Source organism: Pseudomonas sp. NPDC086278 (assembly GCF_050280905.1).
Classification (GTDB): Bacteria; Pseudomonadota; Gammaproteobacteria; order Pseudomonadales; family Pseudomonadaceae; genus Aquipseudomonas.
Window position 1 is genome coordinate 1 of the sequence record NZ_JBNNWE010000019.1, and the last position, 57671, is coordinate 57671.

The 57671-nt window shown below is 58.5% G+C and carries 50 protein-coding genes and 1 pseudogene (1 of these 51 running past the window's edge); 11 read left to right on the forward strand and 40 right to left on the reverse strand.

Features of this window, described 5'->3' with window-relative positions; genetic code table 11:
* Positions 1–24: 24 nt before the first annotated feature.
* The 6 genes from ACQKP4_RS08310 (at position 25) to ACQKP4_RS08335 (ending at position 6348) form a co-directional block, all read left to right on the forward strand.
* Positions 25–1152: an FAD-dependent monooxygenase gene (locus ACQKP4_RS08310; RefSeq protein WP_401208115.1), complete on the forward strand. Its 1128-nt coding sequence runs from the start codon at positions 25–27 to the stop codon at positions 1150–1152.
* 69 nt (positions 1153–1221) lie between these two features.
* Positions 1222–1851, forward strand: coding sequence for a nuclear transport factor 2 family protein (locus tag ACQKP4_RS08315; RefSeq protein WP_401208118.1), 630 nt, complete (start codon positions 1222–1224; stop codon positions 1849–1851).
* Between the two features lie 21 nt (positions 1852–1872).
* The gene (locus ACQKP4_RS08320; protein WP_427632112.1) at positions 1873–3315 is read left to right on the forward strand and encodes an MFS transporter; all 1443 of its coding nucleotides are present in this window, start codon (positions 1873–1875) and stop codon (positions 3313–3315) included.
* 57 nt (positions 3316–3372) lie between these two features.
* Positions 3373–4311, forward strand: a complete 939-nt coding sequence (locus ACQKP4_RS08325; RefSeq protein WP_427632114.1) for a fumarylacetoacetate hydrolase family protein — start codon at positions 3373–3375, stop codon at positions 4309–4311.
* A 122-nt stretch (positions 4312–4433) separates the two neighbouring features.
* Complete coding sequence (locus ACQKP4_RS08330; RefSeq protein ID WP_427632116.1) at positions 4434–5300, forward strand: MBL fold metallo-hydrolase; 867 nt, start codon at positions 4434–4436, stop codon at positions 5298–5300.
* Between the two features lie 124 nt (positions 5301–5424).
* Positions 5425–6348 carry a LysR family transcriptional regulator gene (locus ACQKP4_RS08335; RefSeq protein ID WP_401208129.1) on the forward strand — a complete coding sequence of 308 codons (924 nt, stop codon included), beginning with the start codon at positions 5425–5427 and terminating at the stop codon, positions 6346–6348.
* Positions 6349–6406: 58 nt separating this feature from the next.
* Here the strand turns inward: ACQKP4_RS08335 and ACQKP4_RS08340 are convergent, their stop codons facing one another.
* The 6 genes from ACQKP4_RS08340 to ACQKP4_RS08365 form a co-directional block, all read right to left on the reverse strand.
* Entirely contained in the window at positions 6407–7711 is a 1305-nt protein-coding gene (locus ACQKP4_RS08340) for a carbohydrate porin (RefSeq protein ID WP_427632118.1), read from the reverse strand.
* 386 nt (positions 7712–8097) lie between these two features.
* Positions 8098–8730, reverse strand: coding sequence for a TetR/AcrR family transcriptional regulator (locus ACQKP4_RS08345; RefSeq protein ID WP_401208134.1), 633 nt, complete (start codon positions 8728–8730; stop codon positions 8098–8100).
* A 216-nt stretch (positions 8731–8946) separates the two neighbouring features.
* Positions 8947–9882 (reverse strand): 3-keto-5-aminohexanoate cleavage protein, encoded by a 936-nt coding sequence (locus ACQKP4_RS08350; RefSeq protein ID WP_427632120.1) that lies wholly within the window; start codon positions 9880–9882, stop codon positions 8947–8949.
* A gap of 39 nt (positions 9883–9921) precedes the next feature.
* The gene (locus ACQKP4_RS08355; protein ID WP_427632122.1) at positions 9922–10851 is read right to left on the reverse strand and encodes a VOC family protein; all 930 of its coding nucleotides are present in this window, start codon (positions 10849–10851) and stop codon (positions 9922–9924) included.
* Between the two features lie 39 nt (positions 10852–10890).
* Positions 10891–11400, reverse strand: coding sequence for a flavin reductase family protein (locus tag ACQKP4_RS08360; protein ID WP_427632123.1), 510 nt, complete (start codon positions 11398–11400; stop codon positions 10891–10893).
* A gap of 34 nt (positions 11401–11434) precedes the next feature.
* Positions 11435–12664 carry an acyl-CoA dehydrogenase family protein gene (locus ACQKP4_RS08365; protein WP_427632124.1) on the reverse strand — a complete coding sequence of 410 codons (1230 nt, stop codon included), beginning with the start codon at positions 12662–12664 and terminating at the stop codon, positions 11435–11437.
* Between ACQKP4_RS08365 and ACQKP4_RS08370 the strand changes: the two genes are divergently transcribed.
* Complete coding sequence (locus ACQKP4_RS08370; RefSeq protein ID WP_427632126.1) at positions 12663–12863, forward strand: hypothetical protein; 201 nt, start codon at positions 12663–12665, stop codon at positions 12861–12863. The genes ACQKP4_RS08365 and ACQKP4_RS08370 overlap by 2 nt on opposite strands.
* Before the next feature lie 23 nt (positions 12864–12886).
* Positions 12887–14659 (forward strand): acyl-CoA dehydrogenase C-terminal domain-containing protein, encoded by a 1773-nt coding sequence (locus ACQKP4_RS08375; protein ID WP_427632128.1) that lies wholly within the window; start codon positions 12887–12889, stop codon positions 14657–14659.
* Between the two features lie 55 nt (positions 14660–14714).
* Here ACQKP4_RS08375 and ACQKP4_RS08380 read toward each other — a convergent pair whose 3' ends face one another.
* Together ACQKP4_RS08380 and ACQKP4_RS08385 are read right to left on the reverse strand one after the other, a co-directional pair.
* Positions 14715–15155, reverse strand: a complete 441-nt coding sequence (locus tag ACQKP4_RS08380) for a MarR family winged helix-turn-helix transcriptional regulator (RefSeq protein WP_424485926.1) — start codon at positions 15153–15155, stop codon at positions 14715–14717.
* Positions 15156–15218: 63 nt separating this feature from the next.
* Positions 15219–15824, reverse strand: a complete 606-nt coding sequence (locus ACQKP4_RS08385) for a TetR family transcriptional regulator (RefSeq protein ID WP_401208154.1) — start codon at positions 15822–15824, stop codon at positions 15219–15221.
* A gap of 116 nt (positions 15825–15940) precedes the next feature.
* Between ACQKP4_RS08385 and ACQKP4_RS08390 the strand changes: the two genes are divergently transcribed.
* Positions 15941–18202: a CocE/NonD family hydrolase gene (locus ACQKP4_RS08390; RefSeq protein WP_427632131.1), complete on the forward strand. Its 2262-nt coding sequence runs from the start codon at positions 15941–15943 to the stop codon at positions 18200–18202.
* Positions 18203–18276: 74 nt separating this feature from the next.
* On the opposite strand, the gene ACQKP4_RS08395 is transcribed toward ACQKP4_RS08390, so the two are convergent.
* Positions 18277–18921 (reverse strand): TetR family transcriptional regulator, encoded by a 645-nt coding sequence (locus tag ACQKP4_RS08395; RefSeq protein WP_427632133.1) that lies wholly within the window; start codon positions 18919–18921, stop codon positions 18277–18279.
* 164 nt (positions 18922–19085) lie between these two features.
* On the opposite strand from ACQKP4_RS08395, the gene ACQKP4_RS08400 reads away from it, so the two are divergent.
* Together ACQKP4_RS08400 and ACQKP4_RS08405 are read left to right on the forward strand one after the other, a co-directional pair.
* Positions 19086–21440 carry a CocE/NonD family hydrolase gene (locus tag ACQKP4_RS08400; RefSeq protein WP_427632134.1) on the forward strand — a complete coding sequence of 785 codons (2355 nt, stop codon included), beginning with the start codon at positions 19086–19088 and terminating at the stop codon, positions 21438–21440.
* Between the two features lie 24 nt (positions 21441–21464).
* Positions 21465–22019, forward strand: coding sequence for a nuclear transport factor 2 family protein (locus tag ACQKP4_RS08405; protein ID WP_427632136.1), 555 nt, complete (start codon positions 21465–21467; stop codon positions 22017–22019).
* A gap of 57 nt (positions 22020–22076) precedes the next feature.
* On the opposite strand, the gene ACQKP4_RS08410 is transcribed toward ACQKP4_RS08405, so the two are convergent.
* From ACQKP4_RS08410 to ACQKP4_RS08560, 31 genes and pseudogenes are all read right to left on the reverse strand, one after another.
* Positions 22077–23096, reverse strand: a complete 1020-nt coding sequence (locus ACQKP4_RS08410; protein ID WP_427632138.1) for a LysR substrate-binding domain-containing protein — start codon at positions 23094–23096, stop codon at positions 22077–22079.
* Positions 23044–24024 (reverse strand): LysR family transcriptional regulator, encoded by a 981-nt coding sequence (locus ACQKP4_RS08415; RefSeq protein WP_401208168.1) that lies wholly within the window; start codon positions 24022–24024, stop codon positions 23044–23046. The genes ACQKP4_RS08410 and ACQKP4_RS08415 overlap by 53 nt, the downstream gene beginning before the upstream one ends.
* Before the next feature lie 215 nt (positions 24025–24239).
* Complete coding sequence (locus ACQKP4_RS08420) at positions 24240–24983, reverse strand: SDR family NAD(P)-dependent oxidoreductase (RefSeq protein ID WP_427632140.1); 744 nt, start codon at positions 24981–24983, stop codon at positions 24240–24242.
* A gap of 75 nt (positions 24984–25058) precedes the next feature.
* Entirely contained in the window at positions 25059–25934 is an 876-nt protein-coding gene (locus ACQKP4_RS08425; protein WP_427632142.1) for an SMP-30/gluconolactonase/LRE family protein, read from the reverse strand.
* A gap of 75 nt (positions 25935–26009) precedes the next feature.
* A complete protein-coding gene (locus tag ACQKP4_RS08430) occupies positions 26010–26501 on the reverse strand; it encodes a VOC family protein (protein WP_401208177.1) in 492 nt (163 codons plus the stop codon).
* Between the two features lie 19 nt (positions 26502–26520).
* Entirely contained in the window at positions 26521–26877 is a 357-nt protein-coding gene (locus tag ACQKP4_RS08435) for a DUF4286 family protein (protein WP_017337777.1), read from the reverse strand.
* A gap of 123 nt (positions 26878–27000) precedes the next feature.
* The gene (locus tag ACQKP4_RS08440; RefSeq protein ID WP_017337776.1) at positions 27001–27525 is read right to left on the reverse strand and encodes a nuclear transport factor 2 family protein; all 525 of its coding nucleotides are present in this window, start codon (positions 27523–27525) and stop codon (positions 27001–27003) included.
* A 46-nt stretch (positions 27526–27571) separates the two neighbouring features.
* Positions 27572–28045, reverse strand: coding sequence for a VOC family protein (locus ACQKP4_RS08445; RefSeq protein ID WP_401208181.1), 474 nt, complete (start codon positions 28043–28045; stop codon positions 27572–27574).
* A gap of 44 nt (positions 28046–28089) precedes the next feature.
* Positions 28090–30564, reverse strand: coding sequence for an efflux RND transporter permease subunit (locus ACQKP4_RS08450; RefSeq protein ID WP_427632145.1), 2475 nt, complete (start codon positions 30562–30564; stop codon positions 28090–28092).
* Between the two features lie 50 nt (positions 30565–30614).
* Positions 30615–31727 (reverse strand): WD40/YVTN/BNR-like repeat-containing protein, encoded by a 1113-nt coding sequence (locus tag ACQKP4_RS08455; RefSeq protein ID WP_427632147.1) that lies wholly within the window; start codon positions 31725–31727, stop codon positions 30615–30617.
* Positions 31728–31771: 44 nt separating this feature from the next.
* Positions 31772–33139, reverse strand: a complete 1368-nt coding sequence (locus ACQKP4_RS08460) for a DUF1329 domain-containing protein (RefSeq protein ID WP_401208190.1) — start codon at positions 33137–33139, stop codon at positions 31772–31774.
* A gap of 12 nt (positions 33140–33151) precedes the next feature.
* A complete protein-coding gene (locus ACQKP4_RS08465; protein WP_427632149.1) occupies positions 33152–34795 on the reverse strand; it encodes a DUF1302 domain-containing protein in 1644 nt (547 codons plus the stop codon).
* Positions 34796–35429: 634 nt separating this feature from the next.
* Positions 35430–36317, reverse strand: a complete 888-nt coding sequence (locus ACQKP4_RS08470; RefSeq protein ID WP_401208196.1) for a LysR family transcriptional regulator — start codon at positions 36315–36317, stop codon at positions 35430–35432.
* Between the two features lie 16 nt (positions 36318–36333).
* On the reverse strand, positions 36334–36948 hold the full coding sequence (locus ACQKP4_RS08475; RefSeq protein ID WP_401208199.1) for a glutathione S-transferase family protein: 615 nt from the start codon (positions 36946–36948) through the stop codon (positions 36334–36336).
* Between the two features lie 41 nt (positions 36949–36989).
* Positions 36990–37784, reverse strand: a complete 795-nt coding sequence (locus tag ACQKP4_RS08480; RefSeq protein WP_427632152.1) for a fumarylacetoacetate hydrolase family protein — start codon at positions 37782–37784, stop codon at positions 36990–36992.
* Positions 37785–37918: 134 nt separating this feature from the next.
* Positions 37919–38890, reverse strand: a complete 972-nt coding sequence (locus ACQKP4_RS08485) for a flavin reductase (protein ID WP_427632153.1) — start codon at positions 38888–38890, stop codon at positions 37919–37921.
* Positions 38891–38963: 73 nt separating this feature from the next.
* Positions 38964–39983, reverse strand: a complete 1020-nt coding sequence (locus ACQKP4_RS08490) for a VOC family protein (protein WP_134421489.1) — start codon at positions 39981–39983, stop codon at positions 38964–38966.
* A 21-nt stretch (positions 39984–40004) separates the two neighbouring features.
* Positions 40005–40541 (reverse strand): carboxymuconolactone decarboxylase family protein, encoded by a 537-nt coding sequence (locus tag ACQKP4_RS08495; protein ID WP_401208206.1) that lies wholly within the window; start codon positions 40539–40541, stop codon positions 40005–40007.
* A 73-nt stretch (positions 40542–40614) separates the two neighbouring features.
* Positions 40615–42135, reverse strand: coding sequence for a 4-hydroxyphenylacetate 3-hydroxylase family protein (locus ACQKP4_RS08500; protein WP_017337763.1), 1521 nt, complete (start codon positions 42133–42135; stop codon positions 40615–40617).
* 162 nt (positions 42136–42297) lie between these two features.
* Positions 42298–43152 (reverse strand): HpcH/HpaI aldolase/citrate lyase family protein, encoded by an 855-nt coding sequence (locus ACQKP4_RS08505; protein WP_427632155.1) that lies wholly within the window; start codon positions 43150–43152, stop codon positions 42298–42300.
* Positions 43152–44345, reverse strand: a complete 1194-nt coding sequence (locus ACQKP4_RS08510) for a CaiB/BaiF CoA transferase family protein (RefSeq protein WP_427632157.1) — start codon at positions 44343–44345, stop codon at positions 43152–43154. The genes ACQKP4_RS08505 and ACQKP4_RS08510 overlap by 1 nt, the downstream gene beginning before the upstream one ends.
* A gap of 10 nt (positions 44346–44355) precedes the next feature.
* Positions 44356–45516, reverse strand: a complete 1161-nt coding sequence (locus tag ACQKP4_RS08515; RefSeq protein ID WP_033037529.1) for an acyl-CoA dehydrogenase family protein — start codon at positions 45514–45516, stop codon at positions 44356–44358.
* A 97-nt stretch (positions 45517–45613) separates the two neighbouring features.
* Positions 45614–46471, reverse strand: a complete 858-nt coding sequence (locus tag ACQKP4_RS08520) for an FAS1-like dehydratase domain-containing protein (protein WP_424489638.1) — start codon at positions 46469–46471, stop codon at positions 45614–45616.
* Positions 46472–46485: 14 nt separating this feature from the next.
* The gene (gene lpdA, locus ACQKP4_RS08525) at positions 46486–48246 is read right to left on the reverse strand and encodes a dihydrolipoyl dehydrogenase (protein WP_427632159.1); all 1761 of its coding nucleotides are present in this window, start codon (positions 48244–48246) and stop codon (positions 46486–46488) included.
* Between the two features lie 10 nt (positions 48247–48256).
* A complete protein-coding gene (locus ACQKP4_RS08530) occupies positions 48257–49543 on the reverse strand; it encodes a dihydrolipoyllysine-residue acetyltransferase (RefSeq protein ID WP_427632161.1) in 1287 nt (428 codons plus the stop codon).
* Between the two features lie 85 nt (positions 49544–49628).
* Positions 49629–52319, reverse strand: coding sequence for an alpha-ketoglutarate dehydrogenase (mdeB, locus tag ACQKP4_RS08535; protein ID WP_427632163.1), 2691 nt, complete (start codon positions 52317–52319; stop codon positions 49629–49631).
* Positions 52320–52409: 90 nt separating this feature from the next.
* Positions 52410–53279 (reverse strand): methyl-accepting chemotaxis protein, encoded by an 870-nt coding sequence (locus ACQKP4_RS08540; protein ID WP_427632186.1) that lies wholly within the window; start codon positions 53277–53279, stop codon positions 52410–52412.
* Positions 53274–54344 (reverse strand): annotated as a pseudogene (locus tag ACQKP4_RS08545) (HAMP domain-containing protein); the annotation flags it as partial. The gene ACQKP4_RS08540 and the pseudogene ACQKP4_RS08545, both read right to left, overlap by 6 nt.
* A 278-nt stretch (positions 54345–54622) precedes the next feature.
* A complete protein-coding gene (locus ACQKP4_RS08550) occupies positions 54623–55513 on the reverse strand; it encodes an SDR family oxidoreductase (RefSeq protein WP_427632165.1) in 891 nt (296 codons plus the stop codon).
* Between the two features lie 104 nt (positions 55514–55617).
* Positions 55618–57357 carry a CocE/NonD family hydrolase gene (locus tag ACQKP4_RS08555; RefSeq protein WP_427632167.1) on the reverse strand — a complete coding sequence of 580 codons (1740 nt, stop codon included), beginning with the start codon at positions 57355–57357 and terminating at the stop codon, positions 55618–55620.
* Between the two features lie 64 nt (positions 57358–57421).
* On the reverse strand, positions 57422–57671 hold the 3' end of the coding sequence (locus ACQKP4_RS08560) for a carbohydrate porin (protein ID WP_427632169.1). Its footprint extends 1055 nt past the window's final position; only the last 250 of its 1305 coding nucleotides appear in the window; its start codon lies off the right edge, out of view; its stop codon occupies positions 57422–57424.

Genomic DNA, 57671 nt, shown 5'->3' on the forward strand with positions numbered 1-57671 from the left:
TGACCCAGATGAGAATGTCGAAAAATGGCCTGTATTTCGAAAGCGCTAATTGTAGGTGGTGGAGTTGCGGGACTGTCGGCGGCGATCGCCTTGTCTCGCCTCGGTGTGCATTGCGAAGTGGTCGAACTCCACGGCAAGCCTGACGGCGCCTCGATGGCCTTGTCCGGTCGTGCGGCCGAAGCCCTGTTTGAACTTGGGGTGTACCAAGAGTGCTGCGACACCGGCAGAACTTTCGCTGCTGACTCGACTGCTGCCTCGCTCTACGCCGCGGACGGGCAACTGCTCCGCGCGGCACCTCGCAGACCAGAATGGCCAGGATCGAAGGATGGCGTTGCCGTATTCCGTCCAGCGTTTGCGCAGATTCTGGAAAACACCGCGAACTCGCTGTGCAGCATTCGCAAAGGCCTGACGATCACGGCCATCGACGATAGTGGCGATTCAGCGCTGGTGACTTTTTCCGATGGTGAAACTCGCGCATTCGATCTGGTGATCGGCGCTGACGGTATTCACTCACACACACGCAAAATGGTTTTCCCCGAGATTGGCGAGCCTGAGTACTCCGGCCAGATCAGCATTCGCTGGATGGTTCCTGGCCCGGCCATCGAGGGCGAAGGCTGGTACACAAGCGATGTCGGCAAAGTAGGCTTCTACCATCTGCCGCATCAAAACCTGACGTATGTCCCGGCCGTGCTGACGATTCCCGAGCGTACATGGCTGAGCGACGCCGATGTGCTCGGGCTCTTTACACGCTTGCTGGATTCGATTTCAGCGGCACCGATCAAGCACCTTCAAGAGCGTCTCAAGTCAGACTCCGCACTGATCGGGCGCCCGTTCGACTGGATTCTCGTCCCGGATCAATGGCATCGCGGTCGCACCCTGTTGATCGGTGACGCCGCCCACGCAACCACCGCGCATTTGGGTATGGGCGCCGGCATGGCGCTCGAAGACGCGGTAGTACTGGGCCAGTGCATTGCAACCGCCACCTCATTGCCAGAAGCACTCGATGCGTTCATGCAACGCCGTTTCGAACGGGTAAAAACCGTCGTCGACAGCAGCGTCAAGCTCTCGCAACTGGAACAACGGAAAGCGCCGCCCACCGAAAACGGCGCGGTGATGATGGCTGCCTTGACGGCCATTTCGCAACCTTACTGAGTAACCCCGCACAACCTGAGAAAGCGTCTTTCTCAACTCATTTTCCACCCGACCGGAAGCGTTTTTTCCATGACCAACAAGAACAAGGCAAACGCGCAGGACATCACCGAGATCAGCCAGTTGCTGTTGAACTGGGGGTTCTTTCGCGACCATAAAATGTGGGACGAATTGCGCTCGACGTTCGTCGATGACGGGACCATCCATCTGACCTGGTACATCGGTTCGATTCAGGGCTTTGTCGAAGGCTCGAAAGGCATGTCGAAGAGCCCGGTGAAAACCATGCACGTGATGAAACCTTCGATCATCGACGTCAGCGCTGACCGTGCCATCGCGATCACGCCGGCATCGATCATGGCCCGCTCGGAAGTCGCCAGCCCCGGTCTGGATCTGACGTCAGAGGCGCTGTTCTACGACTTCATCGTCAAGGACAACGGCAACTGGAAGATTTCCCGCCGCTACTGCATCTATCAGAAAGACCGCCTCGACAGCATCGAGCCATCGCTGGTGTTCTGGTTCAAAAGCCTGTGGATGGACACCAGCCAGTTCGACCCGGCATACAAATACCTGGGCTTCATGCTGAACAAAACCGGTTTCGCCGTTCAGCCCGGGCAATACGTCGACAACACCGAAGCGACCCATCAACTGTATGCCGAAGGCAAAGCCTGGCTTGCTGAGGCAAGGGCATTGCAACCCGCTTGATGCTGCACCCGCTAGCCGGCAATGACGCTGTTCGACACCAACAACAATAAACAGCCAGCCTTTCAGGCGTCCGGCATCGCCGAATCTGAAAGGCCCAGGCTCAACAGGAAGCGTGCGATGACAATCATAACCAAGGGGGCCGGTCTACTGCCCTCGATTGACGAAATGCCCATGAGCCGCGCCCAGATTCTGGTGCTGTGCCTATCCGTATTGCTGGCTGCACTCGACGGTTACGACGTATTGGCGACCGCGTTCACCGCGCCGGCGTTGAGCGTGGCCTGGAACATCGATAAAGCTGCGCTGGGGATGCTGCTTTCCAGCGGCCTGGTCGGCATGGCAATCGGTGCTTTGGCGCTGTCGCCGCTGGCAGATGTATGGGGGCGTCGACCATTGGTGTTTGGTGGTCTCGCGCTGATGATCTGCGGCTCACTGCTCTCGGCTTTTTGCGAAAATATCCAGACCCTCGCGGCGTGCCGGGTAATCACCGGAATGGGTATCGGCGTGATGGTGCCTCTGACGATGTCGATTTCCGCAGAGTTCTGTAACAGCCGTCGTCGGGCCTTCGCTGTCGCGATCACAACGGTCGGTTTTACTTTCGGCTCGATTCTGGGCGGCTTGATCGCGGCACCGCTGCTGACGCACTTTGGCTGGCACGCGGTGTACATCTCCGGCGCTGTCGCCGGCGCAATCGTGGTGCCGATTGTCATTTGGGTTTTGCCTGAATCCCCAGCGTATCTGCTCACCCGTCGTCCAGCCAACGCGCTGGCTCGCGTCAACCGTGTGCTTGCGCATCTAAAGCACCCTCCGCTAAGCGAACTGCCTGAGAAACGAGAATCGCAACGACCTTCCTACAAAGCGTTGTTTGGCCCGGAAATCATTGGTGTCACCGTGCGTCTGACGCTGATTTTCATGCTCGCGTCGACGACGATGTATTTCTTGCTCAACTGGATGCCTCAGTTCATCGCTGATGCCGGTTTTCCTCCGGCCACAGGCAGCCGTGTTTCGGCTGTCAGTCATGCCCTTGGGATGATCGGTGCGGTCGTACTCGGCGCGCTGGCAACTCGCGTAGGCGCCGGTCGGGTGGCTTCTTTCGGGATGATTGGCTTCGGTATCTTCGTCGGCGTGTTTGGCTTCACCCCGCCGGTGCTGACGACGTTGATTCTGGTGGCCGCCCTCGCCGGCTTCTGCATCTCCGGCGCTACCGGAGTGTTTTACGCGACCATGGCTTCGGCCTTCCCTCCCCACACCCGTGTGACTGGCATCGGCTTCATTCTTGGCGTCGGCCGCGTGTCTAGCGTTGTCGGTCCTGCGCTGGCTGGCTGGATGTTCGCTTCCGGATTTTCTCGTGGCCAGGTGTCGCTGTTCTTTGCGGCTGCGCCGATTCTTGCCGGTTTGATCCTGCTGTCCATGCCCAAGTCAAAGGACAACGCAGCGCAGCCCGTCGTGGCACATCCGCGCGCGTGACGATGAGCCCATTACCGAACAATTCAACACATCAAAATTCAATGCGTAGGAATCAACATGAAACTTGCTTCGTATCTCGTAGAAGGTCGTGAACGTTTTGGTCTGGTACGTGCCGATGGCATCATCGATCTCAGCTCGCGACTTCCGGAAGTGGCTAGCCTGAAAGCTCTGTTAGAACATGGCTTGGCCTGCCTCGACAACCTTACCCTGCCGAGTCAGGTCGACTACACATTGAGTCAGGTCAGTCTGCTGCCGGTGATCACCAACCCGGGCGCAATTTTCTGCATGGGCATGAACACTCACTCACATTGCGCGGAAGTAGCGCAGTTCAGTGGGCATGAGCATGTGCCGCCAAAGCCGTACGTATTCACTCGAACCGCCCGTTCGCACGTCGGCCATGCCACACCGATGGAAAAGCCTAACAACAGCCCGCTGTACGACTTCGAAGGCGAAATCGCAATTATCATCGGCAAACTTGGCCGGCACATCAGTGAGGCCGACGCCCTCAGTCATGTCGCCGGTTACGCCTGCTACAACGACGGTTCGTTGCGTGATTATCAATGCCACTCGCCAATGTTCACCGCAGGTAAAAACTTTCCTAAATCCGGTGCGTTCGGCCCGTGGATGGTCACTGCCGATGAAATCACCGACCCGACGACGTTGACGCTTACTACGCGCTTGAACGGCAACGTGGTGCAGGAAATGCCCTACGCGGACCTGATCTACAATTTCCCGCAGATCATCAGCTACATTTCCGAATTTACCGAGCTGCAACCGGGTGATGTCATCGTTACCGGCTCTGCCGCAGGCGTGGGTTTGTTCCGTAAACCGCAACTGTGGATGCAGGAAGGGGACATCTGCGAAGTGGAAATAGCCGGTGTCGGCGTACTGCGTAACTCGATCATTGGCAGCCAGGGCATCAACCGCGCGCCGGTGAGCAAAACCGATCCGGTGGCAGCCTTCAAAGAAGCGCTGGAAATCTACAAGAGCCATTAAGCCAACAGGTCTGCACGAGGACAGTGGCGGTAATTTTATGTGGCGGAGTGAGTACGATGTTTCGTAAAACAGCAGTAGGCGTAGTTGTTGTAGTAGCCGTCCTGGCTGGTGTGGCCTTTTTCATGCCGAGGCCCTCTCCGCCCGTTCTTGCCAAGTTACTGACCGTATATGCGACGGTAGCGCCCATCACGGTTCATCCCGTCAGTGAGGGCATTTATTACGTCAGCGGTGGCATGGCCAATAGCGGGATTATCGTGGCGAACTCGAGTGTCATCCTCGTCGATGCGCAGATGTTCGCTCCAGCAGCGAAGAAAGTCCTGAAGGCCATTGCGCAAATCACGCCCAAACCCGTGAGCACCATCATCCTCACCCACAGCGATCCAGACCACGTCAACGGCTTGCCGGCTTATCCGCGTGGCCTGGAGATCATCGCGCAGGAAAACACCGGGCCGGAAATGCAGGAAGCCCTGCAAAACCCGTTGATGAATACCACGACCACGCCGGCAGAGTTAAAGGACTACTTGCCCACAAAAACCGTTAAAGACAGCGAGACCATTGTCGTCGACGGCGTGACGCTGCAACTGATGCACTTGGCTCCCGCGCATACTGACAGTGATTTGATCATCTACCTGCCGGCGCAAGATGTTGTATTCACCGGCGATATCCTCGCCCCGGATTTCAGCCAATACCCTGGCATCCACCTCAACAAGCACGGTTCATCCCTCGGCTGGATCAAAACCATGCAAGCGCTGATTGCACTGAATGCGCAGGTTTATGTGTCGGGCCATGGTCAGCCGCTCAAGCGCGCGGATCTGCAAGAGCGCCTGCAAATCGCGATGTCGCGTCGAGCCGAGATCGAACAACTGGTGGCGCAACATAAAACCCTCGATGAAGTGAAAGCGGCGCTCAACGATCCGCCGCCAAAAGGACTGGCGAAAATGTTCCCGACGTTCACTGAAACGACGTACCAGGAATTGACGCAGCAATAAATCCCTACCTCGTCGCAGCCCCCCTCCGAAAACCTGAAACGCTCGCTATCGATTGGTTCGGGCCGCCTCACGGCTCAGCATCACCCAATAAAAATAATCGAACTCTGTAATGGCGGAACTTCACATGCAATTTCAACATTTCGATTTGAATCTCCTGCGCTCCCTCGATGCTTTTCTTACCGAACGCAACGTCACCCGCGCAGCCGAAAGGCTCTTCGTCACGCAGCAAGCGATGAGCGCTTCACTGCGCCGCTTGCGCGAACATTTCGATGATGAACTCTTGGTGCGTGTCGGTCGCAATTTCGAACTGACACCTCTGGCAACAGCGTTGATGGAACCGGTGAAAACCTCGTTATCGAGCATTCAAACGGCACTGCAAGTTCGACCGAAGTTCGACCCGAAAACCGAGCAACGACACTTCAAAGTGGCAATGACGGATTACGCGGCAATGGTGCTGATGCCGAGCGTGCTGCGTCTGCTGCTGCAATCTGCACCGCATACAGTGATTCATGTTGAGCGTCTGGATGCCGATAGTTACAACCGTCTGGAGCGTGGCGATCTGGACTTTTGCGTGGGTCTGATCGACTGGGATAACCACAAGGTCTACAAACCCAGTGAACACTTTCGGATCGAAGGCTTGTTCCGTGATGACTTTGTCTGTGTTGTCGACCCTGCGCATTTCGACGCGACCAATGACATCACGCTGGAACAGTACATTGGTGCGCCGCATGGCCAGGTGTCGTTTGGCAGCGATTGGCGCACTTTGATTGATCGCGGCTGGCTGCGTGCCGGCATCGAACCGCGCATCGTAACCAAGGCGCCAAGCTTTTCCAGCCTGATCATGATGCTGCCTGGCACACCGCTGGTTGCGACTATTCATCGCCGAATGGCACAAGCCATGGCCCACGCGCTGAATCTGAAAATCATGGAGTGCCCGATTGAAATCAGACCGCTGGAAGAGTCGCTGGTGTGGCTGGACCGCAATGACTCTGATCCCGGACATAGTTTTATCCGGGACCTGTTCAAGGATGCGGGTCGGAAAATCTGATATTCCAGCCAATGAAAAAGCCGTCTTTCGACGGCTTTTTTTGCGACTGTAATACGGCTTAGAAGTTGAACAACAATCCCAACTTGAACGTCAGCGCGTGATTGATATCGGCAGTAAACGAAGGATCTTTGGTGTACCCCACGGCTGAAGACAGATAGACGCCGCGCGTAACGTGCATCGCATATGCCGCCGTAGCACTCAATTGCGTAGAGGCAGTGTCGATTTTGCGGGCGGCCAACGTATCCTGGGCTTCCTGACTGAACACGTTTTTGCCTACGACAAAGGAAACCTTGTCCAAAGGACGCGACTTGAATGGGCCATAGTAGTACATGCGCGCCTCATAGTTCTGGGTGTACAGGTTGACATCGGAAGGCGCGTACATCGCCGATGCACCTACATAGAGACCATGAACCGGAATGCTCTTGTCGGGCTGAGTGACTTGGTAGTCCGCCAATGCCCAGTAGGCTTTGTTGGATTCTTCGCCACCTTCAAAGGCTTTATATTTGGTCGGGTTCGAGACACCGCCCGCACGAACCCACAGCCGGTTACCGCCGGGTGTAGGTTTGCGATCTATACCCACTTCACTGACGTAAAGAACTTTGGCGTCTTCCATCGAAGCATCCAGACCGATGCCGTTGTTCTCGACTTCATACACCCGCCCATTCGGCGAAACGCTGCGCTGCACGCCACCGCGCGCATAGAAACCATCCTCGCCCTTATAGGCCAGGTTGACCATCGGCGGCGTGGTTACCGGATCACTCAAACCGGCCTCTACCGGGATCACCGAACCGAGGGTATTGGTCAGCGTCGCGTCACCACCGGTGAATAAACCGACATAGGTATACAAGTTCGGCTCGAAACCTGCCTTCAACTCAACTTTCTTGTCGAGAAAAGTTTGAAAGTAACTCAGGCAGGCGACCGCCGTGTTGTTCGGTGGGTTGCCTGCAACAGAAGAGTTGGTCGAGTTTACGCACGCCATGATCTTGGAGTTCGGCAGCCCCAAGTCGTCCAGACCATAAACAAAGTCAATAAAGTAGGTACCGGCCATTAAATCGCCGCCCTGCCCGACATAACTGTCTTTGGGTTTATTGTTGTTCTGATTAAAGTCAGTGATGCCGTTAATCACAATACGTGGCTCGATGCCGATATTGTGTTTAGCCAATTCACTGCGCCAACTGCCGCTGTCCGCCAGGATAGAGTCCTGTAACGGCGGGAACCGGGTCGTCAAGCCTTGGGCTTGCCATGTCAGTGAGTTGATTTTCGCCCACTCGGCATCACTGGTTTGTCCATCTGCTGCCAGGCCCAGACCCGCATAGCACGTCAAGGCTGCACCGGCCGCGCAGCAATACGCCAAATTCTTCATACAACTCCCCTATTATTTTTGTGATAAGGATGTCTTCAAAGACAAACATTTATTTTTTTGGATTTATTAATCAGAACTTGAAGCCATCCATGGGCCTCTGTCACTAAAACGGGAACTTCGCGTTCATATAACGAGCGCTTATCGAATAGTCTCGTTTCAGCCGGGACTTGGGAAATCACATGTGCTTGTTGATGGCATCAGCCTTACTTGTGACTGACCGGTGCTGTCATGGATAGATGAGTAAAGATCGGCAATTGGAAAATAAAATGTGGCGAGGGAGCTTGCTCCCGCTGGGGCGCGTAGCGGCCCTTTCCTTATAAGAAAGGCCTGCTGCGCAGTCCAAAGTGAGCGAGCTCCCTCGCCACAGATGCAGGATCGAAAATGATTTAGAGAACGTTGCTCAGATCGAGCTGTACGATGCGCGCAGCTTCTTCGTGGCTCACACCCAGGCCTCGAAGCACGTATTGCACTGCGCTTTCAACGGCAGACACAGGACGAGTCCCGGTCAAAACCTGACGTAGTAGAAACAGCATGCCGCCAATAATGCAGTCCACTGTGGCATCGACATCCACAACGTCAAAGTCGTTGGACTCGTTGCCGATCCTGATGTCACGCGCCAAGGGTTTACCCATGATCGCCAGCATGTCGTTGATGCTGTAAATCGAGTACACCAGAAACCAGCCCCAGATCGGGTCGCAAATTCCACGGTGTACGCAGAGACGGAAATTGGTGCCGACGATCTCGGCGATGCCGGTGGTCGGAGTGACAGCAGCTTCAAACGCTTCGACCAGCAACTGCGCGTCGTCGATAAACACCGCGCGGGCGATTTCTTCCTTGCTGGAGAAGTAGTTGTAGAACGAACCGAAGGACAGCTCGGCCTCTTCGGTGATGTCGTTGATCGTCGTTGCTTCGATGCCCTTGCCGGCCATGACGGTGCGCGCCGCACGCAAGAGTTTGTTGCGCGTGCGCAGTCGGGCTTTCTCATTGATGCGCGGCTTTTTGACTTCCGTCGTCGGCACAGCATCATCAGCGACTTTTTCTGGCGAGGGAGCAGCGGTTTTTGAGCGCTTTGGCGATCGCGGTGAAGGCGCTGCTATTTCATTCATTGGGGTGACCGAGAGGTGACTTTTTCAATGGGGCCAAGCATACCCGATTCAACTGTCACCAGACAGAAACCGGGCTTTAGAACCCCGCCACTGCGGCTGACGGGGTTTGTGACAGGCAATGACCCAGCGTTAAAACGCGACGTTGTCACGCCCTTTCAAGCCCATGATCTCACGCGCCTCATCCGGGGTAGCCACGCTGAAGCCCAGCGATTCGATCACCGATTTGATCGCTGCAACCTGCTCGGCATTGCTTTGCGCCAGTCGGCCTTTACCGGCCCAGAGGTTGTCTTCGAGGCCCACACGTACGTGCCCGCCCATCAACAGAGACTGTGTGACAATGCGCGATTGATGAGCGCCCGCGCCCAGTACCGACCAGTTGTAAGTGTCACCAAACAGGCGGTCGGCGGTGCGCTTCATGTGCATGACATCTTCCGGGTGCGCGCCGATGCCGCCACGGATACCGAACACCGACTGAATGAACAGCGGGTCTTTGACCAATTGGCGGTCACGAAAATGCGCTGCCGTGTAGAGGTGGCCAATGTCGTAGCATTCGATTTCGAAGCGCGTGTCGTTCTGCGCGCAGGTGCCGAGAATGTGCGCAATGTCCTTGAAGGTGTTGCGGAAGATGCGCTCGTCGCTAGCCTCCAGGAACGGCTGTTCCCAGTCATGTTTGAACTCTTTGAAGCGCTGCAGCAGTTCATAGGTGCCGAAGTTCATCGAGCCCATGTTCAACGAAGCGACTTCGGGCTTGAAACGCATGACCGGTTGCAGCCGTTCTTCGATGGTCATGGCCGGCGAGCCACCAGTCGTGAGGTTGATCACGACGTCGGACTCTTGTTTGATCTGTGGCAGAAACTGCTCGAAGAGATTCGGATCCTGGCTCGGAATCCCGGTCTCCGGGTCACGGGCATGCAGGTGGACAACCGATGCGCCCGCCTCTGCCGCTTCAATCGAGGCGCGGGCAATTTGATCGGGCGTAATCGGCAGGAACGGCGACATCGACGGCGTGTGAACAGAGCCAGTGATGGCGCAGGTGATGATAATTTTCGACGCTTTGGCAGCCATGGGGATTTCCTTGTAGGTTTTTTTGGAGAGGTCAGCGGGTCAGGCGAGGAATTCAGGCGACAGCGGCGGTGCCCATTGCGAGAGACCATCGAGGCTCAGCGGCTCATGGGTAACCGGGGTCGTGTCGTTGACCAGATCGCCGTCCGTCCAGTGCTCAATCTTGTTGCCGGCCGGGTCCAGCCAGTAATCGAAGATCTGGCTGCCCTGCACATGCCGGCCAATGCCCCAAGAGTGGTTGTATTGTTTTTGCGTGAGGAACTGGCTGCCGCAAGCCACATCGTCCCAATCCAGCACTTCGAATGCGCAGTGGTCGAACGCCGGTTCTTCGGCGCCCATGTTGATCAACGCAACGGTGTGGTGGTCGGTGAACTCGTCCCCCAGACCGCAATGCATAAAGGTTGCGACGGTGTTTTCCGGGGCTTCGGCGAAGTAGCTGTCGGACACACGGAAGCCCAACAGGTCCTGATAGAAACTGAACATCGCCGCGAAATTGACCGTCTTCAACACCACATGGCCAAGGCGCATGACGTGCGAAGGCTGGATGTCGATGCGATTGGTTTTGCCGAGGCGCGGGCGTTGTTCAGCGTTGTTCAGTAACAGCGGCGGCCGTGCAGTCTGTGGCGCAATCACGTCGCCGGCGTGGAGCAAGTCCACGCGCAGGCCATCTGGGTCTTGTAGTGTCAGCACCCAGCCAGTGCCGAGTTCAGTGTTTTCACAGATGTCGCTGTTGAAGTGAGTGGCAACGCGTTTCAAATCATCAAAACTGGCGATTTGAAAACCTATGCCCAGCGCTTTTTTCGGGCCGCGTTGTGCGATGTAGGCCGGGTAACCACCCTTATAAGTTGCCATCTGCAAAGTGTCGGCAGTTCGAACGTGCGGCAGCATTCCGAAATCGTGCAAAAACTGTTCTTGAGCGTCGAGATCTTCGACCTGGTAGCGAACATAGGCGATATCACGTACAGCAATCATGGCGTGCTCCTTTTGTAATTGTTGAGATGGAGTTGTCAGCTAGCCCAGATCGAACCAGCAGGTCGCAGGGTCGAGAGCATGGAGTTGCTTGTAAGAGCCGGAATAGAACAGCAACGGACGACCGTCCGACTCTTCCACGGCTTGTACATCGGCGGTATAGATCAGGTGATCGCCACCCTCGTGAACCGCGTTGGCGCGCACCGCGAGTTGCACCAAAGCACCGGCCAATACCGGGGCGTCGCCCAGTTGGCGATAGTCCACCGGCAGATCCGCCACAGGCCGACCGCCGAAGTGACTGCTCAGCGCTTCGTGTTCTTCCCGCAGAAAACAGATGCCGAACGCATCGCCGGGTTTGATCGCGCCAGCGAATCGCGCCTGATTGCGCACAGCGATCAACACCATCGGCGGATCGACCGACAGAGACATAAAGGCGTTGGCCGTCATGGCGCTGAATTGCCCTTCGTGGATGAAGGTGATCACGGTCACGCCGGTGGCGAATTTGCCCATCACGCGGCGAAAAACCCGCGCGTCTATTGCTTTGGCTTGCATGGTCGTCTCCCGGTGAATACGCAGCGTTGCGCGCTTAGATAAACGGCGTGCCGGCGGTATTGCCGCAGAGAAGCCGGCCGTAGGTTTCGAAATTCAGAGAGGGGTTGACGATGCCGTGCAAAGAGGCCACCCGCGCGTCTTGCCAGATTTTGGTCATCGGGTTATTGGCCGAGGCCAACGAGCCACCCGAGGCCGACGCGAGCATGTCGACGGCTTGCCAGATCAAGGTTTCGGCGTAGCCGACATCGCGGCGTACCTTGGCGCGTTCGAGGTAATCCATGTAGACGCCCGATGCGGCGCTGGCATCAATGGTGTCGGCGTGGCGCTCAAGAATGACCCGCGCCGCGTCGATTTTCGCCGAGGCTTCGCCGACCACCAGATGGGTGACGGGCGCGTCGGCCTGCTTGCTGTACCAGGAATACTGGATGCCGCGACGTGGCAGCGTTTCGAGGAATGTTTCCAGTGCCGCGACGCCGAGGCCCAATGCAGGGAAGGCCAGAATGATCGCCAGCATCGGCATGCACGCCGCGCGATACGCCGACTCGCCTTCCAGATGCGTCGACTGGTAATTGCCTTCGATGGCCTGGCTGACCGACGCAATGCGCGAGTCCGGCACAAACACATTGCTGACTGACACGCTGGAACTGCCGCTGCCACTGATACCAATGACGTTCCAGTCATTGAGGATCTGCACCTGCTCGATCGGAATCAGCGCCGCGCCTTGGTCCAGCACTTTACCGTGCTCATCGACCAAGGGAATACCGAGCATGTCCCACGTCGCGTGGTAGACGCCGGAATTGAAGCCCCACACGCCCTCTTCGATCAGATAACCGCCCTCGACTTTGCGTACGACGGCTTTACGTGGCGATAGAACACCGACAACCCGAGCCGGTTTGGCGCCGCAGAACACCTCTTTTGCGGCCTCCTCGCCAAAGAACGACGCGGCACACCAGTTGGTAATGTTGGTCAGCGCCGTGACCCACGCCACCGATGCGTCACCACGACCGATTTCGGCGACCACATCAAGAAACGTCCGCACCGAAACCTGACTGCCGCCGTAACGACGCGGAATGGTCATGCCCAGCAATCCACCTGCATCCAAGTCAGCGAGCGTTAGTTCCGGCAGGCGTCCGAGACCGGCAGTTTCTTTGCTGCGTTCTTTCAGTGCAGGCACCAGCGAACGCGCATGAGCCAACAGGCTAGCGCTATTTCCAAAGGTGTCGGAGGCATTACCGGGTAGGTCGCTGCGTTGGAGCGAAGTCATGTTCTCACCTGTTTTTATCTTGTTTTGGGGTTCGCCACGTCCAGCGAAGAAGCGCCGCCAACGTGTTATTGATATCCTCTACAAAAATGAGACAGTATTCAATTGTTTTCTTTTGCAGCATTTTCAACGCCCGAATCACTACATTTCAAAACGCTGTAAAGCACGTTATCCAACCGTTCATGGCCGCCTTCAGCCATGACCAATAACAAAAGAGGTTGTGCAATGCCCCAATTCAACGCCCCGCTCACCGATATGCGTTTTTTGCTTCATGAGGTTTTCTCGGCGCCTGCGATATGGGCTCGCTTGCCTGCACTGGCGCAGCAGATCGACGCCGCTACCGCTGATGCAATTCTCGAAGAGGCCGCAAAAGTGACCGGTGGCCTGATCGCCCCGCTCAATCGCAGCGGCGATGAAGAAGGCGCGCAATGGCGCGAAGGCAAGGTGCAAACACCTGCTGGATTCAAAGACGCCTACGCAACTTATGCCGAAGGTGGCTGGGTCGGGCTTAGCGGTAATCCGGCGTTTGGCGGCATGGGCATGCCAAAAATGCTCGCGGTGTGTTTCGAGGAGATGCTTTACGGCGCCAATTGCAGTTTCGCGCTCTATTCAGCGTTGAGCTCCGGCGCCTGCCTGGCGATCGATGCGCATGCCAGCGAAGAACTGAAAAACCAATACCTGCCGCCGATGTACGAGGGGCGCTGGGCCGGTTCGATGTGCCTGACCGAAGCGCACGCCGGTACAGACTTAGGGCTGATCCGCACGACTGCGCAGGTGCAAACGGACGGCAGTTATCGCATCAGCGGCAGCAAGATTTTCATCACCGGTGGTGAGCAGGACCTGACTGAAAACATCGTTCATCTGGTACTGGCCAAAGTGCCGGGCGCGCCGTCAGGGGCAAAAGGGATCTCTCTGTTTTTGGTGCCCAAGCGGCTGGTCAACGATGACGGATCGCTAGGGGACCACAATGCCGTCAGCTGTGGCTCCATCGAGCACAAGATGGGAATCAAGGCGTCTGCAACGTGCGTGATGAACTTTGACGGTGCCGGTGGCTGGTTGATCGGCGAGGAAAACAAAGGTCTCGCCGCCATGTTCACCATGATGAATTACGAGCGATTATCCATTGGCATTCAGGGCCTCGGTTGCGCAGAAGCCTCGTACCAGAATGCCCGCGCCTATGCGCTTGATCGGCTGCAAAGTCGCGCACCCAGCGGACCTGTCGCGGCGGACAAGGCTGCCGATCCGATCATCGTTCACCCGGACGTGCGTCGAATGTTGCTCAGCATGAAAGCCATGACCGAGGGTGGACGCGCGTTTGCCTGCTACGTCGGCCAGCAACTGGATCTGGCGAAATTTGCCGAGGAAACCGAAGAACAACAACGCGCCGCTGCGCTGGTAGCCCTGCTGACACCCGTGGCCAAAGCGTTTTTTACCGACAGCGGATTAGAGAGCTGCGTGACCGGTCAGCAGGTATTCGGCGGCCACGGCTACATTCGCGAATGGGGGCAGGAGCAGCTGGTTCGAGACGTGCGCATCGCGCAGATTTACGAGGGTACCAATGGCATCCAGGCGCTGGATCTGTTGGGGCGCAAAGTTGTTGGCAACGGTGGCGTCAGCCTGCGCCTGTTCACTGATGAGATTGCACAGTTCACCCAGCAAAAAGACGCCCCATACCGCATCGAACTGGCCGCCGCCGCCGAACGGCTGAATGACCTCAGCCACTGGTTACTGGACAAAGCCAGCCTCGACGCCAATCTGGTCGGCAGTGCTTGCGTGGAATATCTGCAAGTCTTTGGCTACGTGGCATACGCGTACATGTGGTCGCGTATGACTCAGGCGGCGCAGAACAATCCCGACAGCGGCGCGGTGTTCTATCAAGCGAAACTGGCGACGGCGGAGTTCTTCTTCACACGTCTGCTGCCACGGATTGATAGCCTGGAACAGTGCATCCGTGCGGGTAGTGGCGCGTTGTTCAGGATGCCGGCGGAGCAGTTTTAAGCGTTTGAGCCAAGGCGTTACCTCGGTAGCGGATCACGTTGCGTTGGTGATCACGCTACTGCGGAACGTCTGAGAGCATTTTTCCCAACAGGCTCTCGAGGCACTTCAGCTCCTCAGTCGAGAGGCACTCCGTGAATTCATTCATGGCGGCGGCCTCCATCGGCGGGAACATTGATCTCAATGTTTCGCCTTTATCGGTCAACATCAGACGCACCTGACGTCGATCCTGCCCGTCCTGACTACGCGCGATGAGTCCTTTACGCTCTAGACGATCGAGCATTCGTGTCATCGAAGCACTGTGGATGGACAGGTGCCGGCACAACGCGACCGCCGTGTCATCGCCGCGACCCACAATCCTCAGCACTTTGAGTTGCGCGGCGGTGATGCCCAGCGGCATCAGGTGTCGATCCAGCAACCGATCTTTCAGCGTGGCCGTCAGCCCAAGCAATATTCCGAGGTGGACGGTTTTGAAGCTGGCGGCAGAAAATTTGGCCATATGTTCCCTCCTCTTCCAATGCATGGGCCGATCGTTGTGGCGCTTCCCGCCGCACTTAATCGATCAGATTTCGGGTACCAAAATCTTCTGAATGGCTGGACCGATAATCCTCACCAGTTCTTCATGTTCTACGGCCACCATCATCGGCACACCGATGATGCGTCGGCTGACCACCATGCCGACCAGCAACGACGCCGCGAGACCGGATCGCAGCTTTGCTTCAGGCTCCAGATGCTCGTGAGTACCACCGAGCAATCGCGATTGAATGAAAGCGCGAAGCTGATCGCGTGCCTGATCATTGACGAAGGCACCACGCAGCGTGGCCATCAACGGTTCCGACTCTTCCGGGATTCCTTCCCATGCGGTGAGAAACGCGCGCACTACCCGCTCGCCCAAGTGTTCGTCCGGGCCTTCATAGAGCGCGTCGAAACGCTCCAGCGCAGAGGCCGGGATTGCCATCACCGCCGCGAAGAGTTCGTCCTTGGAGCGAAAAAACTGCATCACTTGAGCCACATCGACCCCTGCGTCAGCCGCGATCAGACGGATAGTCGTGGCGGCAAAACCGTCGCTGGCGAAACGCGCACGTGCCGCTTCGAGCACCAGATGGCGCGTGCTGTTGGGGCCTGGTCGACGCCCACGACGCGGCGCAGGAGTGGTTTCTTTCTTCATAGTCATATCCAAATTATTACGAAACATCGTCCATATCAACGAGTGTTGAATTATTTTCTCGTCCGCCGTACCTTACTGGAATCGATCCCATAATCAAGAACAATAAGGAATCCAGCATGAGTCTGTCTCCTGCACCTGCGTTGAGCCCCGTGTTGACAGGTATTTTTGCCGGCCCTATCGTCGGACTCAAATACCAGACACCCACGCTATCCGGCGTGACCTCGGAGAATGGCGAATTTCACTACCGCGCCGGCGAGGCCATCAGCTTCCGGGTCGGCGGGATCGTGTTGGGCGCCATACAGGCCGCACCACGACTGAATCTCGCGCAACTGGCCAATCGTGTCGACGGCAAGATCGACAAATTGCTCGATCCTTCGGTCACCAATCTCGCCCGTTTCGTGCATACCTTGGATCAGCAAGGCAGCATCGAGTCAGGCGTAAAAATTGCGCCGGTTGTGCACGAGCTGATTGGCGTCACACCGATCAATTTCAGTCCACCGGTGATGCCGATGGGCCAAGGCGGCGTGGTCGATTTTGCCAACGATCCGACGCTGCTGCAGATTCTCGAAATACTCAACGCCACGCCCGGTGTGTTCACCGACAAAACACCGCGCACACTGTGCGATGCAGCCACCAGCCGTAACGAATTACGCCGCAATATCCGCGGCATCATCAAGATGACCGATGTGCGCATTCCGTTGCGCGACGGCTCGTACGTTTGCGCCGACGTCTTCCGTCCTGCCGAGCCAGGCGAATACCCGATCGTCATGAGCAAGGGCTTTTACGGCAAGAGCTTTTACCACGACTGTATATGTAACGAGGCCGACGTCCTGCGCAAGGAGCAAATGGAGGATCGTTATTTCTCCGGCAACCCGGACGGCGCCCAATACGAAAACCATGAGACCGTCGACACCTCGGTGTGGGTGCCGGAAGGCTATGTGTGTATCCGCGTTGACGCGCGTGGTGTGTGCAAAAGCCCAGGACTGCAAGCGCCCTTCAGCGTTCAGGAAGCCGAAGATTATTACGACGCCATCGAATGGGCAGGCACTCAGCATTGGTCCAACGGCAACGTCGGGTTGTGGGGTATGTCGTACTTGGCGATGGCCCAGCACAGTGTCGCCAGCCTTCAACCTTCGCACCTCAAGGCGATGATCGCGCAAGGCACCGACGCGGATATCTATAACGAAGCCCTGTACGGCGGCGGCATCTTCGGCTCAGGCTTCTGGAACTGGTGGTGGAAGATCTGGTCAGGCAACAACCACTGTGGCGAGCGTCCGGAAACCGACTGGATGGCCCGCGTGCTGGCGACGCCGTTCAATGACATCAACGCCTACGGCCCGCGCGGCAGCATCTTCATGCGGCCGGACATGAGCAAAGCCACCGCCCCGGTGTGGATCGTCGGCCCACAAGTCGGTGCGATCATTCACCAACTCGGCAGCAGCGAAACCTACATCCGTTCCACCGCTGCCAAAGCGCGCAAATTCGATTTTGCCGATGCCTGGTTCCCGGACTCCTACAGCAACAAATCAATCGCCGAACACATGCGCTATTTCGATTACTGGCTCAAGGGCATCGACAACGGCGTGATGGACGAAGCGCCAGTGCGCGTGCAGGTGCGAACCGGCGGTGGTGCCCATTTTGTCTTGCATGAAAACGAGTGGCCGATTGCGCGTACCGAATACCGTCGCTGGTACCTCGATGCTCGCCCTTCAGACTGGCAAAACGACGGTCGTCGTCCCAACGTGCTGCGCATCACTGAAACCGTGCCAACCGGGCAAAGCCGCGCCGAATACGACGCGCACCTTGAACTGGGCACGCCAACTCTCGCGCCGGCGGGCTCCAGTGACGGCACGCCACGCTGGTCGACAGGTGTCTCGTTTGTCAGCGAGCCGATGAGCGAAGACATGACTCTCGCCGGCTACATGAAGGTCGGTCTGTGGGTGGAGTCCACCAGCGAGGATATGGACGTGTTTGTCTCGCTTCGGGTTCTCGATGAGCAGGATCGCGAAATTCGCTATGAATCCGTGGTGCTGCCGGTGGATCCGGTGCACATCCACCCAGTCGGGCATGGCTTGCTGAAAGTGTCCCGCCGAACGCTGGACACCGAACGCACTACCGAGTATTGGCCAGTGCACACTCACTTGGAGAAAGACTGCGCACCACTTCAGCGAGGAGACATCGTGCCGGTCGAAATCGGCCTCAACCCGAGTACCGCGATGATCCGCAAAGGCTGCCGTTTGCTGGTAGATATCCAGCCTTATGCGCCGGCCGGCGTACCGGTTCGTGCCTATGACAAAAGCTATCACGTCGATGCCGTGAACCGCATTTACACTGGGCCGGAGTACCCGAGCTTCCTGCAACTGCCGATCGTTCCCTGACCGGTCAAGCGTTGTAGCCTTGAATGTGGTCATGGTGTCCACCTGCCGTAATCAGGTGAACACCATGACCCCCATCAGTCAGTGGCGCTTGCGCACTTTGGGGGTGGCAGCAGCGTGTGCTGAATCGCCGGGGCGACCACCGCCACCAACGTTTCCCGATCGGTAGCGGCAAGAATCGGCACGCCGATGATTTGTCGTCCGGTCACTATTCCCACCAGCATGGACAACGCCAGGCCTGCGCGCAGGCGCGCGTCTTGCCCAAGCGATTCGCCTGCGCCTGCGATCAACCGCGACTCAATGTAGTCGCGCAGTTGATGACGCGCCTGCTCGTTGACCATCGCATTTCTGAGCATCGCCATCAGCGGCTCCGACTCCTCTGGTGAGCCCTCCCACGCCTGTAGAAACGCGCGAACCACGCGCTCTCCAAGTTGCTTGTCGGTGCCGGCAAAAACAGCGCTGAGCTTCTCCAGAGCTGATTCCGGAATATTCATCACCGCTGCAAACAGCTCGTCCTTAGAGCGGAAAAACTGCATGACCATAGACACGTCAACGCCGGCATCGGCGGCCACGCGGCGCATCGTGGTCGCACCGAAACCGTCGCTGGCGAAACGCGCACGTGCCGCTTCAAGCACCGCTTGGCGGCTATTTCCCGAGCCAGGACGCCGCCCGGTTTTGATTTCACGGGCATCAGCTGTGGTGGGTTCTTCAGTGGTTTTCATGGCGCCGATATTTCCCTGTGCGTGGTCATTTTTCTGTGTTCGTTATGTCGAGATACATGCTATACATAAAAACTCAACACGTGTTGAGTTAATCAAAAATCAGACTTACACTCGCGCCGCTGCACTGCGCAAAACCAAGATCTGCACTACAAGAGGACCTCTTCATGAGCGATACCCTGCAGACTTTTACTCACGCCACGGCGCTGCCTGCTGGCGATAGCGGACACAATGTCCGCAAGTTGCAAACCGGTGTGTTTTCCGGTCCGGTTGCCGGCCTCAGATATCAGACTTCTACCTTCAGCGGCCTGACGAACGAACACGGTGAATTCCACTACCGCAAGGGCGAGCGGGTTGCCTTTCTGGTGGGTAACACACCGATCGGTTCCGCACTCGGCGCACCCCGCCTCAATCTGGCAGACATCGTCAGCCGCGTGGACGGCAACATCAACAAGTTGCTCGATGCCGGGCTGACAAACATTGCCCGCTTCCTCTGCTCGCTCGACCGCGAAGGAAATCTGGATAGCGGCATCTGCATCGACCCGGCAGCACACGAAATTATCGGCCAGTATCGCCTCAATTTCCGCCACGATATTTCCTTTGCCGGCCTCGCGCTGAACCCGGTGCTTGAGTTTGAACAGGACCCTTTGATCGCATCGGTGTTCGCCGAGCTTTCGGCCGCCGGCGTCTTCACCAATCGCACACCGCGCCAGCTCTGCCATGCGGCGACGGCACGCAATGAAGTCCGGCGAAACATTCTCGGCATTCTGCGTTTCAAGGACGTCAGAATCCCCCTGAAAAACGGCCTGCACGTGTACGCGGACGTGTTCCGTCCGGCCAAGCCTGGCCGCTTCCCGGTCATCATGAACTGCGGCCCTTATGGCCGGGCGTTCTACCATCACTCGATTGCCGACGACGCCGATTTTGTCGCCCACGAGGACATGGAGGAGCGCTATTTTCACGGCAATGCCGAAGGGCAAGTGTTTGAGAATCACGAAACAGCCAACTCAGTGGATTGGGTGCCGCATGACTATGTACTGGTGCGTGTGGATGGCCCTGGCTCAGGCAAAAACCCGGGGACACTGGCGCCATTCGGCATAGAAACGGCCGAAGCCTTTCGCGATGCGATTGACTGGGCGGGAGTACAGCCCTGGTCAAACGGTAATGTCGGGCTGTGGGGTATGTCGTACTACGCGATGAGCCAGCACGCAGCGGCAAGCCTTGAGCCGCAGCATCTGAAAGCAATGATCGCCATTGGCACCGATGTTGATCTGTACGAGGAGGTTGCCTATACCGGCGGTATCCTCAACGAGGAGTTCTTCAGCCACTGGTACAAGGCCGGCGTGCTGGCTGCGGTGTGTGGCGAGCCAAATGCAGTCGACTTTATCGGCATGCTCAAGGAGGCCACGTTCAAGGATTCGGATACCGCCAAGGCGTTCGGCCCACGCTCGACGATTCTGATGAACCCGGACATGAGCAAAGTGAACGTGCCGCTGTGGTCCATTGCCTGCACAACGCACATGGCGCATTTCCATCAGCTCGGCAGCAGCGAGGCTTATCTGGCCACGAACACGGCGTCGAAGAAGATCGACTTCTGGGAAGACTGGTTCACCAAAGCCTATTCGCGAACCGCCATCGGCGATCATCGGGCGTTTTTTGACCATTGGTTGAAAGGTATCGACAACGGCATCATGGACACCCCTCCGGTGCGTCTTGAGATTCGAAGTGGCAATGGCGCCTCCTACATTCAGGAAGAGCACGAATGGCCCATCGCAAGAACGAACTATCCGCAATGGTTCTTCGACGCCACACCATCAGACTGGCAAGGCGACGAGCACCGCGACGACTTTCTGCGTCTGGCGTTGACCCCTCCTGTCGTCAACGGGCAGGCCGATTACTCCGCGCAAATTCCCTTGGCGCTGCGCACGGGCATCCCGCCGTGCTTTCTTCCCGTCAAACCCCCTTCAGTACTGGAAATATGGAAAACCGGCATTTCGTTCATCAGTGATCCTGTGACGCAAGACATGGTGTTCGCGGGGTATGGCAAAGCGCGGCTGTGGGTGTCTTCCACCAGCGAGGACATGGATATCTTCGTGAGCCTGCGCGTACTCGATGAAAACGGCCTGGAAGTCGACTATGCCGGCCCGACCACAATGGGCATGAATGTGCCCAACTATCCCTTGGCCAAGGGCTGGTTGAAGGCGTCGCATCGCCAAGTGGATGCATCGCGTACCACCGAGTACACGGTCAAGCACACGCACCTTAAAGCCGACCATGCACCGCTCGAAAGCGATGAAGTGGTAATGGTTGAAATCGAGATCATTCCCAACACAGCGTTGATCCGCAAGGGTTACCGCCTGCGCGTGGATATCCAGCCTTTCGACGGTGTCGATCACGGTCCTCGGCACGGATATGACAGCGCCTGCCACGACGGAGCGCGAAACACGGTCTACAGCGGGCCGGATCGCCAGGGTTTTATTCAGCTTCCGATTGTTCCAGCGAAAGCACCGTTGCACCTCTAACAAAAATGAGTACAGGAGATAGCTATGACGCTCGAAGAACTTGCCGCGCGCACCGAAATTCACGATGTCCTGCTGCGCTATTGCCGTGGCCTCGACCGGATTGACATGTCACTGGTGCGTGGCGCTTTCCATAAAGACGCCTACATCCACTTTCCAGAAAGCCTTCATGTCGGCGGCGCCGAGGGATTCTTTCAGTTCCTGACTGACGAAATGCCACGGTTTAACCGTACTCAACATTTCCTCGGAAATAGCCTGGTCGAATTCGATGGCCCCGAGATTGCGTTCGTTGAAACCTATCTGCAGGCTGACCACGCCGCTTCAGAGCGTCATCACTGGAAAGGCGATACGGTTAAATTATGGGCGCGCTATTTTGATCGATTTGAACGTCGTGACGGTGTTTGGCTGATTGCCGAGCGGCGCCTTATGGTCGATTTGATGTACCGCTATCCGAAGGGAAACTGGTTCGACGATCATCCAGACGCTTCCGGCAGTCCGCGTGACGGCACTGATCGGGTATTGCGCAAGGTGGCCGGTTATTCGGGCACCCCGATCGGGCAAAAATCACTCGCAGACGCTTGATCGACGAACACCAGAGGGGCAATGCCCCTCTGCACCCTCCCCCGCAAAACGCCGCGATTATTGCAACCTGCGAACGGCCGGCTGGTTACCAAACCGGAAACGGCTGAGCAGTTGAATGTGCTCCTGGGTCACCTGTTGGATTGCACTGATCGCCGCCATCATCAGCGCTGAAGGCTTTGGCCCGGTCGGCTGCACCAACAGCAGCTCCAGCGTCAGGCCGGCACCGGCAAAGGGGTTGATCCTGAAGTCCCGCTCTGCAGGTTCAACACTGAAATCGTGAACGAATAGCAGGCCTGGAAGAATCGCCATCCACTCGCTCTGCCTGATCAGGTCGAGCGTGGCCAGCACCGCATCGAGCTGGTAACAGGGGCCAGGCCCCGAAAGAGCTTCCAGTTGTGATCCGATCCACTGCGCATACTCGCGACTGTCAGGGGCCAACAGCTTGAACCCCGTCAGCTCGTCGAGCTCAATCAGTTCGCCATGCTCAAAGCCACTGTCATGGGTGATTGACGAGACCAGAAACGCAGGTGTGGCGGCAAATACTGTCGTGGACAGATCCGCCGGTGGCTGCGAAATCGATGGGATGATCGCAAAGTCGAGTTCGCCGGCCCGCACCATGTCGATCAGCATGTTACTCGGTGCGTCGATCACCGCGATTGAGGCATTGGGATTCTGCGACATCAGACGCAAATAGGCCGGCGCGAGCTGATAGGTCGCCAGTGTCGGTGTTACCCCGAAGCGAACTTCGCCGGGCAGGCCCTGCTCGAATGTATCCAGCGACCGCAGTGCCCTGGAATTGGCCGCCACCACTTCCAGACAATGCTGATAAAAGGAGGTGCCCGCAGCGGTAGGCTCTACACCTTTCAGTCGGTCAAACAGCTGCACGCCGAGCATTTCTTCGATCTGTTTGATGTGCTGGGAGATGCCCGACTGAGTGGCGAACTCACGTGCTGCCGCTGCCGTGAATGATCGCGTCTCGTACACCGCCACGAACATTTGCATTTCCCGCAAACCGGGTAGCGAGTCATTCATGGCGCGATACCTCTTTGAAGTCTGCGTTTGACGACTGCTCGCCATGGGCGATACGGATCGGTATCGCGTTGATGTCTTCGGTAGCCTTCTTCAAAAACTCGATGAAGTTCTGGGCAATCATCGACAAGGGTTTGCGCGCCGGCTCTACCAGCAGCATTTCGTCCCAGAGAATCGGATCGGCCAGCGGGTTAAGCGTAAAACGCTTGCGCCGCAGATCGTCGGCGATAAACAGGCCGGAAATAATCGCCGCCCAGTGGCTGGAGCGCACCAGATCCATGGCGCCCAGCATGGACTCGAACCAGTTGAGGCGCTGCACGACTTGCACCTTGTGATCGATCAGGTACTGCTCCAGCAGCGGTCGTCGTCCGATCGGCAGCACCAGGTGCAAGTCCTTGATGTCGCTCAGACGCACCGGTTCGCAGTGCGGCAAGCCTGAGTCAGGTGAGGACACCAGAAACGCCGGTGTTCTGGTGAACAACGATGTACTCAGCCCGACCGCCCCGCCACCGCCGTCGTAAGACATGCGTTGCGTGATGGCGAAATCCAGCATGCCACGACGCACTGCGGTCGCAATCACGCTGCCTGCGCCTTCGGTAAGGTGCACGGAAACGTTGGGGTAAGCGGCTTCAAAAGCCAGCAGTGCGCGGCTGAATACCGAACGCGTCATGGTCGGGATCATGCCTATACGCAGCGAACCGTCCGACGGCTCTGCGCGATGACCGACTGCGTTGCAGGCGCTTTCGTGCTGACGCAGCAACTGCACACATTGCTGGTAATAGGCATGCCCGGCGGGCGTGGGAATAATCGTGCGGTCGCGGGCGAACAGCCGCACGCCCAATTGATTTTCCAACTGCCGAACATGCGCAGACACGCCGGACTGTCCCAGCCCTTCGCGGCTGGCAGCAACGGTGAAGGAGCCTTCCTCGTACACGGCAACAAACATGCGGATGTGCATCAGCTTGGGGAGCATCATGCGCGGAATCGTCTCTTATTATGCTTGCTGATCACCGCCAGCAATTTATAGGTGGCTCGTACTCTATCCATATCGGGAATGGCTTGCCAGCCCTGATCCAACCTCGATGAACAGGCGCAAAATCACAGGCTCCGGACAGGCGAAAAAAGGGGTTAACGAGGGAGACGACGGCAAGACTATGCTTGCCGATCGTCCATGAACCGAAAGATGACGGTTCAGCAGGTTTTCATCATGCCGCCATCGACAGCCAGCACCTGTCCCGTCACGAACTGTGCGTCATCGCTGGTCAAAAACAGCATTGGTCCGACAATATCGTTGGGCACCGCCATTCTCTTGAAGGCCTGTAAATTGACAATGCTATCGCGTACGACCTCGGGTATATGGCTGGTGCCAGGTGTCGCGGTCAGTGCGGGCGCGAGCGTATTGACGGTAATGAAGTCCTTGCCCAGATCATTCGCCAGTCCTCGGGTGAAGCCAATGATGCCCATCTTGCTTGCCATGTAATGACTGACGCCAACAGCGTTGGTGACAATCGATGTCGAAGAGACGTTGACGATGCGCCCCCAGCCATTAATACGCATCATCGGCACGAAGACTTTTGCGCTCAAAAACATACTGTCGAGATTGATCTCAAAAGTGCGCCGCCAGGTTTTGAATTCCAATTCATCAAAGTGCACATTGGGGTAGATCCCGGCGTTGTTGACCAGAATATCGCAGCGACCATAGTGGTTTTTGACGACCTCGCCGGCAGCGATCCAGTCGGCTTCCTGGCTGACATCACAATGAATGGCAATAGCTTGGCCGCCCGCCTCCTCAATCCGCTCGCGGGTTTGCGAAAGATCGGCGATGTCCAGCAGTGCCAGAGCGGCGCCACGTTGTGCCAGTTGAATCGCCAGTTCCTGGCCAATGCCCTTGGCAGCGCCCGAAACAACTGCGACGCGATTTTTATGGGTTTGCACGGCATCTACCCCAAAGGTTAAAGGTTGTCGTTGCCCCGCCGCGCGCCACTATCGAGTAGCGCGGCAAGGTCAGGGTTAGCCACCAAAGCGCGGCTCTGGCAGCCCTTGCACCCCCAAACCACGCACGGCGAAAAGACTCCCTCGCATCATGTTGTCACCTGGATAGCGTGGCAACGGCGGCTTGGCCATCGAAGTGACAAACAACGTGTCCATGTCAGGCCCGCCAAAGTTGACGCTGGTGACCTTCTTTACCGGCATTTCGATGACCCGATCGAGGCTGCCGTCCGGCGCAAAGCGGCATAACTTTCCGGCGTAGACCTGAGCATTCCAAAGGTAGCCTTCGGCATCGACAGTCGAGCCGTCAGTGGCTGTCGCCTCGGTAAAGCCTGCTTTGGTGAAGGTGCGACGGTTGGCAATGCCGCCGGTTTCGAGGTCATAGTCATACGCCCAGATTTCACCGGAAAAAGTATCGGAGAAATAGAACGTCGAACCGTCGGGGCTCCAGCATGGCCCGTTGGAAATCGCGAAACCTGAATCGAGCGTATGCACCGACAGATCCGGGTCGATGCGAAAAAGCGTGCCATCGGCAAAGCCCTCGCGGGTGTCCATGCTGCCGACGATGAAACGCCCACGCGCGTCAACCTTGCCATCGTTCAAGCGGTTATGCGGCTTGCCAGCCTCGGGATTGACGATCAACTGTGTCTCGCCCGTGTCGAAGTCGAGGAAGTGAAACCCCGAACCCAGCGCCACAATGGCGCCGCCATTACGACGCAGCGCCATCGAGCCGATGGTGTCGGGCATTTCCCACGTACGCACCTCGCGCCCGCCAGCGGTGCAGCGATAAACGCGACCGCCGACCACGTCGATCCAGTACAGGCGCTGCTCCTGCACATCCCATACAGGGCCCTCACCGATGGTGGTTTTTACGTCCACCAGAACATCGATCTGCATGTTATCTCCTGGATTTTCCTGAACTGGAATGAGGCGATCCGACCCAAGCTGAACCGCGATATTGAACGGGGCTGCTTAAGCTTTTGGTGGTTCGGCAATGGTGATGAACACGCCGTAAGGGTCTTTGAAGCTGAACCAGGTCATGGTCAGGTTTTGCCCAGGCTTGCGGATGATGATGTCTTTGGGCGCGCAAACCACTTCGACACCTTCGTACGCGCTGATCTTTTCAAAGGCTTCGCGAGTGTTTTCAACCAGCAGTGCGAGACGGGTAATCCCGACCTGATTCATCAAGTCGTAAGGGCCATCGCCGATGATCGTTGCTGGTTTGGTGTACTCGATCAGGTTGATTTCGGTGGCGTGCTTGGCATCGGCGCCTGCGGTGAGGATGTGATGGGCGTAAATGCTGATCTCATCTTCGGCGAAACCCAGCAGCGGGCCATCCGCTTCATCGGTTCTGGTTTCAAAGGTCGAAACAAAACCCAGTACATCGCGGTAGAACTTGAGAGCCTGATCAACGTCGGGGACGGTGATGCAAACGTGAAGCAGTTTTTTAACCAGTGCGTTCATGACTTTTACCGCCCTTTAATTAGCCGTTCCAGGTGTTAGTGAGGTCGTAACGCGTTGCCCATTGAACGTCATACACCTTGTCGCCCCAGGTCTTTGTCTTGTCTTCACCGGCTTCAATGCGCGACGGACTCTTCATCCAGTCTTCGAATTTTTCCTGGCTGTCGAATTCATAAATCGTCAGGTACGTCGGGCACGGCTGGGTGGTTACGCCGACGTGATAGGTCTCCTCGGCCAGTTTGAAGCGGCTGACTTTTCTCACGCAGTCGCCCTGCATCAACATCGGTACGTGCACGTCGTCGTACCAAACATTGAACTTGTCTTCGTCTTCCGCTGAGCAATTGATGCCCACTGTCCAGATAACGCTCTGGTCATTCATGATTAGTTTCCAATATAAAAAGTTGCTCTTCGCCAGAGCCCCACAATGGAATTTCGGGCAATAGAAACCCCAGACCACTTCCGTCAAACAATCGGAAGTGGATCCGTCGTTGCTATTAACTGATTACTTTTTGGCGATGGCTTCGAAGAACCGGACCTTGCCTTCTTCGCGATGACTGCGCAGCGTGTGGGTGGTCATCACCGGATGCTGTTCGTACGCGGGTTCAGGCACATTCGGGTTGCCTGTCCAGGAAATCAGCCGGCACACACGATTGCTGATGCGCCAGCCTTTGTCGGTGCGCACCAGAATATCGTCGTACCAGCCACGGCCAACCCAGTCAGGGCCACCCACTGCCGAATCACGGGACAGCAGCCAGTCACCGTAGGTCAGCGCGTAGGCTGTGTCGCCCTCCACGTGTACGCACGAACCGGTCATGGTGTGCATGTGATTGGTCAGTGTTTCGTGGAAATCCTTGAAAGCGAACTTCAGCGCACCCACCGACTTCCAGACCGCGCCGGCCGGCCCGAAATCAGCGTGGGCATCCTCGGTAAACACCTCGTCCAGCAAGTCCCAGGCGTGAGCGTCCAACGCGACGCCATACAGGTTGATGACATCAATAATTTCGGACTTGTCTTGTGTGACACTCATTTAAATTCTCCGATTTTTTCCGAGTAATAAATTCTACAAACACGGATTACTTGCAGTACTCAATCACTTCCAGAACGTTGTCGAACGGATCTTTGAACGTGAGGATCTTGAATTTACCGCCGGTTGGCGCGATCACCACTTGTGGCTCGCAGAGAAAAACGATGTCGCCGCGTGCCTTGAGCTTCTCATGAATGGCATCGGTGTCGTCTACACCAAACGCCATACGGTTGATGCCAGCGTGGTTCAGCGGCGCAGAAGTGTTTTTGTTGACCACGGTTTTTGGCTCGACGAATTCGATCAGGTCGATAACCGTGGCGTTGTCCTTGTCTTTGCCGACGAGGTGATCGGCATGGATTTCAATGATCTGGTTCGGGAAACCAAGGATTTCACCGGGTGCCCTTTCGTGGCGCAGTTTGCCGATGGACTCAAGGCCGAGCACGCCGCAGTAAAACTCAAGTGCAGCATCGATATCAGCAACGGTGATGCACACGTGAAACAGGCGATTGATATAGCGATCCATAGTGTTTCCTTATTGTTGGTGGTTTGAAAAGTCAGGTTGATGGGTTACGGCAGGCATCTTTCGAATACCGGCTTCTCGGGTTTGGTTGCGGATAAGGGTGCTGAGATCGCTGGCGGCGGTGTTTGATCGGTGACCTCGACGACGGCGCCGACGCGTGCGCCAGGCAGGAGAAACCGCGCCAGTGCCGGGATCAGTACCAGAGCGCCAAGCATGTTCCACAAGAACATGAACGCCAGCAGCAGGCCCATGTCCGCCTGGAACTTGATGCTGGAGAAATGCCAGGTCGCGACCGCTGCCGCCAGCGTGATACCGGTCAGCAATACCACCCGGCCAGTGAACTGAAGCGCCGTGGCGTAGGCTTGCTTCAACGTGGCTCCGGCACGCATTTGCGCAAGCGTCACGCTCAACACGTACAGCGCGTAATCCACGCCGATGCCGACGCCAAGGGCGATCACCGGCAAGGTTGCCACCTTGACGCCCATGCCCAGCGCGACCATCAACGCTTCGGCGAGAATCGAGGTGAGCATCAGCGGCAGCATCGCGACCAGCACCGCTCGCCATGAGCGGAACGTCACAAAGCACAGCAGCGCCACGGCTCCGTACACCATGAACAACATCTGGTACCAGGCCTTGTGAACCACGATATTGGTGGTCGCGTCGATCCCGGCGGAACCGGCCGCCAACAGGAAGGTGGCGTCCTTGTCATTGTTTTTGGCGGCGAAGTTTTCGACCAGGTCGACCACTTGCTGCAGGGTCTCGGCGCGGTGATCACGCAGGTAGGCGTACACCGTCAGCAGGTTGCATTCTTCGTTGTACAGCTCACGCGGTGCCCGGGCGGTGATGGTGTTGAGCATGCTTTGATTGCTCGACAGGTCGTACCACAGCGGACTGCCCTCGTTCATGCCGACCATCAGGCGCCGTTGCAGACGCGTAATCGACTGGGTGGATTCGACACCAGGAAGATCCATCAACGCCCATTCCAGTTGGTCGACCCGACGCAACACGTCGTACTGGCTGCAGTTGCCTTCGGATGTCTTGACCATGATCGCGAAGAGATCATTGCTCGCGCCGTAGTTAGTGGTCAGGTAGCTGACGTCGCGGTTGTAGCGCGAATCGGCTTGCAGCTCAGGAGCGCCAGGGTCGAGATCGCCGACCTTCAGTTGCGTGCCGACGGCCACGCCGACCACCGCCAGCACCACCGCCGTGACGATCGCTGCCGTTGCACGTCGGCCTTCGGTAAAGCGCACCAGCCAGATAAAGAACGCACTGCTTTCCCCGGCGGCGGTCGCCGATTCGCGGCGCACGGCGCGTTCGGCGGCTTTACGGCTGACACCGACGTAGCTCAACAACACCGGCAGCAGGATCAGGTTGGAAATCACCAGCACCAGCACGCCGAGGCTGGCGGCGATGGCCAGTTCGCGGATCACCGGAATGTCGATCATCAGCAGCACCGCGAAGCCAACGGCGTCCGCCAACAGAGCAGTCAGGCCTGCGAGAAACAGACGGCGAAAGGTGAAACGTGCCGCGACATAGCGGTGCGTGCCACGGCCGATGTCCTGCAGAATCCCGTTCATTTTCTGCGCGCCATGGCTGATGCCGATGGCGAAGATCAGAAACGGCACCAACATCGAGTACGGGTTCAGCGAGTAACCCAACAACGGCAGCAGTCCCAGTTGCCAGAGCACGCCGGTCACCGATGTGATCACCACCAGCGCGGTGCTGATCGCATCGCGGTTGTACAGGAACACCATCGCCGCACAAATGATCAGTGCGATGAAGAAGAAACCGATCACCTCCTGCATGCCATCCATGAGGTCGCCGGACAGCTTGGCAAACCCGGTGATGTGAATGGCCACCTCGTCACTGCTGTACTTGGCGCGCAATTGTTCCAGCTGCTTGGACAGCGCCGCGTAGTCCAGCGGTTTGCCGGCCGCGTCATGTTCCAGCAGCGGCACTTGAATCACCGTCGAGCCGCCGTTGACCGCGACCAACTGGCCGATTTCACCCGAGCGCTGCACGTTCATGCGCAACTCTTCGATCTTCGCCGGCGAACCGTCGTAGTGCGCAGGGATCACCTGACCACCGTCCAGACCGTCTTCGGTCACCGCGGTCCAGCGCACGTTCGGCGTCCACAGCGATTTCATGAACGCGCGATCCACGCCCTGCAGGATGAACACGTCATCGTTGACCTGACGCAGCGTTTCCAGATAGTGCGCATTGTAGATGTCGCCCTTGCGAGCCTCCACCGCGATTCGCACCGAGTTACCCAGGCCCGTCAGCTCTTTTTTGTGCTCCAGATAATTGGTGATGTACGGGTGGCCGGTCGGAATGGTCTTCTCGAAGCTGGCATTGAGCTTCAGGCTCAGCGCGCTGAAGCCCAACAGGACGGTGACCAGCACGCACAAACACAGCACCAGGATGCGATGGTTGAACACGGCGCGTTCGAGCGCATTGCCCGAGCGCGGATCAAAGTCTTCGAGCCGGCAAGCACCGGTCTCAGCAGGTTTCACTGTGGTCATGTCATTGGACTCTTATAAGGCGCGTCGAGTGAGCGTGCAGGTGGATGTCGTCAACCAAGCCGGGAGACTCCACCCATGCTGGTGGCCACCAGCCCACCGTCTGCGGCTTCGACCAGCGAGGTCAGCGGCAAGCGTCGCGGCAGTTGCTGTTCGGCAAAATGGACACCACCGTCGTGACTCCCAAGCACTCGCCCGCCCTGTGCCAACAGCATCACTCGGCCATCGCGCAGTTCAACGCTGGACAGAATCGTCAACGGCGCTGCCAGTTCTATAGCGTTCACGGTTGTACTCCCCGAGTCGATGCGGCACGCAGCCCCCAACAGCCCGGCGAAGACAAAACTCCCACCGCGCGTGGCCGTTGCGGTGAACAGGGTGCGTTCGGAAGGTGCCGCCAATGCCGTGAAGCTCGCGCCATCGTCGTCGCTACGCATCAGCACGCCCTGCTCGCCCGCCACCACCCAGGTCTTGGCGTGATGGGCAATCGTATACAGATGCATGCTCATGGGATTGGCCAGACGTTCGCGGCAAGGCGTCCAGGTTTTGCCGCCATCATCGGTGCTGGCGGCGAGGCCGAAGGCGCCCACCACCATCCCGTGCAACGCATCGGCAAAACAGATCGACAGCAGCGGTTTGTCTGCACCGTCATCCACCAGACGCTCGGCCTGCTGGACGCGGTGTTCGCGATCGGCATCGGTGTCGGGCAACGCCTGTGCCTGAACGAGACTGGCCTGTGCCAGGGCGATTCCATCGGTCTGAATGGACCAGTTCTCGCCACCGTCAGAGGTATGCAACACAACGCCACTGTGGCCAGCGATCCAGCCCTGACGGGCATCGACAAAACTCGCTGATGTCAGCGTCACACTCACCGGCACGCGGGCCTGGCGCCAATGTCGGCCGCCATCGTCGGACAGCACCACCATGCCGCGTTCGCCCACCGCCACCAAGCGGTCACCGGCCACCACCACGCGAGTCAGCACAGCCTGTGCTGCCCGGGGGGTCATGGTCGCCGGTTGGCCGAGCAGACCAGGCATGGCTGCCGAAGCGAACGCTACCGTGGTAGAGGCCAGAGTCGGGGCCAACAACACTTGCAAACCCAGGCCCAACCCCACCAGCAACAGCCCGCGACGGGATACGTCGACGCCTTCATTGTTATTGTTATTCATACCGGTCATCTCATCAGGTTCATCGTTCAAGCCAGATACAGTCTTTAGCGCACGCCCTCTCCAGACAGGGACTCAGGCGTGAAGATGCGATCTGGTAACGTGGCCTTCAGGTCGACTTGTTTGTCACGCGGGAAATAGGCCGAGGCGAAGTAGCCGCCGCCGATCAGGTCGTACGACATATAGCCGGCGACGATGGTGCCGGGACCTGCCGGGAACACGGTTGGCAAGTTGTACGTCACCTTCCACAGTTGCCCCTGGGCATCCCAACGTTCGCCGGCGACTGCGATCCAGGTGTCTTCATCCAGATACACGCGCAAGCGCGGAATCACATGGCGTTGACCGGCCTTGAGCGTGCCCTCCACCACCCACACCCGATGCTGTTCGAAGCGCACGAAGTCTGGGTTGACGGTCTTTTCAGACATCAGCTTGTCGAGCGACGGCGCCTGGTGATAGCTGTTGGTGTTGTACGGCACGTACATTTCTTTCTTGCCGACCAGTTTCCAGTCGTAACGTCCGATGGACGAGGAATAGACCTCGACTTCGTCGAAATTGAGGATGCCACCCGCTACCGGGCTCGGTACGTCGCAGCAGGTCAGCGGCAGACGACGGACGCGACGCTGGCCGGTCAGGTAGACCCAGGTTTTCGACTCGATGTCGTTGATGTTGACGCGTTGCAGCAGGATCTCACCGGCACGGATCGGCGGGCCGGATGTGTCAACCCGAACGACCTTGAAGTTGGAACCTGCGGCGTGCCATTTGTCCAGGTTGCTGTTCGGGTCGTAGTAAGGGAACGAGCTCTTGGCGATGTTCTGCGAGACCGGAATCACTTTGCCTTCCGGGGTCACGCGAGCGAGGCTGGGCGCTGTCTGGTAGCCGGGAGTCGTCCATCGCAGCAAGTGGTTCCAGATCGCTTCTTCACCATTCTTCGGAATCGGGAACGGGATGCCGCCGTAGACACCTTTCGGGAAAGGACCGAGTTCGCCGGACGGATCCATCGTCGCCCGCGTGGCGTTGGCGAAGGTGTTGTCGTAAACCCACTGCGGTGCCGCTGCGGTGCGCCGGGTCGGGAACACCTGAACGTTGAAGCTCGGGAACTGCTTCAACAGGCCCAAGGTGCCCTCTGTCAGCTTGTCTTTGTACTGATCAGCATTCTGCGCGGTGATGGTCAGCAGCGGCTTATCCTTGGAAAACAGATCCGGAATCGCCGCTGAGTTGTACGCGTTGTCGACCGGATAGCCCCCTTCCCAAGGTGGAATCGTCCCGTCCTTGTTACCGGCACGCTCGGCGCCCAGCGGCGTCAGCGTGGTTTTCAGCTTGGCGGCTTCATCTGCCGAAACAGCGGCTTGGACAACCGGCGCCGTCAGCACGGCGCACGCCAGAGCCAGCAAGGTCATGCGATTGAAAATAGTCATTATTGTTTTCCCTTAGAAGGTGCGACGCAGCGAGACTGAGACGAAATCACGATCTTTCAAGGTTTGCGCGAAGGTGTACGTACCGTTGACGCTTGGGTCGGTCGAGGCATACGTGGCCGTGTTTTCGCCGCCGTAGTAATGGGTGTACGCCATCGTGAAATCCCACACCGTCAGGTAGTTGCCGGCCAGCGTGAAGGTCATGTCGCCGCCATTGTTCGGGCCCATGATCACCACGGGTGACTTGCCATGGTTGTAGCCAACCGTGAAGGATGGCGTGATATCCAGGCCGTCCAACACATTACGCTGAGGTATGGCATACAAGGCCCGCACCGCGGCTGCACGGCGATCCAGACCAGGATCCATCGCACTGCAATTGCTGGTGCAACTGGTCAGTTGGTTGTAGGCCACTTCCATGCTTAACGAGGGTTCGTCGGACATGAAGTTGCGTGGCATGCTCCAGATCATCGACACGTTGGCATGAGCCGAATTGCCGATGGCATAAAGCGCATGGTTGTTATTATCCGCTCCGGACGTACCCGCTTCCTGCGGCAGGCTGGTCAGCGGCGTGTCGCGACGCACGGAAAGCTCACCGGCAAAGTTAACCGTGTCCACGGTAGTGGTGGCACTGACACCGAACGCCTTGATGTCCTCGGGATACACCAATTGGTACGTCCCGAATCCTGCACCAGGAACGGCAGTGCGCTGAGTACGGGAATACACCACTGGGGTTTTGGCGTGGTAGCGGATCGCGTAGGCACCGAGCTCCCAGTCGCCCAACTGTGTGCGCAAACCAAGACCGAACTGACCGTTATCCTTAGCCTTGATGTCTTGACCACGCGACAAGCCAACGCCCGGTAAACCCGGCGCAAAACGAATACGCTCGCCACCATCACCGATGAAGTCGTTGCCCGAAAAATAACTGCCAGCCGCTGGCAAGCGGGTAGCCTCCCAATCATATTGGTAGTAACCCATCAGGGTCAGCGCTGGCGAGAACTGGATCTGGCCCGAGAACTGGCCCACCGGCCGGATGATTTCTTTGGTGGTCGAACCGGGCACCGAGGAGGCCTTGACCGCATCCACCGGAGACTGGGTGCCGGCGATGGCGTTGGAACCGAAGAACAGGCTCTCGCCCCACAGTACGGTGTGTTGGCCCAATCGACCACTGACTCGTGCGTCGCCGACATCGGTGCCACCAAACACGAAGGCATCGAGAATCTCGGCCTGACGACCGTGCAGATCGCGGGTGTCGTGGGTGAAATGGTCACTCGGTACCGACAACGAGTTGTTGGTTGCAGGCGAGTTGTTATCGTTTTTCTGGTTATAAACGTCGTCGTACCAGGCCGCACCGCTCACACGCAGACCGTAATCGTCGTGAATCACCAGATCCATCTCGGACAACACATCGAGGCGGTTGGAAATCAGCCGGCCTTTCTTGAAGTTACGATCACCATCGTCAGCGTTGAGCGCCGACGGTCCCTTGCCGCCACCAGGCGTGGCAGGAACGTTTTGAGTCAGCGTGTCGTCCTGATCCTTGAGACGCATCCCGGCAGAGTATTTGAATGTGTTGTCCCAGCGCAGTTTGATGTCAGGGTTACCCACATCAATCGGTGCGGCCAACGTCGAGCCTGCCGCCATCAGGCTGGTGGCAACCAGCATGGAGCGAAGACTCTGGCGATACAAAACGTCGTGCGGCACTGCAAATCTTATTTTTATTATTTGCATTTTTGCTACCTAGAGGGATTGTGTGACGCATGAACTCCGGTTGCTGATCTGCCCGATTACATGAACGTTGGCCAGTCACAGCGACCCACAAGAAAAACCTCCCATGAAGTTGTGGTACCGGTTGAATTCATGCACGGACAAATCATGTGCAGGCAACACAGAGTCTGGGTTTGAGATGGTTTTATTGTTCTCAGACCTGACGGTGTTTCTGTGTTGGCCCGAGTATATGCAGGCCCTTTTCGGCCTGAACAATGATAAAACCCGCTACACCGCAGCCAGAAAACTGATGGTGCAATGAAGGCGCGGATTCGTTAGGGGAAGGCACAAAAAGGCACGGCCGCGAGCGCCGTAAAGGCGCGAATACAAGAGGGAAAGACGCAGGAAATCTGTTCGGAATCTGGCAGGGATGGCAGGGATGGCAGAAATTGTGGCGAGGGGATTTATCCCCGTTCGGCTGCGAAGCGGTCGCGAAATCAGACCCCGCGATTTATTTGGGAAACCGCATTCGCAGGGTATAGGTCTGCGTCGCAGACCAACGGGGATAAATCCCCTCACCACAGGGTTCGCTTTAGATGTTGTCGGTAGTCAGGTGCAGCGCCATTTTGTCGAACAGCAGCTTCACCCGCGTCAGTTCCAGTCGCGCCGTTGGCACCATGACTTTTACCCAGCGCTCCACCAGCGGAAATTGCTCCAGCACCGGCACCAACTCTCCCGCTGTCAGAGCATCGGCAACGATCGGCAAGGCCAGTTGCACAATCCCCTGACCATCGCGGGCGGCGGCGCACAGATAGCCTTCATCATTGGTGATGAGCACCGGACGCACGTCCACTTCTATCCGGCCTTCTGGAGAATTGAACGCCCAAATCGAACCGGCAAGGGAAAACGACAGACAGGGGTGATCGACCAGGTCGCGAGGATGCAACAGCGCTTCACATCGCGCCAGGTACGCCGGCGCCGCACACATCACCCGGGGAAAGGGCCGGATGACCTGCTCGACCACATCCGAGTAGGCCATCTGATCCATGCCGACCGAGATATCGAAGCCCTCCTCCACCGGATTACCGCCCCGATCAGACGCAACAATCTCCAGTTGCACCATCGGATGCTCAGCACGGTAACGGGTAAACAGATCGCCAAGGCCCTGGCGGATCAGCACCGCCGGAGCTTTGATTCTGATCGGGCCTTCGATGGCGCCGGGGCTCAGGATCGCGCCACTGGCCATGTCGCTGTATGCGCGCAGCAACTGCCGGGCGTGAGTCAGGTAGCTTTGCCCGGTGTCAGTCAGGGTCAAACGGCGGGTCGAGCGATCGAAGAAGGTGGTTTTGAAATCCCATTCGAGCTCGTCAACCCGCTTCATGATGACCGAGGGTGAGGTGTACAAGGTGCGCGCAGCGGCTGAGAAGTTACCGGTGTCGGCGGTGACGACAAAAGCCTTCAGCTTCAACAGCATGTCCATGGTCGAGCGCTCAATATCAAGTAATGAGTTCGGACTCGATCGCACGACGGATTTCAACGTTCGCCCACAGACGATCGTGGTGCGCCTGACAACTTTGCGCCAACTTTCCGATGCCGTTGACCACGCACCAATGCTCCAGATAGAAGAGCGCGAAATCGGCGATGGTCATTTTTTCGAAGAGCCAGTCTTTGCCGTTGATCTGTCGTTCTGCCCGGTCGAGCCCGGCCTGGAATATCTTCAGACCTTGCGCTTTCACGGCCGCATGATCTGCTTCACTCGGCGCAAACTTCTCTGGCCGGCGAGCGCGAGTGTAGCCTTGCATGTGCACGGTAGATACCAAATATTCAGTCATTTCCAGCACACGAATCTCGCCTTCGATGTCCGTCGGGATCAGCTCTCGCTCGGGGTTCATCCGGGCGAGATAGAGTGCGATCACCGGGAACTCGGTGAGCAGCGAACCATCGTCGCGAATCAGCGCGGGGACTTTGCCCTTGGGGTTGATCTGCGTATACGCCTCGAACTCTGGCGTGCCCGCGCGCGCTGCTTTTTCGATCTCGAACGGCTTGCCGATTTCAGCAAGCAAGGCATGGATGCCGATCTGGCAGGCGCCGGGCAAAAAAAACAGCTTCATAAAATATTCCTTATTGTGAGGTCGGCGTGGCAACGCGGTGACTAGACGATGAACGTTTCGAGGACGCCGATACCGTCGACGCCCGCCTCCACCCGGTCACCCGGTTTGAGGTACCACTCACGCGGATCGGGCTTGTGGTGCAAGGCCACGCCTTCTGGCGTACCGGTGCTGATCAAATCGCCGGGCACCAGACCGAAACGGGACCAGAACGCGACCATTTCGGCGAAACCGAAAATCAGATCGCGACAGTCGGAGTGCTGGCGCAACTCGCCGTTGACCTTCAGCCACAGCACCAGGGCTTTGGGGTCAGGGACTTCGTCGGCGGTCAGAATGTAGGGGCCGATCGGGCCAAACCCCGGAAAGTTCTTGCCGAGCATGATCATGCCGTTCTGCATCTCGCGCAGTTGCCATTCCCGTGCCGACAGGTCATTGAAAATCGTGTAGCCGAAAATGGCGCTGGCCGGATCGATGTCGCGGCGCGCGTCGATCGCCTTGCCGATGACCAGCGCGATCTCGACTTCGTAGTCGAAATCGAGCACATCGTCGGGTCGCTTCACCTGACTTTTATGCGGCACCAGTGTGCGCCCGAGTTTGATGAAACCGGTCGGGAAATCGCTGTGCAGTTTGCTCGCGTTGTCGGCATTGCCCTTCATCGACTCCAGCTTGTGCCGGCCAAAATTACGCCCGGCGCAGAAGATCGATTTCTCCGGCACCGGCGTCAGCCACCCTACGGTATTGGGGTCATCCATCCACCGCGGGTCCTGACGATCCGCCGCCCAGCGGAGCAACTCTCGGGTGGCGTCCATCGCCGCTGCGCCACCCTCGATCAGGGCCATCACCGATGTTGGCGTGGCGGGACCACCCCGGACAGCAGCCGCTTTGGCGACATCTACAAGATATTCTCGACCCGAAGCGACAGTGACGATCCCGAGCCGTTCGGGTCCTGCGGCTGATTGGTAGCGTGCGATCTTCATGCGTCGAGCCTGGCCAGAAGGTGCTTGAGTAATTGCACCTCACTCGGGTCGAGCTTGCCCTGCACATCGGCTTCGCTCGACTTGCGGATGGCGATCAGCTCCAGCACCGCGTGACGGCCATCGGCAGTCAACCTGACGGCAATACGGCCGTCACTGGCGTCCACCTCCTCCAACAAGCCACGTGCGATGAGCTGTTGCACGATCGCAGCAGAAATGCCCTGACCGCGCACCTTCTCGCTGCGCGCAACGATTTCCGGCATGCACAAGCCGTCTTCACGACCGATGATGCTCAACACCGCATACTCCTCGGCCGTCCACTGCCGCGATTCAAGCTTTTCAATCACGCTCTGGCGCGTGCGCAAGTAAGCATTCGACACCTGATACAGCAGATCATCGGAAGAAAGGTTGCTGAATTCATCTGCCGATTCAACGGAGGCGACGGCTTGCTTTGGCAGCAACATGCCGTAGCGGCCGCCATGGAACACCAGTGGCTTGCGCGCCGAGTGACCGAAATCGACAATCTCGCCGACAAAAATGACGTGATCGCCGCCCTCGTACTGATAGGCGAGTTTGCATGTGAAACGCGCCATGCAGTCCGGCAACAACGGCACGCCGTCCGGGCCGCGATCCAGCGTAAGTCCTTCGAAACGGTCAATGCCTTTACTCGCAAAGCGCGACGACAACGCTTCCTGGTCTGCGGAGAGGATATGCACGGCGAAATGCCCGTTGTTGCGGAAGGCATCCATGTTCAACGAGGTGCGCGCCAAGCTCCAAAGCACCATCGGCGGATCTAGCGACACCGAAGAAAAACTGTTCGCGGTCAAACCGATGTCGACGCCGTCAGGCCCGGCCGTGGTGACAATCGTCACTCCCGTGGCAAACGAGCCAAAAGCGTCACGCAGCGCACGGCTGTCGAAGCTCGGCCCGGCTTTGGAAGGATCTGTTTGAGTTGCTGTGTGTGTCGTCATGGTGAATGCCTCCAGTCTTCTTGTTATCGAAACCGCCACGCTGCGAAGGGCCACCGAAGTGGCCCCTGCTGCGCTATTTGGCGGCTCTGACGCGGGCCTTGTCCGCCAGATACGTCTCAAGGGTGACCAACGGGCCGCGCTCGTGATCAAGCTGTTTGGTCGCAATGCCGCTGAACGCGGTGGTCTCGTTAAACCAGCATTCCTGCGGTGGCATGCCCCAACGCAGCGCCAGGCCGGGCTTGCGCACGTCCCACGCGACAGGCTCGACCTCGATATCGATCAACAGATAGTGATCACAGAACAACTCGACCCGATGGCCATCGGGATCGCGCAGGTACACGAACAACACGCCGGCCGGGCCGTGTCGACCGGGGCCGCGCTCAACGACATCACCCATGCCCAGATTGCCGGCGATATCGCAGGCGCGCAGGATGCTGTGGGAGTCAGATACGGTGTAAGCAAAGTGGTGCAGACGCGGCCCGGGGTTTTCCAGAAACACGATGTCCTGGGTGCCCGGTTTGCGGAACATGAAAGTCGCAATCAACTTCTCGTCCAGCGCCATGTATTCGGAGATGCGAAAACCCATCTCTGCGTAGAAATCGGTCTGCTCCTGCACGTTAGGCACTTGAATCTGGTAGTGGTCGAAGCGCATCGCCGCGCCACCCTTGAAGTCCTGAAATTGCGTGTACACGCGCGGCGTCGTGGTCATCGTGGCGCAAAGCTGCACCGGGGTGCCGGCCGGGTCGTTGACCAGCAGCGTGCGGCCCTGATGCGGCACTTCGATCCAGCGGGCGGGCAGGCCTTTGGATTTATAGAAATGCGCGGCCTTGTCCAGCTCTTCTTCGGTGTACACCCGGAAGCCGATGGCTTCAGCAGAGTGCTCGCCGTCGTGGCGCTTGATCACCAGACTGTGGTGACAAACCTCTTCCAGGCCACGGAAATACAAGGTGTCGGCATCGCGTTCGGTCAGCACCAGGCCAATGACCTGTTCGTAAAAATCGCGACTGGCTTCCAGGTCACGCGAAGTGATGACGGCGTGACTTGAGCGGGTGATATTAAACGGTGGGTAATAGACCGGTGTTGGCAATGGCATGTCAATTCTCCTGATGTCTTTTCAGAGCCGAGTGAAATCGGCCTCGTTGCTCAACTCGAGGGGGCCAGTCAACCGACCGGTCATGTTGTACCAACCAATATTGAACAGCAGCGCCACGCTCTGCTTTTGCCCCAGGCCCAGGTAAACGTCTTCCCAGACCTTGTCGCTGACCTGCGCCGGCGCGCGGGTTGCGTCCCGGGCCAGGCGCAGCACGGCCTTCTCCAGATCGGAGAACAGCGCGCTCTTTTCAAAGTCCCACAGCGCTTGCATCTGTTCCTTTGGCACGCCTTCCTTGAGGGCCCGATTCCAATGCGGATCGTGTTCGTAATGGGTGCCCATGGTCTGGCACGCCATGACGATGGCCATCTCACGCAGTTTCGGATCGATGCCACAGCCGTTGCGCACCGCGTCGGCCATGGGAATGAAAACCTCGAGAATCTCCGGGCAAGTCGCCAGGGTGCGAAAGATCTGCGCATTCGGCGCGTGGCCACGCTTGGCGCGCAGCAGCGCAAAGGCTTCGGGTTCTTCGTCGGGGGTGGGCAGCTGGATACGAGGCATACAAAACTCCGCACATTACTATTTTGCTGGCTTGCCGCAGCATCGTTGTCGCCGAAGCTACGGCAGGTTTCGCTTATTGGCCGTTGATGCGCTGATCCCATTCGCTATTGCGATCAAGGAACGCCCACACGCGGTCTTGCGCCTCACGAGCACCGGGATAGCGTTCGCCACGCATTTGCGCGTTGCGCCATGGATCGCCCGAGAAAAACTTTTCGTACAGGTTCTGGCGCCCCGCGAACGACGAACAGGACGCGTCCCAGGCCAGCCGCAACAGCTGCATTTTGCGTTCGGCGGGGATATCCGCCCCGGCGCAATAACGTTCGATGGCCGGGCCGTTTTCGCTGTAGAGATCCTCGACCGTTGGCGCCACCACCACGTTGCCAGCGCCGAGCAACTGGAGGATTTCCAGCGCCCGCGCATGCATCGCCGGGTATTGCGCGCGCACCACATTCAGCGGCTGCTCGTACGGCACAACGGTGCCACCGGGGCCCGGCACGCAGTCGATTTCAGCGACACGAATCATCGCGCGCAGGGTTTCGACGTAAGCGACCAATTCCGACAGTTGCACCATGACGTTGGGGAAACGGCTGTGGTTCACTTCGGTCAGGTTGTAGGCGATGCCCAGCAGGAACTCCATCTTCGCCAGCGACCGCGTGGCGGACTGGTGCGAACCGTGCGGGCCGGATGGCGACTTCATCGCCGATTCAACCGCTTTGATGCTGCGGTACATGAACACCCGTTCCCACGGGATAAACGCCTCTTCGAACCACAGCACGGCGTCCATTTCGTCCATGCGTCCGGTCAGCGGGTCGTTGGCGAACCGGCCCTTCGCTGGCAACGAAGGACGGCAAATCATCTTCATTCCGGGGGTATCGATAGGTGCCGCGAAACCCACCGCGTAGGCTTCGGCATCTGCCACCAGCGGGAATTTCGCCGCCGCCGGCATGATCAGCACTTCGTTGGCCAACGGGCCGAGGGTGGCCACCGAACGCGCGCCGGACACGTAGATGCCGGCATCGGATTCGCGCACCACACGCATGACCATGTCGCCCGGCTGCTCGAACATTTGCAGGCGCTTGTCGATGTCTGGCGACACCAGCGAGTGAGTCAGCGCAAGGTCGTTTTCACGGATGAACTCATGGTATTTGAGAATGTTCTGCCCGAATTGCTCACCGCCGGCAGCGAACAGTTCGTGCGCCGAGGCGTGCGCGCTGACCATGACGTTAAGGAAGTCCGGTGTGCGGCCCATCATGCCGCCGACCGCGTCCATCCAGGTCTTCATCATTTCCCGGCGCAGACGCAGATCGTCAGCCGAGCGCGGCAACATGAACGAGCGACCGACGCGCGCACCGGAGGTCGGTGATTCGAAGGTCATCTTGTCCTGCAGGGCGGGATCGCACTGGATGTCATACAGATCAGCGATGGATTGAATCGCGCCACGGAAACGGCGATCCACCGTCACGTCCTTGATCCGCTCGCCATCAATCCACACGGAGCGACCGTCTTGCAGCGAGGCGATGTAATCGGCCCCGTTGCGTACTCCGTTGCGGGCTCCACTCATGGCCATCGGTTTTTTGTTTGCGTTATTTTCCATGGGTCATGCTCCTGCATTTGAAACGTTTGGCCTGCGGTGGGAATACCCGGCGCAAGGCGAATTCGGCTGCGGTTGCCACACCTCGATAGTATTGAGATGGGCCACTTTTAAGAATTTGTGAATGGGCCGAAGTGTTGTTCCGAAATAGAAAAGAACGACGCTTCAGGTAGCGAGACCAAACTCCGCCGCCAAGGCAAGAATGTTCCGCGCCCGCGCCATCACCGGCGCGTCGATCATTCGGCCGTCGAGCACCACCACCCCACCGCCGGCGGCGTCACCGAGCTGGCAAACGGCTTGCGCCCATTCAATTTCCTGCGCCGAGGGCGTGAAGCCGGCTGCGGCTTCCGTGACCTGACTGGGATGAATCAACAACTGGCCACTAAACCCGTGTCGATGCGCACGAGCGACGTACCGGGCCAACCCCGGTTGATCACCGATGGCGGTGAACACGCCATCGACCGGCGCCGGCAATCGCGCCCGTTTGCTCGAGAGTACGAGCATGGCGCGCCAAGGCAGAAACACCAGTTCTTCGGGGTCTGATTCGTCGGGGATCAGATCGAGTTCGACGGCCAGATCCAGCTTGCCGAACATCAACCGCGCGCAACCCGGCGCGCTGGCGATATGCGCCAGGGCGTCAATGCCTTGCACGGTCTCGATGATGCACAACTGCGGTTTGCCGGTGACATGATGGGCGTGCTGCACCTGCGCCGCATTGTCGGCTTTTGGCAGCATCACGGCAGCGATGCCGGTGTGCCGGCAGGCTGCCAGATCATGCTCATGCCACAGCGTGTCGGCGGCATTGATGCGCACCGTCACACGCTCATCGGGATGCTCATCCAGCCAGGCCAGCAGGGCCAGGCGCGCCGCCGGCTTGTCGACCGGTGCCACCGCGTCTTCAAGATCGACCACGACGACGTCGGTGCCGCTGGCCAGCGCTTTGCCAATGCGTTCCGGACGGTTCGCCGGTACGAACAGAAAGGTGCGCGCCCGCGCCAGATTCAATTGTCGAATCGCCATCACACTACCTTCCTGTCGCGCAGTTCATCGGCGCGGTCGGCGTAACCCAGTTCACGAAGAATCGCGGCGGTATGTTCCCCGAGTGCCGGCACCGGCCCCATGCGCGCGGGATGTTCACCGCCCATGCCCGGTGGTTGCAGTGCGGGTATCGGGCCTGCGGGCGTGTTCACGGTCGTCCAGCGCTGACGCGCGGCGAGTTGCGGATGGTTCCAGATGTCGTTCATGGTGCTGACGTTGGCATTGGCGATGTCGGCGGCATCGAGGCGAGTCATCACTTCATCAGCGCTAAGGCTCGCGAAGTTCTGCTCGATCAAATTGCTCAAGACTTCGCGGTTGGCGGTGCGCAGCGCGTTGCTGGCAAACCGCGCATCCGTGGCGAGTGCTGCGTCGCCCAGTAACTTGTCGCAGAACACCGCCCACTCTCGCTCGTTCTGCAGGCCGAGCATGACGGTACGGCCATCGCCGGCGCGGAACGGCCCGTAGGGGTAAATCGTCGCGTGGGAAGCACCGGTACGGCGCGGCGGCTCCTGCCCTTCGTAGGCGTAGTACATCGGGAAGCCCATCCACTCGACCATCGCATCAATCATCGCGATCTCGATGCGCCGGCCACGACCGGTTTTGCCGCGTTCGATCAGCGCCGCGAGGATATTGGTGTAGGCGTACATGCACGCCGCAATGTCGGCGATAGAAATACCGGCCTTGACCTGTTCTTCCGGTGTACCTGTGATAGACAGGAAGCCGGCCTCGCTCTGAATCAGCAAGTCGTAAGCCTTTTTCTCGGTGTACGGTCCGCCCTCGCCGTATCCCGAAATGTCACAGACGATCAGCTTCGGGTTTTTCTCAGCCAGTGCTTCGTATGAAAGCCCCAATCGGGCAGCCGCGCCCGGCGCAAGGTTCTGCACCAATACATCGGCTTCGGCCAGAAGCTTCATCAGAATCTCCTGTGCCTCGGGTTGTTTCAGGTCGAGCGCAAGGCTCTCTTTCGAGCGGTTGACCCAGACAAAATGCGAGGCCAAGCCATCGACGCGCGCGTCATAGGCGCGGGCGAAATCGCCGCTGCCCGGACGCTCGACCTTGATCACCCGAGCGCCCTGATCAGCCAGATGACGCGTGGCCAAAGGTGCTGCGATGGCGTGTTCGAGCGAGACCACCGTGATCCCTTCTAGCGCAAGTACCGGTTGGGTAGAAGCCATAACGGAGTCCTCAGAAAGAACGCGGCAGCCCGAGCAAGTGCTCAGCGACGTAGGAATAGATCAGGTTGGTGGAGATCGGCGCGACCTGGTACAGCCGGGTCTCGCGGAACTTGCGCTCAATGTCGTATTCATTGGCGAAGCCGAACCCGCCGTGGGTTTGCAGGCAAACGTTCGCGGCTTCCCACGACGCTTTGGCGGCGAGGTACTTGGCCATGTTGGCCTGGGCGCCACAGGGTTGGTGCGCGTCGAACAGCTGGCAGGCCTTGAAACGCATCAGGTTGGCGGCTTCGATCTCGATGAAGGCGTCGGCAATCGGGAATTGCACGCCTTGGTTTTGCCCGATGGGACGGTCGAACACCACGCGTTCGTTGGCGTATTTGACCGCGCGCTCCATGAACCAGTAACCGTCGCCGATGCATTCAGCGGCGATCAAGGTGCGCTCGGCATTAAGCCCGTCGAGGATGTATTTGAAACCCTTGCCCTCCTCGCCAATCAGGTTTTCCTCAGGGATCTCCAGGCTGTCGAAGAACAGCTCGTTGGTCTCGTGATTGACCATGTTGGGGATTGGCTGCACGGTCAGGCCCTTGCCGATGGCGTCTTTGAGGTCGACGATGAAAATCGACATGCCTTCAGACTTGCGCTTCACCTCGGTCAGCGGCGTGGTGCGTGCGAGCAGAATCATCAGGTCGGAGTGCTGCACCCGCGAGATCCACACCTTTTGGCCGTTGACCACATAGCGTCCATCCTTCTTCACCGCGTTGGTCTTGATCTTGGTGGTGTCGGTGCCCGTGGTTGGCTCGGTGACCGCCATCGACTGGATGCGCAACTCGCCGGCGGCAATCTTTGGCAGGTACTTTTCTTTCTGCGCGGTGCTGCCGTTACGCAGCAGCGTGCTCATGTTGTACATCTGGCCATGGACCGCGCCGGAGTTACCGCCAGAACGGTTGATCTCTTCCATGATCACCGACGCCTCAGTCAACCCCAGACCCGAGCCGCCGTATTCTTCCGGGATCATCGCCGACAGCCAGCCCGCGCTGATCAGTGCATCGACAAAGGCCTCCGGGTAGGCCCGCTGTTCGTCGATCTTGCGGTGGTATTCGTCTGGAAACTCACTGCACAGAGCGCGGACGGCGTCGCGGATTTCCTGGTGTTCATCGGGGGCGTAGAGCATGGTCATGTCGGTTTCCTGTCTTGTTTATAGGGATCGCGGCGCAGCAGTGCCCTTGGCGCTTCTGCACAGCGGCACCTTTTTTGAAAACGCTTGGGTGTCAGTCGAACGTGACTTCAGCTTTCATCGTCGAGCGCCTGTTGCAGTCGGTCCAAAGATCGGCGCTGCCCGGGCCGGTGAGCTGGCCGCACACTGCAAAGTCCGCCGTGTCGAACAGCGGGCCGATCGCGCGGAAAGCGAAGCGTCGTATGCGCTTGTCCGGGTGCGCCGCGCGAAACGCTTCGAGCAGCAATGTCGCGGCCAGCGGGCCCTGCACGACGAGGCCCGGATAGCCTTCTTCCCCGGTGGCGTAGGGCTTGTCGTAGTGAATGCGATGGCCGTTGAACGTCAGTGCCGAATAACGAAACAGCAATACCGGGTCCGGATGAATCAGCCGGCGGAATTCGCCAAGGCGCTCCGTCGCTTCGCCGGCAAGGGGCGCTCCTTGAGGCGCTGGCTGGCGGTAGACAATGTCCTGTTCCTCCACCACACACACACCACGCTCACCAGAAACCTTGTGCTCGACGGTGACAAACAGCAGCTCGCCATTGCGGCCGGATTTGCGCTCGCAGCGCAGGATGCGCGAAACCCGGGTGACGGCTTCACCGACGCGCAGCGGTTGCTCGAAGCTCAAGCGCCCGCCGGCCCACATACGGTTGGGCAGGTTCACTGGCGGGAGGAAACCACCGCGTTGCGGATGCCCGTCGACGCCAATTTCGCTGTGTCGGGCATTTGGCGAGAAGTACACCCAGTGCCACAAGGGCGGTAACTCGGCGCCGACTTGAACTGAATCGGAATCAAGGTCGAGCGTCGCAGCCAGCGCCTGTGCCGTGCGTTGATCGATGCAGTCACTACGCAGTTCCTCGCGGCCCACCCAGTGGGTCAAGTCCGCCAGGGTTGCCTCATTGCAGGCATTCATGGTCATTCCCTCCTTCACGCGTCTTTGCGACGTGCCGCAGGCAAGTCGGTGCAAGTGCCATGGGCCATTTCTGCGGCCATCCCCACGGTTTCACCCAGTGTCGGATGGGGATGGATGGTCTTGCCGATGTCCTCTGCGTTGGCGCCCATTTCGATAGCCAGGCATACCTCGCTGATCAGGTCGCCCGCACCTGTGCCGACAATGCCTCCACCAACCACTCGATGCGTTTCGGCATCGAACAAAAGCTTGGTGAAACCTTCGTCTCGGCCATTGGCAATCGCGCGTCCGGACGCGGCCCACGGGAAAACCGCGGCCTCGACTTTGATGCCTTTGTCTTTGGCTTCTTGCTGAGTCAGGCCGGCCCAGGCCACTTCCGGGTTGGTGTAGGCAACGCCGGGAATCTGCAACGCCTCAAAACGGCTGCGCGCCAGTTCTGCGTTGTTCAGGGCTTCACCTGCCGCGACTTCAGCGGCGACATGACCTTCGTGAACGGCTTTGTGGGCCAGCATCGGTTGGCCGACGATGTCGCCAATCGCGAAGATGTGCTGCACGTTGGTGCGCAGTTGCTTATCGACGGGGATGAAACCGCGTTCATTGATAGTGACACCGGCCTTCTCGGCATCGAGCTGGTTGCCATTGGGTTTACGACCGACCGCGACCAACACCAGGTCGTAGCACTGGGGTTCAGCGGGTGCTTTTTCACCCTCAAAGGTCACCCAGATGCCCTGCTCGCTGGCCTCGGCTTTCACCGTGCGGGTGTTCAACATCAGGTGATCGAAACGATGGCTGTTGTGCTTTTCCCAGACTTTGACCAGGTCTCGATCCGGGCCTTTCATCAAGCCATCCAGCATCTCGACCACATCGATACGCGCACCCAGCGCCGAATACACCGTGGCCATTTCCAGACCGATAATCCCGCCGCCCACCACCAGCATGCGTTTGGGCACAGCTCTGAGTTCCAGCGCACCGGTGGAATCAACGACGCGCGGATCCTGCGGCATAAACGGCAACTTGACGGCCTGACTGCCAGCGGCAATCACACATTGCTTGAAGCAAATCACTTGTTTCTCGCCCGTGTGCTCCTGGCCGGAACCGGAACACAGAGCGACCTCGATACGGTGCGAATCGAGGAACCGGCCAACGCCGCGCACGACCTCGACACTGCGCCCCTTGGCCATGCCGGCGAGGCCACCCGTGAGCTTGTGGACCACCGATTCTTTGTGCGCGCGCAACTTGTCGATATCAACCTGTCGGGCACCGAAGTCAATGCCCAGTGACGCCAGATGCGGGACTTCCTCTATGACCGAGGCGATATGCAGCAGCGCTTTGGAAGGGATGCAACCGACGTTCAGGCACACACCGCCCAATGCGGCGTAGCGCTCGACAATCATGGTTTTGCGGCCCAGATCGGCCGAGCGGAATGCAGCGGAGTAACCACCGGGACCGCCGCCGAGCACCAGTACGTCGCACTGCAACTCAGCGCTGCCGCCGGTTGCAGCCGCTGCTGGCGTTGGCGTTGGTTGAATGGCCGACTCATTCGACTCCAGCGTCAACAACACCGCGCCTTCGCCGACCTTCTCGCCAACCTTGACCCTTATTTCCTTGACCACACCGGCGGCAGACGACGGTACATCCATCGTCGCCTTGTCGGATTCCAGCGTGCAGATCGCGTCATTGACTGCTACCACGTCGCCAACCTTGACCAGTATTTCAATCACCGGCATGGCGGCGGCATCGCCGATACCGGGCATCTTCACTTCAATAATCTGACTCATGGCCATTTCCTCACAGCGTAATTCGACGGAAATCTGCCAACAGAGCCGCCAGATGCTGGAGGAAGCGTGCTGCCGCCGCGCCATCGACAACGCGGTGATCCCATGACAACGCCATGGGCAGAATCAGTCGCGGCGCGAAGGCGTTGCCATCCCACACCGGTCTGATTTGCGCGCGGGTGACACCGAGGATCGCCACTTCCGGCGCATTGATAATCGGCGTAAAACCGGTGCCGCCAATGCCTCCCAGGCTGGAAACGGTGAAAGTTCCGCCGCTCATGTCCGCGGGGCCCAACTTGCCGTCCCGGGCTTTGCGCGCCAGTTCGGCGCATTCCGTGGCGATCTGGCCAATACCTTTTTGATCGGCATCGCGAATGACCGGCACCACCAGACCGTTCGGCGTGTCAGCGGCAAAACCGATGTGGAAGTACTGCTTGAGAATCAGGATCGGCTCGCCGTCTTCGTTGCCCAGCGAACTGTTGAACGATGGGAAGGCTTTCAAGGTGGCGACCGCGGCCTTGATCAAAAACGCGAGCAGGGTGTACTTGATCGCGTCCTTGCCGCCTTCCAGATTGAGCTGCACGCGAAAGGCTTCCAGCTCGGTAATGTCGGCTTCTTCGTTGTTGGTGACGTGGGGGATCATCACCCAGTTGCGGGCGAGATTTGCGCCGGAGATCTTTTTGATACGCGACATCGCGACCTTCTCGACCGTGCCGAATTTGGCAAAATCGATGTCCGGCCACGGCAGCAGATTGAGTCCACCGGTTTGATCGGGACGCGGCGCGGAACTGTCCAGACGCAGCAGAGCGTCCTTGACGAAACGCTCGATATCTTCACGAAGCAGTCGCCCGCCCTTGCCGGTGGCAATCGCACGGCTGACGTCCACGCCCAGCTTGCGCGCATAACTGCGTACTGACGGACTGGCGTGAGGTTTAGGTCCGGAAATACTCACGGCTGGCGCAGTCGTCTTGGCGACTACTGGGATAGCAGGAGTGTTTACGATTGGATCGGCCACAACGGGGCTACTGATTGCCGACCGAACAACCGGTGCTTCATCAATCGCCATCTGCAACGTGAGGATCGAACTGCCCTTGGAAACGCGATCGCCTTCCTTGATCGTCACCGCCACAACGGTGCCGGCACCAGGGCTCGGCACGTCCATCGAGGCCTTGTCCGATTCCAGCGTCAGCAGTGGGTCATCAAACGCTACTTTATCGCCCGGTTTGACCAATACCTCGATCACCGGCAGGTCTTTGAAGTCCCCGATGTCAGGGACATGAATTTCTCTGATTTCACTCATGACGTACGGTCGCCCAGAAATAGATCCGTTGCGCGCTCACGCAACGGAGGGAGCGCTCATTGAGCGCGTGCGAAGAGAAAACCGCTTAGCGTGTCCACGGCGCCGGGCTATCACCTTTCAGGCCATAGCGTTCAACGGCCTCGGCCAGCACCTGACGCGGCAAGCTGCCGTCACGCACCAGACCGTCCAGTGCAGCCAGCACCACTTGATGCCGATCGACTTCGAAGAAGCTGCGCAACGCGGCACGGGTATCGCTGCGGCCAAAGCCGTCGGTGCCCAGGGCGATGAAGCGTGCTTCGACGTAACTGGCGATCAGTTGCGGCCAGGCGCGAACATAATCGGAGGCAACAATCACCGGCGCGTTGCCAGTCAGCGAGGCACAGAGATGGCTGATTTGCTCAGGCTCAGTGGGATTCAGACGATTACGTCGTTCCACTTCCCGCGCTTCACGAGCCAGTTCACTGAAACTGGTGACGCTGAACACCTCGCTGGACACCTGCCAGTCAGCTGCCAGCAGCTCAGATGCGGCGATCACTTCGCGCAAAATAGTGCCGGAGCCCAGCAACCGCACGGTTCCACGCGACGCCGGGGCATGCGTCACGGCATAGCGATACATGCCGCGAATGATTTGATCTTCCACACCGGACGGCAAAGAAGGCTGGGCATAGTTCTCGTTCATCACGGTGATGTAATAGAACTCATCGACATCGCGTTCCATCATCTGGCGCATGCCATGGTCGACAATCACCGCTAGCTCACCGGCGAAGGCCGGGTCATAGGCGCGGCAATTGGGAACGGTCGCTGCCACCACATGGCTACTGCCATCCTGGTGTTGCAGCCCTTCCCCGCCCAGCGTCGTGCGCCCGGCGGTGGCGCCGAGCAAAAAGCCACGAGCGCGTTGATCGGCCGCAGCCCAAATCAGATCGCCGACGCGCTGAAAACCGAACATCGAGTAATAGATGTAGAACGGCAGCATCGGTTTGCCGTGCGCGCTGTAAGACGTCGCGGCAGCGACCCACGACGACAATGCACCGGCTTCGGTGATGCCCTCCTCCAATAGCTGGCCGTCACGGGCTTCACGGTAATAGAGCATCGAACCGGCATCTTCTGGCTCGTAAAGTTGCCCGAGCGGCGAGTAGATACCGATCTGGCGGAACAGGTTGGCCATGCCAAAGGTACGCGCTTCATCGGCAACGATCGGGACGACGCGCGGCCCGAGTTCTTTGTCTTTGAGCAAGCCGCCCAGCATGCGCACCACGGCCATGGTGGTAGACATTTCCTTGCCGTCGGCTTCGAAGGCGAAGCGCGCGTAGTCAGCCAACGCCGGGATGGCGACGTGCTCGCTGCCCTTCTGTCGCGCCGGCATGTAGCCACCCAGCGAAGTTCGGCGTTCACGCAGATAACGCATTTCCTGGCTGTCTTCTGCCGGGCGATAGAAGCGCAGTTGCGCGACATCATCGTCCGAGAGTGGCAGCGCGAAACGGTCACGGAACGCCTTCAGCGCATCGATATCGAGCTTCTTGGCCTGGTGAGAAGTCATCCGCGATTCGCCGGCGCCGCCCATGCCGTAACCTTTTTTGGTTTTGGCGAGGATCACGGTTGGCCGGCCCTTGTGCGCTTTGGCTGCGGCGAACGCTGCGTGCAGCTTGCGAAAATCGTGACCGCCGCGCTTCAGCGCATCGATTTCGGCATCGGACATGTGCGAGACCAATTCCTTGATCTCTGGATCCTGCTGGAAAAAGTGCAGCAAGTTGTAGGCGCCGTCCTTGGAACCGAGTGTCTGATATTGACCGTCGACGGTCTGGGCAAAACGTTGCAACAAGGCGTTGTTGGTGTCCCGCGAAAACAACGGATCCCAGTCCGAGCCCCAAATGACTTTGACTACATTCCAGCCGGCGCCCGTGAACAACGCTTCGAGTTCTTGAATGACCTGACCGTTGCCACGTACCGGTCCGTCCAGGCGCTGCAAGTTGCAGTTGACGATAAAGGTCAGGTTGTCGAGTTTTTCCCGCGCCGCGAGCGTGAGCCCGGCGATCGATTCAGGCTCGTCCATTTCACCGTCACCAAACACGCCCCACACATGCCGGTCGGCGGTTTCGGCCAGATTGCGGTGTTCGAGGTAGCGCATGTAACGCGCTTGATAGACCGCACTGATCGGACCAATGCCCATCGACCCGGTCGGGAACTGCCAGAAGTCTGGCATCAACCAAGGGTGTGGGTAGGAGCTCAAGCCGTTGCCACCAACTTCCTGTCGATAGTTAGCCAGTTGTTCTTCGGACAATCTGCCCTCAAGGAATGCACGGGCGTAGACACCCGGTGCCGAGTGCGGCTGATAAAACACCAGATCGCCGCCGTGACTTTCGTCGCGGGCACGGAAGAAATGATTGAAACCGACCTCGAAGATTTCTGCGGCGGACGCATAACTTGCGATATGCCCACCCAGATCCCCGTAGGCCTGATTGGCGCGCACCACCATGGCCAATGCATTCCAGCGAATGATCGACGTGATCCGTTCCTCGACAGCAAGGTCCCCCGGGTAGGGACCCTGCCGTTCAATCGGAATTGTGTTCCGATACGCCGAGTACGGGTGCACATGCGAGGTGATGCCAAGTGCTCTTGCGTGTTGCTCTAACTGTTTGAGCAGAAACTGGCCGCGCTCGGAGCCGCCATCGCGCACGACGGCTTCCAACGACTCTAGCCACTCCTGCGTTTCATCCCGGTCGCTATCCAGTGAAGCCAACGACCCAGGGATCGAATTTTCATTTAGCGAACTCATATCTGCCTCCACTCTTGTTGTTGTTTGCTTAGAGATGAACCGACAGAACGTGCCGCCGTACTCAGCCTCATGACTGCAAATGAACCTGTTTCAAGACACCGTTCGAAACCCACCAACGGCTGCGTTGAGCGCGCCGCCCACCTGTTCCAGGCCGCGCACCGAGGCGTCGAGCAAGCCGCTGGCAGCGGTGCTTTGTTCAGACACCGCACGCACCCGTTGCATGCTTTCGCCGACCTGCTCGGCCACGGCGCTCTGCTGTTCTGCGGCCGCCGCGATCTGCTGACTCATCTGCTCGACGGTTGACACCGCCGCCGCGATTTCCTGCAGCGCTTGTGACGCTTGTGCGGCGAGCACCACGCTTTCGCCGGTCAACACTTGACTGCCCTGCAAGCGACTGGCGGCGTTTTCAGCGACGATTCGCAACTGTTGAATGATGGCGGCGATGTCGTCAGTGGAGGTTTGCGTGCGCCGGGCCAGGTTGCGTACCTCGTCTGCGACCACAGCAAAACCACGACCGTTTTCGCCGGCCCGTGCTGCTTCAATCGCTGCATTGAGGGCGAGCAGATTGGTCTGCCCGGCCAGGGCACTGATCACGTCGAGTACCTTGCCGATCGCTGCGCTTTCGTTGAGCAGCGAGCCCATGGCGTCGGAACAGCCGCTCATTTCTTCGGCCAGGTGACCGATCTTGCTGGTCGCCTGATGCACCAGTGCTTCACCTTTGCGCGCCTGATCATTGGCCTGTTCGACGGCATGGCGGGTCTGACTGGCATTGCGCGCAACGTCCTGGGCCGTTGCGGCCATCTGTTGCATCGCGGTGGCCGCCAGTTCGGTTTCTTCACGCTGCGAGTCGACGCCTTGACGCGTGCGCTCGGTGACCTGCGCCAGACTGTCGGCGGCTTGGTTCAATTGCCCGACGCCTTGGCCAATCCGGCCAATCAGCCCCCGTAAACTTTCCAGCATGACGCCGACGCTGCCGAGCAACTGGCCCAGCTCATCACGGCGTCCTGCGGCATCGATCTGCGCGCTTAGATCGCCCGACGCTACGCGGCGGGTCAGCTCAACAGCTTGACGCAGCGGTTGCAGGATCAAGCGACGAATCAACACACTCGCGCCGACGCCAAGGGCGAGCGCCAACAGCACCATTCCCGCCAACAGCCGCGATACCCGCTGACCCATCGCCTGCGAGGCTTGAACCTGTGTGGCGCGAACTTCGCTGAGCAATTGACTGACTTTCTCAGCGGAGCCGTTCATTGCCGCTTGGCTGTCGCTGGTTTGCTCACGGCTCGCGGCGTAACCATTGAACGCGGCGCGGTATTCATCCAGCGCTGCACGGGCCTGAGTCAGCGATTCGCGCTCGGAGCCTTCGAGGCGCAGTTCGAGATTTTCCATGTAAGAGCGCAGTTCAATGACCCGCGCTTCCCAGGCGTTGCGCTCTTCGGTGCTGCCTTGCAGGGTGAAATACAGTTCGCTGTCACGCAGGTTCGCCAGTCTGTCGCGCAGCGTGGAGGCTTGTTCCAGTTGCAGCATGCGTACCGCGTCCGCCGGCTGAGTGCGCGAAGCCAGCAGGTTGACCGCGTCGAGTTGATCGAGCATTACCACCGTGAAACGTTCACCCACCACTTGGGCCAGTTGCTGCATGCGCAGGCGAGCCTCGCGGGCATCGCGCTGGGCCTGGGCATACCGTTCGAACTGGGCGAGATAATCGTGGGTGGCTTCTTTGGAGGCGCCCTGCCCCTTGTCCATTTGCGATTTTTCCAGCAACGCCACCAGCTCGGCGGTAAGCCCGGCGACCTTGTTGGCTTCGTCCTCGGCCAGGTTCAGGCCGAACGCCTTGACCGCGACCTGTGCTTGCAGAATCAACGATTCAACGGCGGCGACATCGTTCATCTTCCTGGCGCGGGTTTCGAGTACGTTGAAAGCGTAAAACGCTGTCGCTGCTACGGCCAATGTGGACAACAACACCAAGCCAAAACCCAGCCACAGCTTGCTGCCAACCGACAGATTGCCGAGTGCGCGGCCCATCATCGGAACGCACCTTGGCACGCTGGCGAGGCAAATCCGAAGCCGAACGGAAACGGCAGAGAACACCAAGGCAAACTGAGCATATGAGGGCTTCTTGTTGTTGTTGTTTTTTTGGATTCAGAGGCGCTGCATTTCTAACGTTTGGAGCCTATCGCGTAGGCGTGCGGCTCGGCCAATGGCCAATAAAGATGGGAGTCAGTTGAAACGCTAATAGCCTTGGATTTACACGTGAGCCGTCGCATTGCACGAGCGGCTCAGGGAACAGAAATACGCTAGGAGCTTCAATCGGAAAGGGTTTTCAGGCCTTCCTTGAAACTCGCGTATTCCCTGCGGACAAACGCTTCGAACGTAGTCGGCGCGCGGCCCAGTAGAAAGGACAGCACATTGGAATTACCGACGAAGTCATGGTTGCTGTAATACCTGGCGATCGCCAGGTTCATCCGCAACATATGCGCAAGCGCTTCGGGCTCAAGATTACCGAAACGTTCACGGACAAACACCTCGACGTCGAAGCGCTCGACCTTGATCTCGCGCCCCACCACTTGCGAAGCAACCGCACCAATCTCATGCGCGGTGAAACGGCCGGGGCCAACCAACTCGTAGGTTGCCCCGCCGTGACGCTCTCGGTCAGACAGCACCAACGCAACCACGTCGGTAAAGTCTTCCAGATCGACCATCGACTGGCGTCTGTCCAGCGACCACGCCAAGCGGAACACGCCTTCCTCGAACACGGCTTTCAATCGTGTAGGCATCATGTAATTGGCGGGTTGCAGAATGGTGTATTCGAGCCCGGAAGACAGCAGGTGCTCTTCAATGTCGCGCTTGATTTCGTGCTGGATCAAGTCGCTGGCGATCGCGTGCAACACAGAACTGAACACGAAGTGCTCGACACCCTCTGCTCTGGCGGCATCAATCATGGCGAAGCCCATCGCCCGTTCGTCGTGATGCAGCGTCGGGCCGATGTGGTACACGCTTTTGACACCCTTCATGGCCTGGGCAATAAACGCCGGATCAGCTAGATCGCCTACCAGCACTTGGTGTACGCCGAGCTTATGCAGTTGCACGGCGGAGGATTCGGATCTGACGCAAGCCCGTATTGGATGGCCGGACGCGAGCAGTTTGGGCACCAGCCGTTTGCCTTGGTTACCGTTGGCCGAGGTGACAAGAATCAATGGATTTATCTCCTGAAAGGAAACCATGGCGCGATCGATACAAGCTTTTCAACGCCACAGGTGAAGTGCGCCCTGCCCTTTGAAGAGCACGGCGCACACCAGGATCAACTGAGTTTGACGGGAAGTTGCAGATAGGAGGCGTGTTCACCGCCGGTGTGGATCACGTGTTCGCCGCTGTTGGCGCCGGTGTACTCGGCGATGCCGGGCATCATCGTACCCATGAGGTTGCGCGAGCTGATGACAAAGCGCAGCTGTTCGCCGGGGTAGAACTTGATGCCGAGCGGCAACAGGTCGATCTCGACATCGACGATCTCGCCCGGAGCGAGCTTCTCCACACGATCAAAGCTGTGGGCCGGCACGTCTACGCTTGAAAGCGCTTTGTCCAGATGCCGCGCCGAGACACGCAAGCGGCCGTCCGAGCCTTTGTAGCGAAGAATGGTCGCGCCGTGATCGGTGAGATCGTGAATCATCGCGCTGTGATTCGGCGTGGTGAACTGCTGCAGCGGCGTGCCATAGGCATCGAGTTTCTGCACCAGCACAAACAAGTCCATGTCGTCGGAGCCTTTGGCTTCTACCCAAAGGTGCGCTTTGGGGTAGCCGACCAGCTCGGTGACCTGATCGAAACGGGTGATAAACGAGACTGCATTCGGATTGTTGGCAACGCCATAGGAAACCGCGACATCGGCTGCCGGTGCTTCGGAGGTCAGCGTGCGCGAGCGACCGTCAAGGTAGAACCTGGTCGATACCGCGCCTTGAGGTGGGAACTCTTCAGCCGCGACGCTAACCTGGTCGCCGCCTTTGAAGTCGTGCACGGCATAACGCACGCGAGGGGTGGATTCCCAGTCGTTAGCCTGGCCTTTGAGGTAACGGTCGAAGAAGCGCCGCAGGTCATCGACGTTCGCTTCGTCGTAGTAATCCGGCCACTCTTGAGTGTTGTGGATGCGCAGCCATTTGTCCTGCGAAGCAATCCGTCGCCACCCGCGGAACGTACCGGCGGTGTGCAGCGTGTTGGAATAGCTGGCGACGATGTACGCCGGCACATTGATGCGCGAAAAATCGGGGATTTTGTTCTCCCACAGCTCGTTCATCAGGGGGTAGCGCGCGGCTTCAGCGAGGATGTCTTCTTTCTGGTTCTTGCCGAAGAAACTGCCTTTCTGCAACATCCCGGCGAAGGCGAGATCAGGCATGCCGCCACGCAGCACCAGGTCACGGTACACGTCACTGACGCCTTCCCACGGATTGATCGCTTTCAGCGCCGCAGGCTGCTCGGCAGCAGTAAACCATTGCGAAACGGCCAGGTACGAGGTGCCGCTCATGCCGACATTACCGCTGCACCATGACTGCTCCGCGAGCCAGTTGATCAGGTCGTGGCAATCGCGACCGTCCTGACGATCCCAAAGCACGCTGTTGCCTTCGGAATCAACGCAGCCGCGAATGTCCGGGTTGCAGATCGCGTAACCGTTGGCGCACCAATACGCAGGATCCGGCGCTTCGAACTTGGCCAGCCCGGACACGATGTTGTTGTTCAAACCGACCAGACCAAACACGCCCATCACACTGACGGAGGTGCCCTGCCCTTTGCCGTAAGGACTCCACGCAACAATCACCGGCACTTTTTCGCTACCGGCCGGGCGGAACACGTCGACGTAAATCGTCACACCATCGCGCAACTGCACCACGACGTCCTTCTCGAACACGATGTCGACGGGGATCGGGCGAAACTGCGGGGCGATTTGAAAGCCTTTTTCCAGCGTGCGCGTGCCCGGCTCGAAAGCGGTCAATAAGCCGGTTCGGGCAGGTGGCAGTGGCGTGGAAGGTGTGTAGATTTTTTGCGTATCACTCATGGTGAGACTCCCTTTTCTGTCGCCGGTATCCACCGGGGCAATTAGTGCTTGGGTCAATCAAGGTTCAGAAAAACAGCGTGAAACTGGCTTGCAGGTTGAGGGCGTCTTTGACGTCCGGACTGAATGCCGGATGTTCGACGTAACTCAGCCCCGCACGAACATAGGTGCCGGCGGCAACGCGCATGTTGTAGGCGAGCGTTGTCGATTTCGAGTCGTCGGCATTGGACACATGAAAGGTATCGAGTTTTTTGTTGGCGTCATCGCTGTAGCTGGTGTAGCCGTACTCCAGCATGACCATGTCGAATGGACGCGAG

Bases quoted from the DNA above. Each gene is read 5' to 3' on its own strand.
- ACQKP4_RS08360 (WP_427632123.1), bottom strand. From the start codon at position 11,400: ATGCAAGCCAAAGCAATAGACGCGCGGGTTTTTCGCCGCGTGATGGGC.
- ACQKP4_RS08435 (WP_017337777.1), bottom strand. From the start codon at position 26,877: ATGAATGACCAGAGCGTTATCTGGACAGTGGGCATCAATTGCTCAGCG.
- ACQKP4_RS08405 (WP_427632136.1), top strand. From the start codon at position 21,465: ATGACGCTCGAAGAACTTGCCGCGCGCACCGAAATTCACGATGTCCTG.
- ACQKP4_RS08385 (WP_401208154.1), bottom strand. From the start codon at position 15,824: ATGAAGAAAGAAACCACTCCTGCGCCGCGTCGTGGGCGTCGACCAGGC.
- ACQKP4_RS08445 (WP_401208181.1), bottom strand. From the start codon at position 28,045: ATGGATCGCTATATCAATCGCCTGTTTCACGTGTGCATCACCGTTGCT.
- ACQKP4_RS08480 (WP_427632152.1), bottom strand. From the start codon at position 37,784: ATGGCCCTGATCGAGGGTGGCGCAGCGGCGATGGACGCCACCCGAGAG.
- ACQKP4_RS08470 (WP_401208196.1), bottom strand. From the start codon at position 36,317: ATGGACATGCTGTTGAAGCTGAAGGCTTTTGTCGTCACCGCCGACACC.
- ACQKP4_RS08330 (WP_427632116.1), top strand. From the start codon at position 4,434: ATGCCGAGGCCCTCTCCGCCCGTTCTTGCCAAGTTACTGACCGTATAT.
- ACQKP4_RS08365 (WP_427632124.1), bottom strand. From the start codon at position 12,664: ATGACTTCGCTCCAACGCAGCGACCTACCCGGTAATGCCTCCGACACC.
- ACQKP4_RS08495 (WP_401208206.1), bottom strand. From the start codon at position 40,541: ATGCCTCGTATCCAGCTGCCCACCCCCGACGAAGAACCCGAAGCCTTT.
- ACQKP4_RS08315 (WP_401208118.1), top strand. From the start codon at position 1,222: ATGACCAACAAGAACAAGGCAAACGCGCAGGACATCACCGAGATCAGC.
- ACQKP4_RS08310 (WP_401208115.1), top strand. From the start codon at position 25: ATGGCCTGTATTTCGAAAGCGCTAATTGTAGGTGGTGGAGTTGCGGGA.
- ACQKP4_RS08340 (WP_427632118.1), bottom strand. From the start codon at position 7,711: ATGAAGAATTTGGCGTATTGCTGCGCGGCCGGTGCAGCCTTGACGTGC.
- ACQKP4_RS08325 (WP_427632114.1), top strand. From the start codon at position 3,373: ATGAAACTTGCTTCGTATCTCGTAGAAGGTCGTGAACGTTTTGGTCTG.
- ACQKP4_RS08555 (WP_427632167.1), bottom strand. From the start codon at position 57,357: ATGAGTGATACGCAAAAAATCTACACACCTTCCACGCCACTGCCACCT.
- ACQKP4_RS08425 (WP_427632142.1), bottom strand. From the start codon at position 25,934: ATGCAGATCGATGTTCTGGTGGACGTAAAAACCACCATCGGTGAGGGC.
- ACQKP4_RS08380 (WP_424485926.1), bottom strand. From the start codon at position 15,155: ATGGCCAAATTTTCTGCCGCCAGCTTCAAAACCGTCCACCTCGGAATA.
- ACQKP4_RS08465 (WP_427632149.1), bottom strand. From the start codon at position 34,795: ATGCTGGTTGCCACCAGCCTGATGGCGGCAGGCTCGACGTTGGCCGCA.
- ACQKP4_RS08520 (WP_424489638.1), bottom strand. From the start codon at position 46,471: ATGAATGCCTGCAATGAGGCAACCCTGGCGGACTTGACCCACTGGGTG.
- ACQKP4_RS08460 (WP_401208190.1), bottom strand. From the start codon at position 33,139: ATGACTATTTTCAATCGCATGACCTTGCTGGCTCTGGCGTGCGCCGTG.
- ACQKP4_RS08390 (WP_427632131.1), top strand. From the start codon at position 15,941: ATGAGTCTGTCTCCTGCACCTGCGTTGAGCCCCGTGTTGACAGGTATT.
- ACQKP4_RS08320 (WP_427632112.1), top strand. From the start codon at position 1,873: ATGACGCTGTTCGACACCAACAACAATAAACAGCCAGCCTTTCAGGCG.
- ACQKP4_RS08540 (WP_427632186.1), bottom strand. From the start codon at position 53,279: ATGCTGGAAAGTTTACGGGGGCTGATTGGCCGGATTGGCCAAGGCGTC.
- ACQKP4_RS08485 (WP_427632153.1), bottom strand. From the start codon at position 38,890: ATGACGACACACACAGCAACTCAAACAGATCCTTCCAAAGCCGGGCCG.
- ACQKP4_RS08515 (WP_033037529.1), bottom strand. From the start codon at position 45,516: ATGCTCTACGCCCCCGATGAACACCAGGAAATCCGCGACGCCGTCCGC.
- ACQKP4_RS08370 (WP_427632126.1), top strand. From the start codon at position 12,663: ATGTTCTCACCTGTTTTTATCTTGTTTTGGGGTTCGCCACGTCCAGCG.
- ACQKP4_RS08395 (WP_427632133.1), bottom strand. From the start codon at position 18,921: ATGAAAACCACTGAAGAACCCACCACAGCTGATGCCCGTGAAATCAAA.
- ACQKP4_RS08410 (WP_427632138.1), bottom strand. From the start codon at position 23,096: ATGGCGAGCAGTCGTCAAACGCAGACTTCAAAGAGGTATCGCGCCATG.
- ACQKP4_RS08500 (WP_017337763.1), bottom strand. From the start codon at position 42,135: ATGGAAAATAACGCAAACAAAAAACCGATGGCCATGAGTGGAGCCCGC.
- ACQKP4_RS08415 (WP_401208168.1), bottom strand. From the start codon at position 24,024: ATGATGCTCCCCAAGCTGATGCACATCCGCATGTTTGTTGCCGTGTAC.
- ACQKP4_RS08350 (WP_427632120.1), bottom strand. From the start codon at position 9,882: ATGGCTGCCAAAGCGTCGAAAATTATCATCACCTGCGCCATCACTGGC.
- ACQKP4_RS08475 (WP_401208199.1), bottom strand. From the start codon at position 36,948: ATGAAGCTGTTTTTTTTGCCCGGCGCCTGCCAGATCGGCATCCATGCC.
- ACQKP4_RS08430 (WP_401208177.1), bottom strand. From the start codon at position 26,501: ATGAACGCACTGGTTAAAAAACTGCTTCACGTTTGCATCACCGTCCCC.
- ACQKP4_RS08400 (WP_427632134.1), top strand. From the start codon at position 19,086: ATGAGCGATACCCTGCAGACTTTTACTCACGCCACGGCGCTGCCTGCT.
- ACQKP4_RS08455 (WP_427632147.1), bottom strand. From the start codon at position 31,727: ATGAATAACAATAACAATGAAGGCGTCGACGTATCCCGTCGCGGGCTG.
- ACQKP4_RS08490 (WP_134421489.1), bottom strand. From the start codon at position 39,983: ATGCCATTGCCAACACCGGTCTATTACCCACCGTTTAATATCACCCGC.
- mdeB (WP_427632163.1), bottom strand. From the start codon at position 52,319: ATGAGTTCGCTAAATGAAAATTCGATCCCTGGGTCGTTGGCTTCACTG.
- ACQKP4_RS08375 (WP_427632128.1), top strand. From the start codon at position 12,887: ATGCCCCAATTCAACGCCCCGCTCACCGATATGCGTTTTTTGCTTCAT.
- ACQKP4_RS08530 (WP_427632161.1), bottom strand. From the start codon at position 49,543: ATGAGTGAAATCAGAGAAATTCATGTCCCTGACATCGGGGACTTCAAA.
- lpdA (WP_427632159.1), bottom strand. From the start codon at position 48,246: ATGAGTCAGATTATTGAAGTGAAGATGCCCGGTATCGGCGATGCCGCC.
- ACQKP4_RS08505 (WP_427632155.1), bottom strand. From the start codon at position 43,152: ATGGCGATTCGACAATTGAATCTGGCGCGGGCGCGCACCTTTCTGTTC.
- ACQKP4_RS08355 (WP_427632122.1), bottom strand. From the start codon at position 10,851: ATGATTGCTGTACGTGATATCGCCTATGTTCGCTACCAGGTCGAAGAT.
- ACQKP4_RS08440 (WP_017337776.1), bottom strand. From the start codon at position 27,525: ATGAGTGTCACACAAGACAAGTCCGAAATTATTGATGTCATCAACCTG.
- ACQKP4_RS08335 (WP_401208129.1), top strand. From the start codon at position 5,425: ATGCAATTTCAACATTTCGATTTGAATCTCCTGCGCTCCCTCGATGCT.
- ACQKP4_RS08450 (WP_427632145.1), bottom strand. From the start codon at position 30,564: ATGACCACAGTGAAACCTGCTGAGACCGGTGCTTGCCGGCTCGAAGAC.
- ACQKP4_RS08510 (WP_427632157.1), bottom strand. From the start codon at position 44,345: ATGGCTTCTACCCAACCGGTACTTGCGCTAGAAGGGATCACGGTGGTC.